We start from the raw sequence: 56,206 nt of genomic DNA, 5'->3' as shown, positions 1-56,206 counted from the left end.
TCATGGCGGCCATGGCCACGGCCGGCGCGGTGTTGCGGCCGAACGGCTCCATCAGGATGCCTTGGGTTTCCAGCTTCAGGGCAGCCAGTTGCTCCTGGACGATGAACTTGTGGTCCTTGTTGCAGACCACGATCGGTGTGTCCATGCCTTCGAACACCAGGCGCTCGATGGTTTGCTGGAACAGGGTGTGTTCACCGGTCAGGGCCAGGAACTGTTTAGGGAACTGCTTGCGCGACAGAGGCCACAGACGCGAACCGCTACCACCAGAAAGAATTACCGGGATCATCATGTTTCTCCAATAGTCGTTAATAGGCAGAGGGATCAGTTGCTAGCCACGGGGCGAGTTACCCACACCGGCGACAAGGCGTTGCCGGAACCTGTTACGTACAGCACCGCGGCTTCGCCGCGCTCCAGGGCGACGGGTTTCACGTCGCCCACTTTCTTGTCACCTTGGAACAACGCCAGGTTGACCTTCACTGGGTTGATTTCACGTTCGCCACGGCCGTTGGCGGCCACCGGCTTGACCACTTCGGTCTTGCCGTCGGCGGTTTTCAGGGTCAGCTGCTGGTCGCTCAGGTTCTGCACGCGCACCAGGGCTTTCTGCTTGTTCTTGAACGGCGGTTCTTCGATCAGCTGCGGGTTGCCGCTGCTGCTGTTGACCAGGGTGTAGTACTTGTCCGAGGCCAGCTTCACCGGCACGCTCTTGCCGCCAACCTGGGCGGTATAGTCGCCGCCTGGCAGGAAGCTGAAGTCGCTGCTGGCCTGGGCGCCCACCTGTTTGATCTGGGTGTTGCCGACCGAAGCGGCAGCGGGTGCGCTGGCGGCGTTGTACAGGCGCACGAAGGTCGAACCTTTCGGCGCGCTTGGGCCATACAGGGCGGCGTCGGCACCGGCGAAGGCCTGCATCGAAGCAAGGGAAAGGCCGGCCGCGAGGGTGAGGGCTTTGGCAATGGAAGTCTTGGTAGTCATGTGCATTTCCTCTCTATCGTTCAGTGGTTCGTCCGGGTGGACGACAAGGCCAGGTTTTCTTCGGATTTACGCGAGTTTTTCAGCTGCGCGATCCACTGCGGATCGAAGCTGCTGAGGTCGTTTTTCATGGGCAGATAACGTTCGGGGAATTCCCACACCACCACCTGGGGTGCGGCGTTTTTGAAGGCATCGCTTTGCAGGTACTTGAGCATTGGCAGCAGGGGGCCGTGGCCGTCTTCGGCGTAGTTGGCCACGTCGCTGCGCAGCGCTTGCTGCAGCGCACCAAGGAAGTTCCAGTGCGGGTTGGCGCTGTAGCTGGTGCCCACCAGCGCCACCGGGATTTCGTTGTTGGCAAATAGCGCGTCGTCGCTTTCAGCCGCTGCTTCTGCCGGGCGGGTGGTGCGTTGTTGCAGGTTGTCCGGGGTTGGCAGCAGGTTGCTGAACAGCGGGTCGAGCGGCAGGAAGTTGGTCAGGTCGCCTTTGTAGGGCGCAGTGCTGCCGGCTTCGGTCACGAAGGTTTGCGGGTCGCCGTTGAGCAGGTTCTGTCGGCTTACGGCTTCAGCCAGCGCCTGCGCTGCCACTTCGGCGCCCATCGGCGTCCAGTGGGTGTCGGTGCGCAGGAAAACCTGGCCACGGGCCTTGGCTTGTTCCATGGCCGCTTGCAGGTCCGGGGCGAACACGTTGGCCTGGCGCACCTGAGCATGGAACTGGTTGTACAGGTCGTCGTGCAGGCTGGCTGGTTGCTCCTTGCCCAGGTATTCCGAATAGATACGCGCCTTGGCGGGCACGATGGCCAGCACCAGCTGGCTGCCGTGCTGCTGCAAGGTGTCGCGTACGCCGCGGATCAGCGCCAGGTTTTCCTGCATCAGTTGCTCGGCACCGGCGGTGGGCTTGAACTCTTCGTCGCTGAACAGCCACTGGTCGCGGCCCAGCACCACACCGGGGCGGCCTTCGTTGAACAGCTTGAAGTCCAGCGCTGCCCAGACGTTGGTGCCAAGGCGCTTGATCGGAAACTGCTCGTCGTAGTGGGTTTCGGCGGCCTTGGCCAGCTTGCCGTTGAGCACGGTCATCTGCTCGGTACGCTGGAAGCTTTGCAGGCCACCGGTGGACCACACGCCCATGCCCACCAGCAAGCCGAGGAACGACAGTGAATACGTGATGCGTAAAGTACGGTTCATGTCATCGGCCTCAGAACTGGAAGTACAGGAACGGCGAGTAGCTTTGCGCCGAGAGCTTGAGGATCGAGGCCACGAACAGCAGCAGCACCAGGGCGCGGGTCATCACCCGGGTCCAGTCCAGGCCGATCGAGCCGTCAGTGTTGACCTGCACCGGGGTCGCCTTGGGCGAAGGCTTGGCATTGCGGTAGAAGTCGCGCAGGCCGAAGAACGCCAGGGTGAGGTAGGCGATCACCAGGGTGGCCACTTGCAGGCCGGTCAGTTGGGCACGGTTGAGTTCCGACAGCTGCCAGTCGCCAAAGCTGAACATGGCGCCGTACATGCGGCCGGCCACGTGCAGGTTTTCGGCGCGGAAGATCACCCAGCCGACCACCACCAGCAGGAAGGTGAAGGCCCATTTCACCGGGTTGAAGCGCTGCGGGTTGGTGTCGATACCCAGCGCACGCTCAATGGCCAGCCACATGCCGTGCCAGGCGCCCCAGATGATGTAGGTGAAGTTGGCGCCATGCCACAGGCCGCCCAACAGCATGGTCAGGAACAGGTTGCGGTAAGTGTTGAAGGTGCCTTTGCGGTTACCGCCCAAGGTGATGTACAGGTAGTCGCGCAGCCAGGTCGACAGGCTGATGTGCCAGCGCCGCCAGAACTCCGTGATCGACTGGCTGATGTAGGGCTGCTTGAAGTTCTCCATGAAGCGGAAGCCCATCATCAGGCCCAGGCCGATGGCCATGTCGCTGTAGCCGCTGAAGTCGAAGTACAGCTGTGCGGTGTAGGCCAGCGCGCCCAGCCAGGCGTCGCCCGTGGTCGGGTTTTGCAGGGCGAAGCAGTGGTCGGCCACCACCGCCAGGGTGTCGGCAATGAACACTTTCTTGATGAAGCCCTGCATGAAGCGGGTGCAACCTTCGGAGAACTTGTCCAGGGTGTGGGTGCGGTTGTTGAACTGGTCGACCAGGTCCTTGAAGCGCAACACGGGGCCGGCGATCAGGTGCGGGAAGATCGCCACGAACGCTGCAAAGTCGATGAGGTTGCGGGTAGCCGGGGTGTCGCCACGGTACACGTCGATGATGTAGCTGATCGACTCGAAGATGTAGAACGAGATACCGATCGGCAGCAGCACGTGGGTGAGGATGAACGGCTCCAGGCCGAACGAGCTGATGATCGCGTTCAGGCTGTCGACACCGAAGTTGGCGTACTTGAAGTAGCCAAGGATTGCCAGGTCGACGCCCACGCCCAGCAGCAGCCAGCGCTGGGCCGGCTTGGTGCGCACGCCGGCGGCGCCGACTTTAAGGCCGATCCAGTAGTTCCACAGGGTGACCCCGGCGAACAGGGCCAGGAAGTCCACCCGCCACCAGGCATAGAAGATGTAGCTGGCGACCAGCAGCAGCAGGTTGCGATAGCGTTGCCCGCTCAAGTAGTACAGGCCGAGGAAGATCGGCAAGAACAGGAACAGGAACACGTTGGACGAGAAGACCATCCCGGTTCTCCTTTTTGTTCACAGCATCCGGGGCACAGCGCCCCCCAAACCCCCCAGTGCATAACCGGAAGGCAACTTAGGTCCCTGTGGGAGCGGGCGAGCCCGCGAAGAAGGCACCGCGATGCATGGCAAGGGCTTCGCCCTTGTTCGCGGGCATGCCCGCTCCCACAGGTTCCGACCCCACACGGGGTTCACTTCATTTCTTGCTCTCTGCGCTCGGGTCATAGACCCGGGTCAGGTTGCCGCCGAGCCTGAAACTGTCGAATGGCTGCATGCCGTGCTTGCGTTCGAGCGTGTCACCCACGCACTGGTACAGCGCGCACCACGGTTCGAGCCAGGCGTACTTGCTGTCGACCTTGAGGTCTTTCATGTCTTGCTTTTCGCCTGCGCGTTCCGCGAAGTGCTTAGGATCGCGAGCGCCGTAGAGCACGCCTTCCCCCAGGCGCTGCAGGGCAAAGTTGTTTTCGCTGCGCAGGTCCACACCGTTGGCCTTGGCAAAGCTGGCGATCATCGCCAGCGGTGGCAGGGCGTAGTTGTGGTAGGCCAGGGCGCGCTGCTTGCGCTTGATCTCGTTGGGCAAGAAGCCCTGCTCGTCGACCTGGTTGGCGCCGATCTTGTATTCCTTCACGGCCCAGTCGAACAGGTCGCGGCGGTTGGTCGCCACCGAGGTGGCCATGACCGACCAGGCGGCCCAGTAGCTGTGGTTGTTGATCTTCGCCAGCGGCAGGTTGCTCCAGTCGCGCACGGTTTGCTCTGCAAGGCGGGCGAACCATTTCTCGATCAGCTCGGCCTCGGCCTGGTGCGCGGCCAGCGGCTGCGAGTTGGAGAACTTCAGGCGCAGCCAGGAACCACTCATGCTGCCCAACGCCCATTTGCGCATGGATTTGCCGGTGTGGTTGTAGTCGGTGGACATCAGCGCATCGGCACGCGCCCAGGTGCCCAACCAGGTCAGGGCGCAGTCGAGTTGTGCCGGGCGTCCGTCGCGCATGTACTGGTTGACCATCTTGGCCACGCCACGCTCCAGGGTGGTGATGTCCTTGGTGGAATCGCGGAAGGCCTGCTCGGAATCCTTGTTGAGGGTTGCCCGGGCACTGTCCGAACCTTCGTACTTGCTGCGGAACTGCAGCGCACCGGTGTACGGCTTGGGCGTTGCTTCGCAACGGAAGTTACCGTCGCCGGTCTTGAGCTTTTCGATCCCCTCGTAATACCCCTGGGGGGGGACCAGCGCGGCATGCGCGGCCCCCCCGAACAGGGCCAGCGCGAGCAGGGCGGGGCGGAAGATTCGCTTGAAGGTAGTCATGGGTCGCCTCACTGGCCGGCCTGCGCGGTTTGCGCGGGCACGGCGAAGTTGTTGCGTTTGCAGAGCTTGGCTTCGACTTTCTGGGTGCCGCTTTCCGGGCCTTGCACCTCGAAGGCCAGCAGGCTCTGGCTGGCCCAGTCCTCGTCTTCACGCATCTGGAAGACAAAGCGGCCGTCGGTGTCGGAGGTTTCCGGTTTTTCCAGCTTGATGTCTTCGTGGCGACCGTTGAGGTACCAAAGGGTGGCCTGCAATACCTTCACCGACGGGTCTTCGAACTTCACGTCCATCTGCAGGTTGCGGTTGATCAGGTCTTTGATCACGCCGCCCTTGCCGTTGACCATCAGCTCGTTCTTGCCGGGCTTGAGGGTGGTGCTGGCGCTCATCAGCGCCGGGCGGTCGTCGCAGCCGTTGTCGAGCAGGCCGAGGATTTGCCGCCAGATGGTTTCCTGGTCCAGGCGGTACAGCGGGGAGAACTCCCAGATGAGGATCTTCGGCGGGTTCTTCTTGAATTCCTCGCTGCCCAGGTACTGGATCATCGAACCTTCCAGGCCACCGCCGGGGAAGGCGACGTTGAGCACGTCGGCACCGATGTACTGTTCGAGGAAGCCCGAGAAGTTGTAGTTCTTGCCACTGTGGCTGGTGCCGACCAGGGTGATCTGCGCGTTGCCACTGTCACCGAACAGGTCGTCGCCACCGCCGCTGGAGCCTTTCGGCTCGGTGGCGAACTGGTCCATGTACTGCACTGCATAGCTGGTGCCGCAGAGCTGGCCGGCGACGTTGTGCAGGGTGCCGGTCTTGCCCATGCGCCCGGATTTTTTCGTTTCGAATTCCTTGCGCGGGATGCCTTCGAAGGCCGGCATGTGGTGCACGGTGTCGGCCACGATCTTGGCCGCGCGCTCGGCGCCGTAAGGTGTCCAGTGCTGGTCGCCACGGAAGTAGAAGTCCTTGCCCTGGTCGGCGGCGGCCAGCTGTTCGTTGGTCAGCGGCGACAGGTCGGGCACGTTGTAGCCCATGCTTGCAAAGCGCTTGAGCATGGCCTGGTAGTTGCCCAGCGCCTTCTGGTAATCGAAGGCAGCTTTCTCGGCCGGGTTGAGCATGTTGCGGTTCACCAGGCCACGGGTCGGCTGGTAGACCACCACCAGTTCCACGCCGCGCTTCTTGAACGCGTCGTGCACCTGCTGCAGGCGTTTGTAGCCGGCCGGGGTGGTGTTGAACTCGGTGCGCAGGTCTTCGCGGGTACGGAAAAGCCAGTCCCCTTTGGCCTGCACCAGCGTGGTGAAGTTCTGCTGGTAACGGGTGGTGTAGCGGCTGGCGTCATGCGCTTCAGGGCACAGCTGGCAGCACGGCTCGGCGGTGAAGGTGGGGGCCTTCACGTCGTCGGCGCGCACGCCCTGGCTGATCGCCAGAAGGGCGGCGGACAGGCCCAGCAGTTTCATCAGGTGTGGGGTCATGGTCTGGGCTTCCTTAATCGATCATTTCGGTCTGGCGTTCGACCGGGTCGATCAGCACAGCCTTTTGCTGGCGTACCAGCAGGTCGAGGATTTCGTCCTGGCGTTCGCCCAGGATGCCGTTGAGGCTGATACCGCTGGCCTTGCGCGGGGCGAGCATCGAAACCTTGTACAGCTCGACCGACAGCGGCGAGTCGATCGACAGCGGGCCGGAGCCGTTGGCCGTCAGCTCACCGCCTACCAGGATCAGCGACACTTTGGTGTCGAACGGGTCCAGGGCGATGTCGCGGTCGGTGTCGGACAGGTCTTTGATGTGGCCGTACACGCCCACCAGGCCGTTGGCCATGGCGATGTTTTCGTACAGGCGGATGTTCACGCTGTTACGCACGCGGATGCCGTGGCGGCGGTTGTTGATCAGCTTGTTGCCCCAAATCAGGTTGTCGCCGCTTTCGTACAGGGTGATGCCGTCGGTGTGGTTACGGTAGATCTCGTTGTAGGCGATCAGGTTGTTGACGCTGTTACGGTCGATCACCACGCCCGAGAGCTTGTTGTCGTAGCTCTTGTTGTTGATGATCCAGCTGTCGTTCACCTCACGCGAAACGATGATGCCGTGCTTCTTCTTGGTGCCGTACACGGTGTTGCCGGCGATGATCAGGCGGTGCGAGCGGTCGTGCGGGTCGATGCCGTAGACGATGTTGTCGCGGTAGGTGCTGTCCTTCACCACGAAGTCCTGGGTTTCGTAGCAATAGAAGCCGTACCACATGTCGCTGAACTCAGAGCCGATGATCCAGCCGGTGGGTTCCGGGCGTCCCATGCGCTTGGCCATGTTCGGCGTGTACTGCGAGATGCTCACACCGTACGATTTGGACTTGGCGTAGCCGAAGCTGGCCATCTTCGTATTGACGATGTAGGTCTCGGTACCGCCCCACGACAGCAGGAACGGGCGGAATTCCTTGGGCGAGCGGAAGGTCGCCGGGCCGTTGTCCTTCTCGCGCCAGCCGGTCACCTGGGTGTCGGTGACGAACAGCTTGCCGTCGTTGACCAGGAACGAACCGCCCTCCTGGGACAGGCGCAACTGCTTGACCTTGCCGTCGATCTCGAGGATGCCCTTTTGCCCGACCACAATCGGCAGGCGCGCCAGGTACACGCCTGGCTCGACTTCGCTGAGGTACTGCTTGGGCACCTTCTTGCTCAGTTCCACCAGGTCGACATGGCCGTCATCGACGAAGATCGCCTGCGGAATACCGTGCTGGCGCTGCACCCACTCGGCCGCCTTGTTGTCGCCGCCGACGAACTCCTTGAGGGTGTCCTCCTGGAACATGCGGCGCAGGCTGACCTTGCCCTTGTGGCTGCGGTCGATCTTCTTCTGCACCGCCTCGGCGGTGAAGCCGGTCAGGTCGGGCAGCTTTGGCGGGTCCATCTGCAGCGGCTCGATCGGCGCGCTGGCCACGGTATAGGTCTTGGCCTGCTGCAGTTCCTTGGCAATAACCTGGGGTTCTGCGGCGGCGACCAGGCCGCTGGCCAGCAGCAAGGCGCTGGCCAACAGGCTGTGACGTAAGTGCGGGTGAAGGTTCATCAGGTTTCTCCCGGCCTCAGAATCGCCAGATCACGTCGACGAAGGCGCGGTGCATGTACGAGTCCGCTTCCTTGCCATAGGCGTCGCCCGGCTTGAACACACCGGCGCGCAGGCGCACCAGGGCGGACGGTTCGTCGATGGCCTGGCTCATGGAGGCTGGCAGCAGGCCTTGCTTGAAGTACTTGGTCACAACCACGTCCATTTCCTGGCCAAGGTCTTTTTCACCGTCGACCAGCTGGCGGTTGACGCCGTTGTCGTCGACGGCGGCATTGATGCCGCTGGAGCCGATGTTCTGGTTGCCGTCGACACGCCAGAACTTGTGGTAGATCAGGCTGGCGTCGTAGTCGTCGCGCAGCTGCCAGGAGGCGAACAGGGTGGCGGCCTGCAGGTTGCCCAGCTCGCCACGGAATGCCTCGCCGAAGCGGTGCACGCGCGAGCGGGTGCCGGTGAAGTTGGAGCGGTTGCTCTCAAGGCCGGTTTGCTCGAAGTTGTTCGAACCGTCGTCGCCACCGCCGCCGCTGCCACGGGCATAGGCCGCACCGACCTGCCATTGCGGGTCCAGGCGCAGGCGGATGCCGAGGTCGGTGGCCCAGGCATTGACATCGCCGCTCTGCTTGCCGGTGGCAACCTGCTCGCCGCCGACGGCCTGGCTGCTGAGGGTGTCGCGGTCACCGGTCAGCCAGGTGACGCTGCCCCAGTAGTTGACGGTGTGGTCGTTGCGCCAGTTGTAGGCGTCGCTGTTGGCTTCCAGGCCCAGCCAGGTCAGGTCGCCGGTGCGGGTTTTGTCCAGTGCGTCGACGGTTTCTCCCGGGTTTTTCAGGCTGCCGCTGTCGTGGGTGTGGTGGGCACGTACGCCTACCCAGTGACCAGGGGTCCACTGCGTGGCGACGTTGCCGTAGATGTGGGTGCGGTCCTTGTCTTCCGGGGCCAGCTCGGTGAGGTCGGTGCGGTATTCGCTGAAGCGCTGGGCCACGCCCAGGTCGGCCTTGAGCAGGGTGGTGTCGAAGGTCCAGTTCAGCGCTTCGATGTTGGTGTCGCGCCACATGCCATCGTCGCTGCGCAGGCGCTGGCGACCGAGGCGAAGTTGCTCGCCGGGGTAAGCGGTGAGGCCGCTGTAGCCCACCCAGAACTCGCGCATGGCCAGGTAGCTTTTGTCTGGCTGGCGGCTGTCGTCACCGGTGTCGGTGGTGGTGCCGTCGTCGTTCTGGCGCAGGGTGTCGGTTTCGATGGTGTCGGTGGCGGCGACGGCCTGGCCCATGGCGTAGGCGCTCCAGTTGCCGCGTTCGCCGTACACCCACGGGCGCAGGTCCAGGCCCAGACCGTTGACGTCGCCGCCAGGGCGGGTGCCCAGGTCGCGGTCGTCTTCCGACTGGCCGGTGATTTTCACGTCCAGGCCAAAGTTTTTCTCAGCGGTCATTTCCGCCAGGGTCGGGCAGGACCACAGCAGGGCGAAGCTCAGGCCGATGCCAGCTTTCACGAAGGGATTGAGCGTCATAGCGAGTCCTCACCGTCTACTTCTTTTTCGTCGTCTTGCAGGGCTTCGAGTGCCAGGGTGCTGTTCGCGCCCTGGGCCATGCTGCCGCGTGCCTGCTTCTCTTGCGCCAGCAGTTGCTGCGCCTGGCTACGTTGGTCAGGCGTGAGTTGCTGGTCGAGTTGCTGCAAGAGTTCGCTCGATTGCGGCGTCGGGTTGACCTGCGACAGCTGGGCGAACACCCAGGCGTTGCCCGGTTGCGGGCGAATGCCGTGGCCTTCGCTGAACAGCTGGGCCAGGGCATAGTCGGCGCTGTTCTGCCCGCCACGGGCGGCGGCCAGCAGGTGGTCGACGGCTTTCTGCGGCTCGACGTTGCCCAAATAGCCGCGGCGGTACAGCTGGCCCAGGTAATAATGGGCGCTGATCTCGCCTGCGTCGGCGGCAGCCTGCAGGTGCTGCTCGGCCTTTTTGGCGTCGGCTGGCAGGGTCTTGCCTTCGTAGTACAGGCGGCCCAGCAGCAGTTCGGCGCGAGGCTGTTCGGCTTCGCGGCCCTTGTCGATGTAGGCCAGCAACTGGTCGGTGTCGCCCAGTTCGGGGAAGTCGTACACCAGTTGCGCCAGGCTGACCCAGGACGCCGGGTTCGTCGGGGCCACCTGCTCAAGCAGGTCCTTGGCGGTTTTCTCGTCGGTCTGGCCCAGGCTGCGGTCAGCCAGCACACGGGCAACGCTGTCGACCCGGGTGGCCGGCACTGCGCCACGGGCGTAGGCGGCTTTGAGCTGGGCGAGCAGGTCGGCCTGCTGGTCGGCCTGGCCACGCTTCTGGTATACGGTGGCCAATTCGACGTAGCAGATGTCGGTGGTGTTCAGGGCGGCCTTGCAGATGTTCTCCACCTCGCCCAGGTGCTGGTCGTAGGTGCCCTGGGTGCGGTACAGCAGCACCTGGGCCAAGCCCGCTTCCGGGTTGCCGGCGGCGCGCCATTGGTCGATCTGCTGTTGTGCGTTGACCTTGGGGAAGCTCTGCGGGTAGCTGAGGTAGAGCATCGCCAGCGGGATCAGGGTATTGCTTTCGCCTTGACGGGCCGCTTGCTTGAGCAGGGTTTCGGCTTCTTCGCGTTCGGCCTGGGTGCTGTCGGGCTTGGCCACCAGCAGGCGACCAAGGCGTGCCTGGGCACGGGGCGACGTGGCAGCTGCGGCGCGGTAGGTGGTCTCGGCTTCCTTGATTTGCGACGGGTCGCGGGTGGCCACCTTGATGTCGGCCAGGCCCACTTGCGCTTCGCTGTAGCCCAGGTCGGCCAGGGCCTTGTAGTTGCGCTCGGCCAAGGCCGTGTCACCGCGTTTCATGGCTTCGTTGGCCAGGCGCTGGTCGGGCAGGCCGGCACAGCCGGCCAAGGTGATGGCGGCAGCCAGGGCACACAGGCCCAGGCTTGCGCTCTTCTTGTAGGGAATCATGCTGTGATCCTCTTACAGCCCACGGGCCACGGCTTTGTCGATCAGCCAGTTCAGCGATGGGCCACGGTCGCTGTTGACCGCAGCCGGGCGGCCGGCCAGTTCGGCGGGCAGGCCGCTGTCAGGCTTGATCTGCACACGAATGTCGGAGGCGAGGTCGTCGCTGTTGAGGCTGGCGCTGCTGACGATCTGGCCGGTGCGCACTTCGTCTTCGCCGGCGACCTGGAAGTTGACCCGGGTGCCTGGCTTGACCTCGTCGAACTGGCGGTAGCTGAAGCGGGCTTCGACCATGGGCGTGGTGGTGCGCGGGATCAGCTGGAAAATCGGCTGGCCTTTGGCGGCATACTGGCCGTCGTCCACCAGTTGGCGGGCGACCACGCAATCGCAGGGGCTGGTGAGGGTGCCGGACAGCTGCTTGCCGAACAGCTCTTCGATCTTCGCCGGCTCCAGCTGCGAGTCGTCCAGATTGCCCTTGAGCATGTCCAGCATGCTGGTGGTGAAGCTAGCCAATGGCGCGCCCTTGGCGATCTGCCCACCGCCCTCGACCAGGCTGCTCACGGTGCCGTCGCGTGGCATGGTGATGGTGGTGGTCGGTACCGCGACCACACCTGCTTCGGCATGGCTGACGAAATACATGCCGTACAACGACTTGGCGACAAAGCCGAAAGCCGCGACGCCGACCACGAATACCCCGAGGGTGACGGTGACTGCCTTGAACCGGCCGAATGCGCTCAGGCCGGAGCCGCCGTCTTTTTGCTTACGCGCCTTGGTGAAGTTGTCACGTTGCAGGGTGCTGAGCACGTCGCCGATGCTGATCAGCTCACCGGACAGGTGGCTGGTGATGATGTGCCGCAGCGTGGCGATGTCGCGGGGTTCAAGGTTCTGGAACTGCGCACCGGTACGGCCGCTGCTTGGGTTGTACGAGCGCACCTGGAACTCGATGTCGATCGACAGGCCCAGGTTGTCGACCACGAACTGCAGGCGCCCGCGCAGTACATCGCCCACCGACAGTGGCTGCTTGGTGTGGAAGCTCAGGCCGCCGGCGGAAAGGTCGTCGACCTTCACTTCGTGGGTTTGGCGCTGGGCGTCCAGGAAACGCAGCTTGGCGGGAATGCGCACCCGGGCGTGTTGGCGCTGGGCTTCGGACTCATGCACGACATTGACGTTCACGGCGGTATTCATGGTGGTTTGTTCCTGTTAGATCCGATCCGGGTTGGGCTCACACGACCATGAACAGCACAGCAACGAAGATGCTGGCCGCCGAGAAGGTCATGGTCCGCGAGGACCAGGTGTTGAACCATTGTTGAAAGCTGGCGAGGTCACGCTTGAGGGCAGTGGGCTGACGCGTCCACGACTGCTTGTCGAGGCGGAAGAACACATAGATCTTCATCAGCGCGCCGATGATCTGGTTGTAATAGAGAATCAGCGGGTAGGCCGGGCCCACGTTGTGGCCGGAGCACAGCAGCATGACGGTGAGGATCAGGCGGGTGATGCCGATCCACAGCAGGTACACCAGCAGGAAGGCCAGGCCGAACTTGAGGCTGGCGATCACCGCCACGGTCAGCCCCAGCAGGCTGGTCCACATCGACACGCGCTGGTCGAACAGCACGATGCTGGTGAACAGCCCGAGGCGGCCAAGGCCCAGGCCCAGCGCACGGGAGTTCTGCCGCAGGTTGTTGCCGTACCAGCGGTACATCAGCTTGCGGCTCGCCTTGAAGAAACTTTTCTCCGGCGGGTGCTCGACCGTGTTGATGGCGGCGTCCGGCACGTAGAAGGTGTCGTAGCCCAGACGCATCAGGCTGAACCAGCTGGACTTGTCGTCACCGGTGAGGAACTTGAAGCGGCCCAGGCGCCAGTGCATCAGCGAGTCGCTTTCGACGTCGGCAATGAACTCAGGGTTGGTCACCACGCTGGCGCGGAACATCGACATGCGCCCGGTCATGGTCAGCACGCGCTTGCTCAGCGCCATGGAGCACATGTTGATGTGGCGCTGGGCGAAGCGCAGCTTGTGCCACTCGCTCATGATGTAGCCGCCGCGTACTTCGCAGAACTCGTTGGTGGTCAGGCCGCCGACGTTGGGGAACAGCTTGAACCACGGCACGGTCTTGCGGACCACGCCATCCGCCAGCACGGTGTCGCCGTCGATCACCGCCACCACGGCGTTTTCGTCCGGCAGCATGCGCGAGATGGCGCGGAAGCCGTAGGCCAGGCCATCACGCTTACCGGTGCCGGCAATCCGCACGATGTCCAGCTTCACATGGGCTGGCGGGTTGTATTTGGCCCACAGGCTTTTCACCAGCAGTTCATCCGACATTTCCACCAGCGAACAGACCACGGTGGTGGGGAAGCCGCAGTTGATCGCCTCGCGGATCACCGAGCTGTACACCTGGGCGGTGGTCAGGGCTTCGATGCGAAAGCTGGTCACCATCAGGTACACATGCGACGGGTCGGTGGCATTGCCCATTTTCTGCACTTTGCGGCGCAGGTACGGGTACACGCCGTAGAGGAAGATCATGCCGCGGATGAAATGGGTGGCGCCCATGGAATAGCGCCAGATGCCGACTGCGCCGACCAGGAAGATGAAGTGCTTCGACTGCGAGTCGAAGATATCGGCTGGCAGGGCCAGGGCGATCAGCATGAGCAGGCTCATGTAGAGCAGCCACCCGGCGCACTGCAACAGCACGGTCTGGAGCCTTTGCATGTTCAGCATCCGTCGAGAATTCGGGGGAGGGTGGGCAGCGGAAGTGGGGAGGCTTCCGCTGCCCGGCCAGGCACTTACCAGCAGATGCCTTCAGTGCGGCTGGTGGTGCAGGTCGGCTTGCTCATGAAGCCGACCAGATCGATCACCTGCTTGCCGGCTGGCGCTTGTTGGGCCAGCGCACGGAACTGCTCGTCACGGTTCCCGAGCACGATGATGTCGGCGTTGTCGATCACCTGCTGGAAGTCGGCGTTGAGCAGCGACGACACGTGCGGGATCTTCGACTCGATGTAGTCCTTGTTGGCACCGTGTACACGGGCGTACTGGACGTTCTCGTCGTAGATGTCCAGCTGGTAGCCCTTGCCGATCAGGCGCTCGGCCAGCTCTACCAGCGGGCTTTCGCGCAGGTCGTCGGTGCCGGCTTTGAAGCTCAGGCCCAGCAGGGCGACCTTGCGCTTGTCGTGGGCTTCGATCAGTTCGAAGGCGTTCTGCACCTGCGATTCGTTGCTGCGCATCAGCGAGTCGAGCAGCGGTGCGCGTACGTCGAGGCTGGCGGCACGGTAGGTGAGGGCGCGCACGTCCTTGGGCAGGCACGAGCCGCCGAAGGCGAAGCCAGGGCGCATGTAGTACTGGGACAGGTTCAGTACGGTGTCCTGGCAGACCACGTCCATCACTTCACGGCCATCCACACCTACGGCCTTGGCGATGTTGCCGATTTCGTTGGCGAAGGTGACCTTGGTGGCGTGCCACACGTTGCAGGTGTACTTGATCATCTCGGCCACTTCGATCGGCTTGCGGATCACCGGGGCGTCGAGTTCTTCGTACAAGGCCTGCAGGATGTCGCCGCTGGCGCTGTCCAGTTCGCCGATGACGGTCATCGGTGGCTGGTCGTAGTCCTTGATCGCGGTGCTTTCACGCAGGAATTCCGGGTTGACCGCCACGCCGAAGTCGACGCCGGCCTTTTTGCCCGAGCAGTCTTCGAGAATCGGGATGACCACGTTCTTGACGGTGCCTGGCAGCACGGTGCTGCGAACCACGATGGTGTGGCGGCGGGTGGTGTCACGCAGCACGTAGCCGATTTCGCGGCACACCGACTCGATGTACTCCAGGCCCAGGTCGCCGTTTTTCTTGCTGGGGGTACCCACGCAAATCATCGACACGTCGCTGGCACGGATGGCTTCGGCGAAGTCGGTGGTACCGCGCAGGCGGCCATTGGCGATGCCCTGTTGCAGCAGTGCTTCCAGGCCAGGTTCGACGATGGGCGACTTGCCCTGGTTGATCAGGTCGATCTTGGTGCTGGACACGTCCACACCGATCACTTCATGGCCACGCGCCGTCAGGCAGCCTGCACAGACTGCACCCACATAACCCAAACCAAAGATGCTGATACGCATCGCTATCACCTCATGTGTTTATCACGCCGACGCTTACCAGAAGTGCCGGCCGGGTTGATTAACAACAGTTTTCGGGCGCACGGATCCATGGCGAATGCACACTTCGCCGAGCGCAGGCAAAATAAATCCGGAGCGCAAAAAGTTATGCACTCAAAGTTGGCAGTAAAAAGCCATCAATTAAAAAACGTGCCCTGAAATGCACCCGTCTTTATTGCAATGCGCTATTTGGCGCCTTGCTGTGCTTGTTTTTTCAAGTGGAAAAATCCTTTGAAATCAACCACTAGGACGATTTTTAAGGGGACGCGTCTCTCCTGCATTAACAGGGTCTCGGGGGTTCCGTGATACCTGTCGAAGTTATCAAGGCAGGTAGTGGATAGCTGCCCGTGTCATCTGTAAGTCATCTCTCACAACCCGGAGGCAGGAAATTCGTTACGGCACTATGAGCGGCAGGTCGCAGGAGAAGTTCCGGAGTGGGTTTCGCCCGAATGAAAGATTTCTAAATATTTTTTCAGTGGCGGACAGTTTCAATTTGATAGCACACAAGTGTTTGGTCCCCGTGTATAAAGGACGAAACTGTTGCTAGATGTTTTTATGCCAGCATCGAAAAAATTTTTCAAAAAACGTCAAAAAAGCTATGAGCGGTCTTATGGCGTTTTGCGATAAGGGTAGACGTGGTGGTTTTTTGGCGTCAAAAAATAGTCTTTTTGTGATTGGTTCGCAGAGGTATGCCTTGAGAGGGTCTTTGCCTATGAGACCGAGCGCCGCGCGGGCGGCGCTCGGTCTCAAGAGCAGCGCAAATGCCGGATCAATCGCCTGGATGATCCCGCAAAAACACCAGATGATCAGCCTTGGACTGCTCGGCACTGTAGTAGTACCCCTGCACATCAAACTGCTTGAGCTGTTCCGGCTCGCTGATGCGTTGCTGGATGACGAAACGGCTCATCATGCCGCGCGCTTTCTTGGCGTAAAAGCTGATGATCTTGTACTGACCGTTTTTCAGGTCCTTGAAGTCGACGTTGATCACCCGGGCCTTCAATGCGCTGCGTTTCACCGCACTGAAGTACTCGTTGCTGGCCAGGTTCAGCAACACGTCATCACCCTGCTCGGCCAGGGCCTGGTTCAGCCATTCGCTGATGCGTGTGCCCCAGAAGGCGTACAGGTCCTTGCCGCGGGCGTTGGCCAGCTTGGTGCCCATTTCCAGGCGGTAGGGCTGCATCAGGTCGAGCGGGCGCAGCAGGCCGTAGAGGCCCGAGAGCATGCGCAGGTGGTTTTGCGCATAGCTGAAGTCGTCTTCACCCAGGCTCTCGGCGTCGAGGCCGGTGTATACGTCACCCTTGAACGCCAGCAGCGCCTGCTTGGCATTGGCCGGGGTGAAGTCCGGGGTCCAACTGCCGAAGCGGGCGGCGTTAAGGCCGGCCAGCTTGTCGGACAGGTGCATCAGTTCGCTGATCTGCGCTGGCGACAGTTCGCGCAGCTGCTGGATCAGTTCCTGAGAGTCGTCCAGGTACTGGGGCAGGGTGAAACGCTCGGTCACAGGCTTGGTGTCGTAATCGAGGGTCTTGGCGGGGGAAATCACCGTCAGCATCGGGTCGGCTCCTGGCATCGTTGGCCGTGGATTCTACGGGGTGGGCGGTGCAAGTCCAAACTATGGCGACGATAGTCACAGACCATGGGGCGGTGCAGGCGCTATAGTTCGCGTTTTGCCGTTGCGGAGCCTTCCACCGTGCGCATCGCCTTTGCCTTGCTGGCTGCTCTGTTGAGCTATGCCGTGCAAGCCGCCCCTTCACCCCAGGTCAGCCTGGACCGCAGCCTGTGGCCCGAACAGCTGGATAGCCCCGCGCTGTTCGATGTGGCCTCGCGGGCCGAGATTCTTTCGTTCGCCCAGGTGCTGCATGAGAGCGAATTGCTGGACGATGCGGCGCTGGCGGCACGGCTGGGGTTGCGGCAGATCAATCTGCAGAAGGTGCGCCAGGTGCGGGCGCGCATGTGGCAGCGGTTATCGGAAGGTTATCAACAGGCGCAGCGCAGTTGCGAGCAGGATGCATCGTTTTGCTATCCGGTAACTTCCATGGCGGATTTGCGTACTCAGGCGGCAACGTTCGCTGCTGATGTCGGCACGTTCTATACCGGTTGGATCGAGCCGAGCCATCAGTTCCATGTGCGCTACCTGGACGAACAGCTGCGCAAGGCAGCATTGCTGCCGCAGACCAGCAGTGAGGTCGAGCGGCTGTCTTCGCGCGAGCGCAATGGTGATGAGCTGAACGACCGGATGTTCCTGCTGACCTTTGTCGGCGGGCCCGGGCCTGACGGCGGTAGTACCGACTTACTGGCGGATTATCTGCGCCGGCAGAAGCTGAAGGGCACGTTCTTCGTGCTCGGAAACCGCCTGCAACAGCGCCGTGATGCCGGACCGGCGAATGCCTTGCGCCAGCTCTATAGCGGGCAGTGCGTGGGCATCCAGGGTTGGGAATACCGCTCCCACGCGCAATGGACAGGCTGGCAGGATTCGCTGCGCCGCAGCCAGGCGCGGATTCAGGCCGACCTGCCGGGCCAGTATGTACCGCTGTTCCGCCCGCCTTACGGTCAACGCCGTGCCGATGGCGAGGCCTTCATGGCCAGCCAGCAGTTGCGGGTATCGCTGTGGGATATCGATGCCCAGGACGATGGCGCTTTGAGCGCCGAGGCCTCGGCGCAGCGGGTGCTGACCTTGATGCTGTTGTGGCGCAAAGGGGTGATCCAGTTCCACGACAGCCTGCCCAAGGCCCAGCCGGCGGTGGAATGGTTGCTGCGCAATACCGCCCAAAGCGGGATTGGCTGGGAAGATTGCCGGGAATATGGATATAGCGAACAAGGGGTATGACTTCTGAGCGTAGCCCCCTCTGGCCTCGCCGCCAAGGCCTCTTCGTCAATCGGAAAAATAAACTTCAAAAAGACGTAAAAATGCTTTTTTCGGTCATGGTTTTTGCGGTATGAAGAAACCAGACAGCCGATTCCTGCAGCACAGGTGGCGTCATCCAGGCCCACCTAGGCAGGTTCGCTTCCCGCCCGTAACAACGCGGATACGGGGAGAGCGGCAGTCACTTTGCGGCGCAACAGACCGCGCCGTATGGCTTCGACATAAGGTGACCGAGTATGGATGACCAAGGACGCAACCCTTCCTCCAGCAAGCCAATCCTCTATGTGCTCGATACCAACGTCCTGATTCACGACCCCAACGCGTTACTCAACTTCGAGGAGCACCACGTCGCCATCCCGATGACGGTGCTGGAGGAACTCGACAAACTCAAGACTGGCAAACAGACCATCGCCGCGGAATGCCGCCAGGCCATCCGCCTGATCGACCAGACCCTTGGTGACGCTTCGCCCAGCGATGTCGAGCAGGGCGTACCGATCCAGCGTAACAAGAGTGGGCCCAAGGGCTTCCTGTCGATCCTGATGAGCCCGCGCAACGAACCGAGCAAGTTGCTGCCGGAAAACCTCAACGACAACATCATCATCAACACCCTGCTCGACGTACGCAGCCGGCGCACCGACCTGGACGTGGTGCTGGTCACCAAAGACATCAACATGCGCCTGAAGGCGCGCGCTTGTGGCATTGCGGCCGAGGACTACAGCACGGACCAGCTGGTCGATGACGTGTCCTTGCTGTCCAAGGGCTACCATTCGGTTACCGGCTCGTTCTGGGACCGCGTCAGCAAAGTCGACACCCGACAGGAGCGCGGCCGCACCTGGCATCGGGTGCAGATGATCGACAACCTGCCGGCGGTGCACATCAACGAGTTCATCATCGATGAGCAGGGCTTCGTCGGCTGGATCAAGGGTATCCGCAACGACGAGCTGCTATTGCTCGACCTGCACCAGGAGCCGCTGCTGCACCAGGAAGCCTGGGGCCTGAAGCCTCGCGATATCCATCAGAGCCTGGCGCTGTTCGCCCTGCTTGACCCGGACATCCACCTGGTCAACCTGACCGGTGCCGCCGGTTCCGGCAAGACCATTCTGGCCCTGGCCGCGGCCATCGAGCAGACCATGGTCAGCAAGCGCTATCGGCGCATCATCGCCACCCGCAGCGTGCAGGGGCTGGACCAGGAAATCGGCTTCCTGCCGGGCACCGAGGCCGAGAAGATGGAGCCTTGGCTGGGTGCCATCACCGACAACCTCGAAGCCTTGCACATGGATGACGAAAGTACCCATGGCAGTGTGGAGTACATCCTCGAACGCGTGCCGCTGCAGTTCAAGTCGCTGAATTACATTCGTGGCCGTAGTTTCCAGCAGAGCCTGATCCTGATCGATGAGTGCCAGAACCTCACGCCGCACCAGATGAAAACCATCATCACCCGTGCAGGGTCCGGTTCCAAAGTGGTCTGCCTGGGCAACCTGGCGCAGATCGACACCCCCTACCTGTCCGCGACCAGCTCGGGCCTGACCTACCTGACCGAGCGCTTCAAGGACTTCCCCCATGGCGTGCACATCACCCTGCAGGGTGTGCCACGTTCGGTGCTGGCCGAGTACGCCGAGTCGCATCTGTAACCCTCACCGCCGGGCGGTTCGCCGCCCGGCCTCTTCGCGCTTGAACCCACTGCTCAAACCTGACCCACAGGTTTACACTGGCTGTTCCCTTCACAGGAGCAGAGCAGTGCTGACACATCTTGATTCCCAGGGGCGGGCCAACATGGTCGACGTCACTGAAAAGGCCGTGACCGAGCGCGAGGCCACCGCCGAGGCGCGGGTGCGCATGTTGCCGCAGACCTTGCAGATGATCGTCGACGGTGAGCACCCCAAGGGCGACGTGTTCGCCGTGGCGCGCATCGCCGGGATCCAGGCGGCGAAGAAGACCAGCGATCTCATCCCGCTGTGCCACCCACTGATGCTGACCAGCGTCAAAGTCGAACTCAGTGCCGAAGGGCAGGACGCGGTGCGTATCGTCGCCCGCTGCAAGCTGGCCGGGCAGACCGGCGTGGAGATGGAAGCGTTGACTGCTGCCAGCGTTGCCGCGCTGACGATCTATGACATGTGCAAGGCGGTGGACAAGGGCATGGTCATCGAGCAGGTGCGTCTGCTGGAAAAGCTCGGTGGCAAGAGCGGGCACTACAAGGTGGAGGCATGATGAAGGTCAAGGTGATGTACTTCGCCCGTTACCGCGAACAGCTGGGCGTGGATGCCGAGCGCGTGGAAGGTGCGTTCAATGTGCTCGACGATGTGCGTAAGGCGTTGGTGGCCAAGGGTGGGAAGTATGAGCTGCTGGCTGAGCAAAACGTGATGTGCGCGCGCAACGAAGAGCTGTGCAGGCTCGATGAGCCGCTGGAAGAGGGCGATGAAGTGGCGTTCTTCCCGCCGGTGACCGGAGGCTGAGCATGGCGGTGCGAGTGCAAGACGGTGCGTTCGACCCCGGGGCCGAGGTCAATGCCATGCATGCGGCCAATGTCGGCGTGGGTGCGGTGGTCGGGTTTGTCGGCTACGTGCGGGATTTCAACGACGGTCGCGAAGTGGCAGGGATGTTCCTGGAGCACTATCCGGGGATGACCGAAAAGGCCTTGGCCAAGATCGTGGTGGAGGCCGAGCAGCGCTGGCCGTTGCTCAAGGTGGAGGTGCTGCACCGCATAGGGGCGCTGGAACCGGGCGAGCCGATTGTGTTCGTGGGGGTGGCCAGTGCCCATCGGCAGGCGGCGTTCGATGCCTGCAACTTCATCATGGACTACTTGAAGACCCGGGCGCCGTTCTGGAAGAAGGAGAATACCCAGGAAGGGCCAAGGTGGGTGGAAGGGAGGCAGAGTGACCAGGATGCGGCGGGGCGCTGGTAGACAGGATATTGATGGCCGGGGCTTTGCCCCGGTTCGCGGGCTTGCCCGCTCCCACAGGTACGCCACAGCTTCCGAAACCTGTGGAGGTGGGAGCGGGCAAGCGCGCGAAGAATCCAACACCGGTCAGTGATGCTTGCGCGGCACCGGCTTCAGCAGCTCATCCGGCGGCATCTCACACTTGATCTTGCGCCCCAGCAGTTCTTCGATCGCCGGCAGCTGGTAGGAGTCATCCTCCCCGGCAAAGCTGATCGACACGCCACTGGTCCCCGCACGGCCTGTGCGGCCAATGCGGTGCACGTAGTCATCCGGGTCTTCCGGCAGGGTGAAGTTGATCACGTGGCTGATGCCATCGATGTGAATACCTCGCCCCGCCACATCAGTCGCCACCAGCACGGTAATGCGCCCTTCGCGGAAGCTTTCCAGTGTACGAATGCGCTTGTGCTGCGGCACGTCGCCCGACAGCTGGGCGGCATTGATGCCGTCGCGTACCAGTTTTTCCTCGATGCGCCGCACTTCGTCCTTGCGGTTGGCAAACACCATCACCCGTTCCCATTTGTTCTGGGTCACCAGGTTGTACAGCAGCTTGTACTTGTCGCTGCCGGCCACGGCATACACGTGCTGCTCGACCGTTTCGCTGGCCACGTTCTCCGGCTCGATCTCGACGATGGCCGGGTTGGTGGTCCACTGCTTGGCCAGGTTCATCACGTCGTCGGTGAAGGTGGCCGAGAACAGCAGCGTCTGGCGCTCGCTTTTCGGCGGCGTCTGGCGAATGATCTGGCGTACCTGCGGGATGAAGCCCATGTCGAGCATGCGGTCGGCTTCGTCCAGCACCATCACCTCGACCATGTCCAGGTGCACTTCGCCGCGCTGGTTGAAGTCCAGCAGGCGACCCGGGGTGGCGACCAGGATGTCGCAGTGGCGCGCTTCCAGGGCCTTGAGCTGCTTGTCGAAGTCCATACCGCCGACGAAGCTCATCACGTTCAGACCGGTGTACTTGGTCAGGGCGATGGCGTCCTTGGCGATTTGCACCACCAGCTCGCGGGTGGGCGCGATGATCAGCGCGCGCGGTTCACCCATGTAACGCTCTTTGGGCGGCGGCGTCTGCTGCAGCTGGGAAATGATCGAAATCAGGAACGCAGCGGTTTTGCCGGTACCGGTCTGCGCCCGGCCAATGGCGTCCTGGCCACGCAGGGTGTAACCCAGCACCTGCGCCTGGATCGGCGTGCAGTACGGGAAGCCCAGGTCGTGGATGGCGTGCATCAGCTCGTTGGACAGCTTGAAGTCGTGGAAGCGGGTTTTGCCTTCCTGCGGCTCGACCACGAAGTCTTCCGGCTTCCACAGGCTGGCCTGCGGCTTGGGCTTGCGTTCACGACGCGGATTTTCCTTGGCCGGGGTGTCGGCGGCTGGCGTAGCGGCGGTGGGCTGTTCGGCCTTAGGGGCGGATTTGGCGCGTGGAGCGGCCGGTTTGGGCGCGGGCCGGGCCTCTGCAGCAGGGGCGGGCGCAGGCGGCGTCACACTGGCAGCAGGAGCGGCGGCCTGTGGCGCGGCGTCTCCCTTGCCGAATATTTTCTTGAGTGCCTTGAGCACGATCGTCTCATCAACTGGTTAAGGAATGTACGCCGGGCAGTGTAAAGCAAGAACCGGGCGCGGCGTAGTGGAATAGCCCTACAACTACAAGCGGTGCTGGCTTATTGCAGTTGCTTGGCCAGCCATTCGTGGATGTCGTTCAGCTCCTCGACCACCACCTCGTGCTCCATCGGGTACTCGTGCCAGCGGGCGGCCACACCCCAGGTGTTCAGGAACTCGAAGGCGGTGCGGCCCATGGACGGGATGACCACCGGGTCGTGCACGCCGTGCAGGCACAGGGCCGGGGTGCGTTGCTGGCACGCACTCAACTGGTGCTGGTCGTTGAAGGTGGGGGCATAGGTGGACAGGGCAATCACCCCGCCCAGTGCTTCTTGCCACTTTATATAGGCAGTGTGCAGCACCACCGCGCCACCCTGGGAGAAACCGGCCAGGAAGATACGCGACAGGTTGATGCCTTTGGCCTGCTCGGCCTTGATCAGGGCAATCACCTGCTCGGCCGACTCTTCCAGCTGCGCTTCGTCAATGGCGCGGGCCGGGGTCATGGCCTTGATGTCATACCAGCTGGGCATGGCATACCCGCCATTTATGGTGACTGGACGGGTCGGGGCCTGGGGCATGATGAAGCGGGTGCTGAGCAGGCGCTCCTGCATGAATTCGGCCACAGGTAGGAAGTCGTAACGGTCTGCACCCAGACCGTGCAACCAGATCACACAGGCATCAGCGGTTTTCTGCGGTTCGAGAATCAGCGGGTTGGTCATGACTGCTCCGAAAGTGTGCGGGTCTTGTTATGGCGTGCGTGAAAAGAAGGCGCTGGAAATGATTGTCGGAAAAAGAATGTCGCAACGATACAACTTTCCCTACTTGACGAGCGCTTAAACGCTACAGCCACGAATTTTGGTACGCGCTTTGCAATTCAACCTGTGATGCAAAGGGCAGGCCGTGACGGTAACACCCTTTGCACGCGAAGGCTGTCATAGAACAGCCCATTGCGCCAATTGACCCAATAACAAGCCAATACGGGTCGGATACGCCTCAAAAGGGTGCGGTGCAATTCCGGCTCGATACAACAAGAGCGATTTGGAGGTTGTGAATGAAGATGTTGAAAACCACCCTGGCAGTCCTGACCGCTGCCGCCGCGCTGGGCGCCGTGAGCAACGCCCAAGCTGGCGCCACCCTCGATGCGGTAAAGAAGAAGGGCTTCGTCCAGTGTGGCGTGAGCGACGGTCTTCCGGGCTTCTCGGTCCCTGATGCGCAGGGCAAGATCGTCGGTATCGACGCCGATGTTTGCCGCGCCGTGGCCGCCGCCGTGTTCGGCGATGCGACCAAGGTCAAGTTCAGCCAGCTCAACGCCAAGGAACGCTTCACCGCCCTGCAGTCGGGCGAAGTGGACGTGCTGTCGCGCAACACCACCTGGACCAGCTCGCGCGATGCCGGCATGGGCCTGGTGTTTGCCGGTGTTACCTACTATGACGGCGTTGGCTTTTTGGTCAACAAGAAGCTGGGTGTTTCCAGCGCCAAGGAGCTCGATGGCGCGACCATCTGTATCCAGGCCGGTACCACCACAGAGCTGAACGTCTCGGACTTCTTCCGCGCCAATAACCTCAAGTACACGCCGATCACCTTCGACACCTCGGACGAAAGCGCCAAGTCGCTGGAATCGGGCCGTTGCGACGTGCTGACCTCGGACAAGTCGCAGCTGTTCGCCCAGCGCTCCAAGCTGGCCGCGCCGACCGAGTACGTGGTGCTGCCGGAGACCATCTCCAAGGAACCGCTGGGCCCGGTGGTGCGTAAAGGCGACGAGGAGTGGTTCAGCATCGTCAAGTGGACCCTGTTCGCCATGCTCAACGCCGAAGAGGCGGGCATCACCTCGAAGAATGTCGAGGCCGAAGCCAAGGCCACCAAGAACCCGGACGTCGCCCGCCTGCTGGGCGCGGACGGTGAGTACGGCAAGGACCTCAAGCTGCCCAAAGACTGGGTAGTGCAAATCGTGAAGCAAGTCGGCAACTACGGCGAAGTGTTCGAGAAGAATCTGGGCCAGAGCACCGACCTGAAGATCGACCGTGGCATGAACGCCCTGTGGAACAACGGCGGCATCCAGTACGCGCCACCTGTGCGCTGATGGCTGCACCCTGCGGCGGCATCCCGTCGCCGCAGGCTGTTCGAATCCCTACTGTCCGGGGCACTTCATGCAAAATCAAATCGGCGCACCCAAGGGCTTGTCCCTTAACGATCCGCGTGTGCGCGCGTGGCTGTTCCAGATCCTCACGATCGTTTTCGTGGTCGGCCTGGGCTGGTACCTGTTCCACAACACGCAAACCAACCTGCAACACCGGGGGATTACCTCGGGCTTCGACTTTCTCGACCGCAGTGCCGGCTTCGGCATCGCACAGCACCTGATTCCCTATGTGGAATCCGACAGCTATGCGCGGGTGTTCGTCATCGGCCTGCTCAATACCCTGCTGGTGACCTTCATCGGTGTCATTCTGGCGACGATCCTGGGGTTCATCATCGGTGTGGCGCGGTTGTCGCCTAACTGGATGATCAACAAGCTGGCGACCGTGTATGTGGAAACCTTCCGCAACATTCCGCCGTTGTTGCAGATCCTGTTCTGGTACTTCGCCGTGTTTCTGACCCTGCCGGGACCGCGGGGCAGCATCAACATCGACGACACCTTCTTTATCAGTAACCGTGGCCTGAACATGCCCGGCGCTTCGATGGCCGACGGCTTCTGGCCGTTCGTCGTTGCCTTGGCCGTGGCGGTGGTGGCGATCGTGGTGATGGTGCGTTACGCCAACAAGCGCTTCGACGAGACCGGCGTGCCGTTTCACAAGTTCTGGGTGGGGCTGGCGTTGTTCGTCGCCATTCCGGGCCTGAGCGTGCTGCTGTTCGGCAGCCCGGTGACCTGGGAAGTACCGCAACTGAAAGGCTTCAACTTCGTCGGTGGCTGGGTATTGATCCCTGAGCTGCTGGCGCTGACCCTGGCCCTGACGATCTATACGGCCGCCTTCATCGCCGAAATCGTGCGTTCCGGCATCCGTTCGGTCAGTCACGGCCAGACCGAAGCCGCACGCTCGCTGGGCCTGCGCGAGGGGCCGACCCTGCGCAAGGTGATCATCCCCCAGGCACTGCGGGTGATCATTCCGCCGCTGACCAGCCAATACCTGAACCTGGCGAAGAACTCGTCGCTGGCGGCCGGTATCGGCTACCCGGAGATGGTCTCGCTGTTCGCCGGTACCGTGCTCAACCAGACCGGCCAGGCCATCGAGGTGATTGCGATCACCATGAGTGTCTATCTCGCCATCAGCATCAGCATTTCGCTGCTGATGAACTGGTACAACAAGCGCATTGCGCTGATCGAGCGGTGAGGATACGCCCGTGAATGCCCATGTTTTCAAACCCGACATGCCGCCACCGGTGAAAACCGTCGGCGTGCTCGCATGGATGCGTGCCAATCTGTTTTCCAGCTGGCTCAACACGCTGCTGACCCTGTTTGCCATCTACCTGGTGTGGTTGATCGTGCCGCCGCTCATCCAGTGGGCGTTGATCGACGCCAACTGGGTCGGCACCACCCGCGCCGACTGCACCAAGGAAGGCGCCTGCTGGGTGTTCGTGCAGCAGCGCTTCGGCCAGTTCATGTACGGCTATTACCCGGCTGAGTTGCGCTGGCGCGTGGACCTGACCGTGTGGCTTGCCGTGCTCGGCGCTGCTCCGCTGTTCATCAAGCGCTTCCCGCGCAAGGCCTTCTATGGCCTGGGGTTCCTGGTGCTGTACCCGATCCTGGCCTACACCCTGCTGCATGGCGGCGTGCTTGGCCTGGAAACCGTGGCTACAAGCCAGTGGGGCGGGCTGATGCTGACCCTGGTGATCGCCACCGTGGGTATCGTTGGCGCCTTGCCGCTGGGCATCCTGCTGGCCCTGGGCCGGCGTTCGCGGATGCCGGCCGTGAAGGTGGTGTGTGTGACCTTCATCGAGTTCTGGCGTGGCGTGCCGTTGATCACCGTGCTGTTCATGTCGTCGGTGATGCTGCCGTTGTTCCTGCCTGAAGGCATGAGCTTCGACAAGCTGCTGCGTGCGATGATCGGCGTGATCCTGTTCCAGTCGGCGTACATCGCCGAAGTGGTACGCGGGGGCCTGCAAGCCATCCCCAAGGGCCAGTACGAAGCCGCTGCGGCCATGGGCCTGGGCTACTGGCGCGCGATGGGCCTGGTGATTCTGCCGCAGGCGCTCAAGCTGGTTATTCCCGGCATCGTCAACACCTTCATTGCCTTGTTCAAGGACACCAGCCTGGTGATCATCATCGGCCTGTTCGACCTGCTGAACAGCGTCAAGCAAGCCGCCGCCGACCCGGCCTGGCTGGGCATGGCCACCGAGGGCTATGTGTTCGCCGCCCTGGTGTTCTGGATTTTCTGTTTCGGTATGTCCCGCTACTCCATGCACCTGGAGCGCAAGCTGGACACTGGCCACAAGCGTTAGGAGTTTCGAAATGAGTGAAGCGATCAAGCAGCCTGCTGGCCCCGAAGGCATCATCCAGATGCAGGGTGTGAACAAGTGGTATGGCCAGTTCCATGTGCTCAAGGACATCAATCTGAACGTGCGCCAGGGCGAGCGTATCGTACTGTGCGGGCCGTCCGGCTCGGGCAAGTCCACCACCATCCGTTGCCTGAACCGCCTGGAAGAACACCAGCAGGGGCGCATCGTGGTGGATGGCGTGGAACTGACCAACGATCTCAAGCAGATCGAGGCCATCCGCCGCGAGGTGGGCATGGTGTTCCAGCACTTCAACCTGTTCCCGCACCTGAGCATTCTGGAAAACTGCACCCTGGCGCCAATGTGGGTGCGCAAGATGCCCCGGCGCAAGGCTGAGGAAATTGCCATGCACTACCTGGAGCGCGTGCGCATTCCAGAGCAGGCGCACAAGTACCCGGGGCAGTTGTCCGGTGGCCAGCAGCAGCGTGTGGCGATTGCCCGTGCGCTGTGCATGAAGCCGAAGATCATGCTGTTCGACGAACCGACCTCGGCGCTGGACCCGGAAATGGTCAAGGAAGTGCTCGATACCATGGTGGGCCTGGCCGAGGATGGCATGACCATGCTCTGTGTAACCCACGAAATGGGCTTTGCCCGCACCGTGGCGAACCGGGTGATTTTCATGGACAAGGGGGAGATCGTGGAGCAGGCGGCGCCGGATGACTTCTTCGACCGGCCGCGCAGTGACCGGACCAAGTTGTTCCTCAGCCAGATCCTGCACTGATGCAAATGGGGCCGCTAAGCGGCCCCATTTTTTACTTCTCTTCTTGCGTGGCAGCCGGCGCAGGCGGCGGTCGCAGCCCCACCTCGGCAATCAGTTTCAACTGTTGCCCATTGCGCATTACCTCGATGGTGATCTTCTCGTTAGGCTTGATCCGCGCCACCTGGTTCATCGACTTGCGCCCGTCGCCGGCCGGTTCGCCGTTGATGCTCAGAATCACGTCACCCAGTTGCAGCCCGGCTTTGGCCGCCGGCCCTTCGCGGAAGATGCCCGCCACCACGATACCCGGGCGGTCCTTCATGCCGAACGACTCGGCCAGCTCCTGGCTCAGCGGCTGAACTTCGATGCCCAGCCAGCCACGGATCACCTGGCCATGCTCGACGATCGACTTCATCACCTCCAGCGCCAGTTTCACCGGGATGGCGAAGCCGATGCCCTGCGAACCGCCCGACTTCGAGAAGATCGCGGTATTGATGCCGACCAGGTTGCCATTGGCATCGACCAGCGCGCCGCCCGAGTTGCCAGGGTTGATCGCTGCGTCGGTCTGGATGAAGTCTTCGTAGTTGTTCAGGCCCAGCTGGTTGCGGCCGGTGGCACTGATGATACCCATGGTGACGGTTTGGCCGACGCCGAACGGGTTACCAATGGCCAGCGACACATCGCCGATGTGAATGGTGTCGGAACGGCCGATGGTGATGGCCGGCAGGTTCTTCAGGTCGATCTTCAGCACTGCCAGGTCGGTTTCCGGGTCGCTGCCGATCACTCGGGCCAGCGTTTCGCGGCCATCCTTCAAGGCCACGACGATCTGGTCGGCCCCGCTGGTGACATGGTTATTGGTCAGCAGGTAGCCCTCGGGGCTCATGATCACCGCCGAGCCCAGGCTCGACTCCCAGCGGCGCTGCTTGGGCAGGTTGTCGCCGAAGAAGCGGCGGAACTGTGGGTCTTCGAACAATGGATGGGCACTTTTGTTCACCACTTTGGTGGTGTACAGGTTGACCACCGCAGGCGCGGCCAGCGTCACCGCGTCGGCGTAAGACACCGGGCCCTGCATGATGCGGGTGGTCTGCGGCGCCTGTTGCAGGTTGACGTCCTGGCTGGGCAGGCCGACCCATTCCGGGAAGCGCTGGATGATCAGCATGGCGATCAGCACGCCGGTGAGCAGGGGCCAGCCAAAGTAACGAAACGCCTTGAACATGAACGAATCCTGGAAAGAGCAGGGGCCATTGGCCGCGCAGTGGGGCATGAGCGCGCGCGATCATACACCGGTTCCCCCAGTGCCGGCGACGGCCCATAATGGCCGGCATTATACGGGCGTTGCGCCCGAGAAAAGCGCAGTTTTCGAGGAGATTTTCATGGCCGTCGCTCTCAACACCCTGGTCGAGGAAGCCGAACGCTACCTTGGCAGCGCGAAGATCCAGGATTATTGCCCCAATGGCCTGCAGGTCGAAGGCCGGCCACAGGTCAGCCGCATCGTCAGCGGTGTTACCGCCAGCCAGGCGTTGCTGGATGCCGCAGTCGAGGCCGAGGCCGACCTGGTACTGGTGCACCATGGTTACTTCTGGAAGGGTGAGAACCCGTGCATCACAGGCATTCGTCAGCGTCGGCTGAAGACCCTGCTGAACAACGATATCAGCCTGCTGGCCTTTCACCTGCCGCTGGATATGCACCCGGACGTCGGCAACAACGTGCAGCTGGCACGGCAACTGGACATCACCGTCGAAGGGCCGCTGGACCCGGAAAACCCCAAGGTGGTGGGACTGGTCGGCTCGCTGGTCGAGCCGATGACCGCGCGCGATTTTGCCCGCCGGGTGCAGGAAGTGCTGGGGCGTGAGCCGTTGTTGGTGGAAGGGGAGCAGATGATCCGCCGGGTTGGCTGGTGCACCGGTGGCGGGCAGGGTTACATCGATACGGCGATTGCGGCCGGAGTGGACCTGTACCTGACGGGTGAGGCATCCGAGCAGACCTACCACAGTGCACGCGAGAACGGCGTCAGCTTCATCGCGGCCGGGCACCATGCCACCGAGCGATATGGCGTGCAGGCGTTGGGTGATTACCTGGCGCGGCGGTTTGCCGTGGAGCACCTGTTCATCGACTGCCCGAACCCCATCTGAGATCGGTGTTGCCTTCTTCGCGGGCATGCCCGCGAAGGGCCGCAGGGCGGCCCCCCTTTCAGCCCAAACCCCCAGTCATATCGTTAGACCTTTTCGATCTAGCCCGGCTCCTAAATAGAAGAAGCCGCTGTGATAAAGTGGCTCGCTCGAACACGGCCCGCAGGCCGTCCATAAGATCGTTTTTCGTGAGTAGCCATGGTCGACAAACTGACGCACTTGAAACAGCTGGAGGCGGAGAGCATCCACATTATCCGCGAGGTGGCCGCCGAGTTCGATAACCCGGTGATGCTGTACTCGATCGGCAAGGATTCCGCCGTGATGCTGCACCTGGCGCGCAAGGCCTTCTTTCCGGGCAAACTGCCGTTCCCGGTGATGCACGTCGACACCCAGTGGAAATTCCAGGAGATGTACAGCTTCCGCGACAAAATGGTCGAGGAAATGGGCCTGGAGCTGATCACCCACGTCAACCCCGAAGGTGTGGCGCAGGGCATCAACCCGTTCACCCATGGCAGCTCCAAGCACACCGACATCATGAAAACCCAGGGCCTGAAGCAGGCACTGGACAAGCATGGTTTCGACGCCGCCTTCGGTGGCGCGCGCCGCGACGAAGAGAAGTCGCGGGCCAAGGAGCGTGTATATTCGTTCCGGGACAGCAAGCACCGCTGGGACCCGAAAAACCAGCGCCCCGAGCTGTGGAACGTTTACAACGGCAAGGTCAACAAGGGCGAGTCGATCCGCGTCTTCCCGCTGTCGAACTGGACCGAGCTGGACATCTGGCAGTACATCTACCTCGAAGGCATCCCGATCGTGCCGCTGTACTTCGCCGCTGAGCGTGAAGTGATCGAGAAGAACGGCACCCTGATCATGATCGACGACGAGCGCATCCTCGAGCATCTCACCGATGAAGAGAAAGCGCGCATCGTCAAGAAGAAGGTGCGTTTCCGTACCCTCGGTTGCTACCCGTTGACGGGTGCTGTCGAGTCGGAAGCCGAGACCCTGACGGACATCATTCAGGAAATGCTCCTGACCCGTACGTCCGAGCGCCAGGGCCGTGTCATCGACCACGATGGCGCCGGTTCCATGGAAGACAAGAAACGCCAAGGCTACTTCTAATTTCAGGGTTACTCCATGTCGCACCAATCTGATCTGATCAGCGAGGACATCCTCGCCTACCTGGCCCAGCACGAGCGCAAGGAACTGCTGCGTTTCCTGACCTGCGGCAACGTTGACGACGGCAAGAGCACCCTGATCGGGCGCCTGCTGCACGACTCGAAGATGATCTACGAGGACCACCTCGAGGCCATCACCCGTGATTCGAAGAAAGTCGGCACCACCGGCGAAGAAGTCGACCTGGCACTGCTGGTAGACGGCCTGCAGGCCGAGCGCGAGCAGGGCATCACCATCGATGTCGCCTACCGCTACTTCTCCACCGCCAAGCGCAAGTTCATCATCGCCGACACCCCGGGCCACGAGCAGTACACCCGCAACATGGCCACCGGTGCGTCCACCTGCGACCTGGCGATTATCCTGGTCGATGCCCGCTACGGCGTGCAGACCCAGACCCGCCGCCACAGCTACATTGCTTCGTTGCTGGGCATCAAGCACATCGTGGTCGCGGTCAACAAGATGGACCTCAAAGGCTTCGATCAGGACGTCTTCGAGTCGATCAAGGCGGATTACCTGAAGTTTGCCGACGCCATCAACCTGACCCCGAGCAGCCTGCACTTCGTGCCGATGTCGGCGCTCAAGGGCGACAACGTGGTCAACCACAGCGAGCGTTCGCCGTGGTACGCCGGCCCGACGCTGATGGAAATCCTCGAAACCGTCGAAGTGTCGGCCGACCGCAACTTCACCGACCTGCGCTTCCCGGTGCAGTACGTGAACCGCCCGAACCTGAACTTCCGCGGCTTCGCCGGTACCATCGCCAGCGGCGTGGTACACAAGGGCGACGAAATCGTCGTGCTGCCGTCGGGCAAGAGCAGCCGCGTCAAGTCCATCGTCACCTACGAAGGTGAACTGGAAAACGCAGGCCCTGGCCAGGCCGTTACCCTGACCATGGAAGACGAGATCGACATCTCCCGTGGCGACCTGCTGGTACACGCCGACAACGTTCCGCCGGTAACCGACCAGTTTGACGCCATGCTGGTGTGGATGGCTGAAGAGCCAATGCTGCCGGGCAAGAAGTACGACATCAAGCGCGCCACCAGCTACGTGCCGGGCTCGATTGCCAGCATCACCCACAAGGTCGATGTGAACACCCTTGAGCAGGGCGCTGCCAGTGCACTGCAACTGAACGAGATCGGCCGCGTCAAGGTGGCCCTGGACGCTTCGATCGCCCTGGACGGTTACGACAGCAACCGCACAACCGGTGCGTTCATCGTCATCGACCGCCTGACCAACGGCACCGTTGGCGCCGGCATGATCATCGCCCCGCCAGTACTGCCACACGGCAGCACCGGCCAGCATGGCAAGCAGGCTCACGTGTCGACTGAAGAACGTGCACTGCGCTTCGGTCAGCAGCCAGCCACCGTGCTGTTCAGCGGTCTGTCCGGTGCTGGCAAGAGCACCCTGGCCTACGCCGTGGAGCGCAAGCTGTTCGACATGGGCCGTGCGGTTTACGTGCTCGACGGCCAGAACCTGCGCCACGACCTGAACAAGGGCCTGCCGCAAGACCGCGCCGGCCGCACCGAGAACTGGCGCCGCGCCGCCCATGTGGCGCGCCAGTTCAACGAAGCCGGCCTGCTGACCCTGGCTGCGTTCGTGGCCCCGGACGCCGAAGGCCGTGAACAGGCCAAGGCCTTGATCGGCAAAGACCGTCTGGTAACCGTCTACGTTCAGGCTTCGCCGCTGGCTTGCCGCGAGCGTGACCCGCAAGGCCTGTACGCGGCCGGTGGCGACAACATCCCGGGTGAAAGCTTCCCGTTCGATGTGCCGCTGGATGCTGACCTGGTGATCGACACCCAGTCCACCAGCGTGGATGAAGGCGTGAAGCTGGTGCTGGACGTGCTGCGTCAGCGTGGCGCGATCTAAGCGCTGGCCTGCAATAAAAAACCCCGCCTCGGCGGGGTTTTTATTTTTCGTCCCGCAAGCCTGCACCGTCCCTTGTAGGGGCAGTCTTGTGTCGCGACGGGCTGCATGGCAGACCTAAACTCTACGTTTACATATTGACTTGTTGACAAGTTGACATGTGGAGGCTGCAAGCATACTTTGGATGCCAGAAGGCTGTTCAGGCTGGAGGAAACGTAATGACAACTACTGCTGCCCACAAAGCGACTCACCCTGCATTCGCTTGCCTTGAAGCTGCCAAAGCTGCTCTGCGGCAGCGCTTTGAGGAGCATCTTGCACGTGCTTCTAAAGCAGTAGTGCTGAATGCCGTAGCCCTGGCCGACGAGCAGGCTTTTGCTGCCCTCGCCAGGGTGGACGTCGAAACGAAGCGCAGTGTTGCAACACGTAACCAGGAGGCCATGGCCAAGATGAAAGCACGCGCGTTCGAGCGTGTGATCAGCCGTTGCGAGTTGCTGGATGCCAGAACGGCCTGTGAAATACTGGGCATTTCCAAGCAGGCACTGAGTCAGAAGACAAAAGCCGGTAAGTTGCTCGCATACACGAACACTGGCAATCGCAGAAAATACTACCCGTCTTTCCAGTTCGCCGAGAACAAGCCGAGGCCATTTGTCGACGGGTTGATTCAGTCGCTCGAAGTGGACCCTGCGGATACCGAAGCCATGAATTTTCTGGTTCAGCACCTGATCGGCAACATGGATTATTCAGAGCCCGGTGAACCGAGCAACGTATTGCCACGCTTTCATTTGCTGGATAACACTGCGGCTGTGGAAGTCATCAAGCGCGACTTTTTGAACGCGTTCGAAGCTGGGCAGTGAATCCTGATCTTTCAAGGAAAGTCGGGCTTCGCGTCTACTCCAGCGCTACGCCCAGGCTGTAAAGAAACTCTACTACCGTTTCACCATTTTGCAACACTGCCAAGCTCACAGCCTGATGGCGTATCGCTTCGATCTGGATTGAGCGACCTTGGAACAGCACGATGTTGCATCCGTCCATGGACCCGGTAACGCTATAGACCGCTGACGGATAAAGCAGGCCATCAACTTGCCCTTGGCTCATGCACACTTGGCTGAGCTTTCGTGTGAATGCATAACCTTCTCTACCTTGGCCCTTAGCCTGAACGATATCCCTATTTTGTGATGAGTCGCACGGTTCGCCAGGGCAGCCACATCTACCACGTACAACTCACGTACCGTCCTGAGTAAATGTAGCGACGTCTGTTCCAGTCGCGAAAGTCGTACTGGTTGATCATCAATACCTTGGCCTGGCTGGAACGACTCGGCGATTGCAACTTCTGCAGAACAGGCCAAATAGTAGACGCCAACCTGTTTGGAAGGGTCGGCGTAGCGGGTATCGGAATCGGCGCGGTAGTTCACTGGGCTGGTATCGTAGCGAGACGCTTGAACCCTGTGCAGAAGTGAACCCGCGGGTACCTGTTTCAACAATTCCGGGTACTTGTACAGCGCTTCGAGTACTTGATCAGTCAGCTCGTTCATGGCGTGGGTTGTTCACCGCAAGTCACTGAAAACGGGGAGCTCATTTGACCTGCGCCACGCCACGATGCGCGCCACTACCCGCTCGGCGCAGCTAGCCTGCTGCTGCTCTGGGTTATAGATAAGGTCAGCGCCATCAGGATGTGCAACTACTTCGATAAAGTGCTCCAGCAATCGGTCCTGCCAATCACGCGAGCCTGTCGCCTGAGTCAACGCCTCAACAATCGATCGAAACTCACCGTATGAATAGTCGGCGAGGCTGCGCTTCAGGCTGATCACCATGGCGTCTCCGATGAAAGCGCGTATTGCATGGCGCTCATGATCCGCAGGTTTTCAGCGTCGTACATCGGCCCACCCCACTCGGGCGGGTTCAGGTGGCATAGCCGATAGCACCGCAGACCCCTTGCCGTCTCATGGAATGGCGCGCGAGGGGGCCAGCCTTTCTTGAGGCGGTTGAGTTGGGCGGGGATGAATTGCTGGCTGTAGATCGGGTCTTCTGCGATCGCCAGCCAGAAGTATTGGGAGAAATGGTCGAAGCTGTCGAATGTTCGACCTTCGAGTTTACGGATGATGAATTCTGGAAGAGGGTAGGCCATGGAGTCGTCCCTGGGTGAGAGGCAGGGAAAGTGTGTCCGGGGACGAGCTTTCTGTATGTCAGGGGTAGGCTGTATGTCAGTAGGAGCGCTCCTGGTGATTGGTAGGAATAGTCTTGGGTGCGGTTTTCCTAAACCGATATTACCTGTTTATCTTCCACCGCTTTGGATGACAAGCTGCGTGGCACATTCGCCAAATGACTCCGGGTGCGGTGCCAGCATTCTCAGCGGCGCGTCATGGCATCCGGATATGTTGAGACCCTGGGTGATCAGGGCCTCATTCTATTCAGCTAGCTTTGAAACCTTCTTTGCCATTGGTCAGGCGCCACGTTTCGACTATTTCAAGTACTTGCTCAGGCTCACCCCGGTTGTTGCCCTGCGGTCTAAAAAAAAGATCACTACCAGACGGATGCTCGGTAATTTTCTCAAAATGTTCAATCAAAGGTACCAGTACGTTGTCTGGCTCATCCTCGATAGCTGTATCAATCACTTGGAGGAAGGCAAGGAACTCTTGTTTTGTGTAATCTTCAAATTTATTTTTCAAGGCCGTCTTTTCCATGGTGAATGTGGTTGTGGGCTTTGGGCGTCAAAATTATTAAGTTGTCCATATCATATACACCACCTTGCTCGCTGATAGGCACGACATGGTGAATTTCGTGGGAGCGTTTGCTCATATACTTGTCATCTTTATCGACCCAAGGCGAGTATCCATGTTTTCTCATTCGACGGATGTCTTGAGGGCTAAACTGCTTCGAAAGCTCGGGGTCATTAGCCACAGCCTTCCAGAATTGCCGCCGGAACGCGTCAAAGCTCCTATATTCTTTATCCCTTAGAAGATCAGCAATCTGAGCAGGAATTGGAGCCCCTTCGAGGCTAGCTGCCGATTTACGCCATGTATCTGTTACCTGTGCACCATTTCCGGTCGATGTACCAGCCTCGTACCGCGGACTCTTGAACACCACCAGAATAGGCGGTAATCCCGAGTCCATGGGAAAGGTGATGATCAACCGTTCCTGGTCCAGCAAGTCTAGCGCCGGGTAACCCTCTGTTTCGGTGCTGACGGGGTTCAGGGTACTGCCGGTATAAACAACGGTACCGGGTGGCGCTGGCGGTAAGCTGGTAGAGCTTCCTTCTTCAGCGCCCGGCGCGCTGGCAGGTGTCCAGGTCAAAATCCGCTGCGGGTTATCCAGCGTCAGGCTGTAGACCTGCCGTTCACTGTCGAATGCCGCTGCACGTACGGGAATCGGCCTGCCTCCAGGCACCACATACAGATCCATGCCATGCTCGTGCTCGGCTCCCGCCAGTAAATACGGCAGGTCGATGCTGGTGGATGACGCAGCCAAGGTGGCAAGGTCTGGCCCGCCGGGCGGTGTGAGGCTGGAGAGAGGAGTACTGACAAGGTACCTGCGCTCGCTGTTACCGAGCGTTGTCGGCCAAGCCATCGCGAGAGTACCTACTGCAAGCGAGGAGAGCGCAGACGCTACAAGGCGGGTAATCGCTGCCGTAATTGTTTCGCCCAACGCTGAGTAAGCAGATTCGGCTATTGCAAACGAGGCAGCGCCAATGGGAATTACGGCCGGCGTAGATGCAACCCATCGCGCATCATTGATGTAGGTGACGCTTTGGCGCAGAGCCTCTTGCCTTTGCCGCTCGGCTTCTGCGGCCAGACGCTCGGCTTCGGCTTGTTGGCGAATTGCTTCTTCCTGTGCGGCGAGTTGCGCTTGAAGGTTTTCCACCTCCGCAGCGCGCCGCATCAGGTTTTGCGTGGCAGTTGCATAAACACCTAGGAATCTGATCGATTCATTCAACGCCAGTGCCAGGTGATATTCCTGCCAGCGTGGCCCGGCCCGGCGCAATCGTTGCTCATCGACAAGGTGCAAAAGCCCTTCAAGCTGGGGTTTCGACAGCGGACCGTTGATTCGAGGATTTTGATCCCGATACTGTGGAATTTGCGCCTGTTTGGTTTGCACCAACGCTGCGGCAGTGGCCAGGTAAGAGCTGAAGGTTTGAACCAGTGTGAGCGCCTCGTCTATGACGGTTTGCCCAAGCTCATGTTGAAGAACGTTGGGTAAACAATCGAAATGTATTTGTCGCTCTGCGTGAATCTGCGCTGTTCTGCGGGCGATTATCGTCAACAGGTCCAGAGGCTGATGGCTGAGCTCCTCCTGATCCACTTGCCTTGCCAGCCCGTACAGTTCATCTGCCAGCGCTTGGTGCTTCTGAGCTTCAAGGTGTAATTGATAGGTGCCATCCCAAGACCTCTGGAGTCTCGTGGCCCATTCAATACCTAATTCTTGACCTGTTGTCGCAGCGAAGAAGCCCGGGTCCAGAAACCGGCTCATCATGGAGTCGCCGCGTTTATAGAATGCGGGTACGCCAAAGTAATTGTTAGCTTCGGGCACTATCTGAAGGTATCTATCACGAATCTGGTTGATGCGTGACGTCAGTATTTGCTGCTCTGCTGGTGCACCTGATAACGCATTGGCTTCAGCTTTGATCTGGGCTTTCAAGGTCGCGATGGTTGCAGGAAGCTGATTTATTTCGGGCGCATATTTATCTGTATAGTCTTTCTCGACTATTTGATATTCTTCAGTCAGTACCCTGCGTGTGGAAATAACCCGAGCAACATCTTGTTTGGTTGGGCTGGTGCCGCGAGGAGGACCATCGCTCAGCCCCCAGCCGCCTGCACCAGGCCCGCCGCCCCCTCCACCAATCAGCCTCAGTTCTGCCGCTGTGGGCGCTTGTGCGCTTATATATAGCGCCTCATCGAGATAATACGTATTGTCCCGTGCCATGTAGGTTCTCCAAGTCACTACATGGGCCAGCTTTACGTATGCCGAATTCGCTGTATGTCAGCTGCGGCCTGTCAATCGGTAGGAGGCTTCTCGGTATTCGGAAAGATCTGTCTCAGATATGTTTTTCCGACACAGGTATCACCCGTCTTTCCTTCACCGCCTTGTAGGAAAAACTCGAATAAATTTCCTTCACTCCGGGCAGTCGCTGCAGCACTTCTCGAGTAAATTCCCCGAACGACTCCAGGTCCCTTGCCAGGATTTCCAGCAAAAAGTCATAGCGCCCGGAGATGTTGTGGCAGGCCACGATTTCGGGAATTTCCATCAGCCGCTGCTCGAACGCCAGCGCCATGTCCTTGGTGTGCGAGTCCATCATGATGCTGACGAACGCAGTGACGCCAAACCCCAGCGACTTGGGCGAGAGGATGGCCTGGTAGCCGGTGATGTAGCCGTTGTCTTCCAGCAGCTTGACCCGTCGCCAGCAGGGTGAGGTGGTCAGTGCCACCTGGTCGGCAAGTTCGGCGACGGTTAGGCGGGCGTTGTCCTGCAGGGCGGCAAGCAGGGCGCGGTCGGTGCGGTCGAGGCTTGAAGGCATGTTTTGCCCTCCTGGTCCGTTATTTATTGTTTTTGTTCCAGCATGCACGCAGATGCGTGGGCTACTTTGGAAAAAATCGGGCAGCTCGGTGGCATAAGCTTATAGCAAACCACAAGAGGCTGTTGCCATGCGCGACTCCCATAACAACACCGGTTTTTCCACGCGGGCCATTCACCATGGCTACGACCCGCTTTCCCATGGTGGTGCGTTGGTGCCGCCGGTGTACCAGACCGCTACCTATGCCTTCCCCACGGTCGAATACGGCGCTGCGTGCTTCGCTGGGGAGGAGGCGGGGCATTTCTACAGCCGCATCTCCAACCCCACCCTGGCACTGCTGGAACAACGCATGGCTTCACTGGAGGGCGGTGAGGCGGGGTTGGCATTGGCGTCGGGCATGGGGGCCATTACCTCGACGATCTGGACCCTGCTGCGGCCTGGTGACGAGCTGATCGTCGGGCGCACGCTGTACGGCTGCACCTTCGCCTTCCTGCACCATGGCATTGGCGAATTCGGCGTGAAAATCCGCCATGTCGACCTGAACGATGCCAAGGCCCTGAAGTCGGCGATCAACAGCAAAACACGAATGATCTACTTCGAAACGCCGGCCAACCCCAACATGCAACTGGTGGATATCGCCGTGGTGGCCGAGGCGGTGCGCGGGCATGATGTACATGTGGTGGTCGACAACACCTACTGCACGCCCTACCTGCAGCGGCCGCTGGAGCTGGGAGCGGACCTGGTGGTGCATTCGGCGACCAAGTACCTCAGTGGCCACGGTGATATCACTGCCGGCCTGGTGGTGGGACGCAAGGCGCTGATTGACCGTATCCGCCTGGAAGGGTTGAAGGATATGACCGGGGCGGTCCTGTCACCCCACGACGCAGCGCTGCTGATGCGCGGGATCAAGACCTTGGCTCTGCGCATGGACCGACATTGCGCCAATGCCCAGCAGGTGGCGGAGTTTCTGGCTCGGCAGCCGCAGGTGGAGCTGATTCACTACCCGGGGTTGCCGACGTTTGCCCAGTACGAGCTGGCGCAACGCCAGATGCGTTTGCCGGGCGGCATGATCGCTTTCGAGCTCAAGGGCGGTATCGAGGCAGGGCGGCGCTTCATGAATGCGCTACAGCTGTTTGCACGGGCGGTGAGCCTGGGGGATGCCGAGTCGTTGGCACAGCACCCGGCGAGCATGACGCACTCCAGTTACACGCCGCAAGAGCGGGCACATCACGGGATATCGGAGGGGTTGGTGAGGTTGTCGGTGGGTCTGGAGGATGTGGAGGATCTATTGGCGGATGTCGAGCAGGCATTGCAGGCTTGCAAATAGGTAAACCGAAAAAGGCCTCTTGCGAGGCCTTTTTCATGCTCAGCGGATTAACGCTTGAGCCCGTAGCTCTCATCCAGCATTCCCGGCGAGTTCGGCGCTTTCGGCGCATAGTCGCGTGGCACTTCGGCGGTGTCTTTCGGCGGGGTCAGGCGGTCACGTGGGCCTTGCGGCGCTTCGGAGTGCAGTGCAGCCAGCAGGCGTTGGCGAGTGACTTCATCCAGGGCCAGGCTGTTGGCGCCTTCGGCCAGGTGATCCTGCACGTCCTGGTAGCTTTGGGTCAGTTTCTTGACCAGCACGGCGGTGCTGTTGAAGTGGGTGACCACTTCGTTCTGGTAGCTGTCGAAACGCTTCTGGATGTCATCCAGCTGACGCTGGGTGCTGCTCGGCGCGGCATTGGGCAGCAGGCGAGCGACGACGAAACCGACTACCACGCCGATGACCAGGGCCAGGGTTGGCAACAACCAAACAAGGAGCGAGAGTTCCACGAGTCCTTCCTCTATAAACGGCTTTGCTTTACGTTAACGGCTCAGACCTGCGCTGTATACCGCGAGCGATCGCAAATCAGAACAGAATTCCTCACCTAGACGAATCGACCCCTCCCGAGGTCACGGAGTAGTGCCTTGCTTGTCCGCGAAACCCCCTTGTTCATCGATGGCCCCAGTGGCCAGCTGGAAGCCTTGTACCTGGACGTGGCCAATGCCCGTGGCGTGGTGCTGATCTGCCACCCCAACCCGGTCCAGGGCGGCACCATGCTCAACAAGGTGGTCTCGACCCTGCAGCGCACCGCCCGTGACGCCGGCTATGTGACCCTGCGTTTCAACTACCGTGGCGTCGGGCAGAGCGCCGGCAGTCATGACATGGGCGCTGGCGAAGTGGCCGATGCCGAGGCCGCTGCGGCCTGGCTGCGCGAAAAGCACCTGGGCCTGCCGCTGGTGCTGATGGGCTTCTCGTTCGGCGGCTTTGTCGCCACCAGCCTGGCCGGCCGCCTGGAGGCTGCAGGCACCGAGTTGCAGCACCTGTTCATGATCGCCCCGGCAGTCATGCGTCTGACGGCCGAATTCCCGCTGCCGCAGCGCTGCCCGATCACCGTGGTGCAGCCGGATGCCGACGAAGTCGTTGCGCCGCAGCTGGTTTACGATTGGTCCGACAGCCTGTCGCGCCCCCATGAGCTGCTGAAAGTGGCAGAATGCGGACACTTCTTCCATGGCAAGCTGACCGATCTGAAGGATCTGCTGCTGCCGCGCCTTTCGAACTGAGCCAAGCCTGAATAAGCGAACACCCATGACCACGCGCATTCTTACCGGTATCACCACCACCGGCACTCCGCACCTGGGCAACTACGCCGGCGCCATTCGCCCGGCGATCCGTGCCAGCCAGCAGCCCGGTGTCGACTCGTTCTACTTCCTGGCCGACTACCACGCCCTGATCAAGTGCGACGACCCGCTGCGCATCCAGCGTTCGCGCCTGGAAATCGCCGCCACCTGGCTGGCCGGTGGCCTGGACCCGGACAAGGTGACCTTCTACCGCCAGTCCGACATCCCGGAAATCCCCGAGCTGACCTGGCTGTTGACCTGCGTTGCTGCCAAGGGCCTGCTGAACCGTGCCCATGCCTACAAGGCCTCGGTGGACAAGAACGTCGAGGCCGGCGAAGACCCGGACGCTGGCGTCACCATGGGCCTGTTCAGCTACCCGGTGCTGATGGCTGCCGACATCCTGATGTTCAACGCCAACAAGGTGCCGGTCGGCCGTGACCAGATCCAGCACGTGGAAATGGCCCGCGACATCGGCCAGCGCTTCAATCACCTGTTCGGCCAGGGCAACGACTTCTTCGCCCTGCCGGAAGCGGTGATCGAGGAGAGCGTGGCGACCCTGCCGGGTCTGGACGGGCGCAAGATGTCCAAGAGCTACGACAACACCATCCCGCTGTTCACCAGCGCCAAGGACATGAAGGACGCCATCTCGCGCATTGTCACCGACTCGCGTGCGCCTGGCGAAGCGAAAGACCCGGACAACGCGCACCTGTTCACCCTGTTCCAGGCCTTCTCGACGCCGGCGCAGTGCGCCGAGTTCCGTGAAGAGCTGCTGCAGGGCCTGGGCTGGGGCGAGGCCAAGCAGCGGCTGTTCCAGCTGCTGGATGGCCAGCTGGCCGAGAAGCGCGAGTACTACCACCAGCTGATCGCCCGTCCGGCGGACCTGGAAGACATCCTGCTTGCCGGCGCCGCCAAGGCCCGCAAGATCGCCACGCCGTTCCTCGAGCAGCTGCGCGAGGCCGTGGGCCTGCGTTCGTTCCGCAGCAGTGTGCAGACCAACACCGAAGTGAAGAAGAAGGCCGCCAAGAGCGCGCGTTTCGTCAGCTTCCGCGACGAAGACGGCAGCTTCCGCTTCCGCCTGCTGGCCGCTGATGGCGAGCAACTGTTGCTGTCGCGCAGCTTCGCCGACGGTAAGAGCGCCGGCGCCGTGAGCAAGCAGTTGCAGCAGGGTGGCGAGGCGGATGTGCGCGTCGAAGGCCTGGGCTTTGGCCTGTGGCTGAACGGCGAACAGGTTGCCGACGGGCCGCAGTTCGACAGCGCCGAAGCCCGTGATGCAGCCATTCATAGCCTGCGTGCAGCGCTTCAGCCACAGCAAGACTGAGGCATTTCGCCTGTAGGAGCGGGTTTACCCGCGAACACCGGCAAAGCCGGTGCCATCCAGCACTTAGTTGGTCTGGATGAGGCATATTGACGCAAGTCTCATTGCCATTAAGCGGGCCTGTCGCTACAGTGACGGCCCGTTTTTTGTTGCCTCGCTAACGAATCATGACTCCCTTAGAACGCTATCAAGCAGATCTGAAACGTCCCGACTTCTTCCATGACGCGGCGCAGGAAACTGCGGTGCGTCACCTGCAGCGCCTGTACGACGACCTGGTGCACGCGCAGAACAACAAGCCGGGCGTGTTCGGCAAGCTGTTCGGCAAGAAGGAGCAGGCCCCGGTCAAGGGCCTGTACTTCTGGGGTGGGGTAGGGCGAGGCAAGACCTATCTGGTCGATACCTTCTACGAAGCGCTGCCGTTCAAGCAGAAGATGCGTACGCACTTCCACCGCTTCATGAAGCGTGTGCACGAGGAAATGAAAACCCTCAAGGGCGAGAAGAACCCGCTGACCATCATTGCCAAGCGCTTCAGCGAAGAAGCCAAGGTAATTTGCTTCGACGAATTCTTCGTGTCGGACATTACCGACGCCATGATCCTCGGCACCTTGATGGAAGAGCTGTTCAAGAATGGCGTGTCGCTGGTGGCTACCTCCAACATCGTGCCGGACGGCCTGTACAAGGACGGCCTGCAACGTGCGCGCTTCCTGCCGGCCATCGCCATGATCAAGCAGTACACCGACGTGGTGAACGTCGACAGCGGCGTCGACTACCGCCTGCGTCACCTGGAGCAGGCCGAGCTGTTCCACTTCCCGCTCAACGATGCGGCTCACCAGAGCATGCGCGCCAGCTTCAAGGCACTGACGCCTGAATGCACCCAGGCGGTCGAGAACGACGTGTTGATGATCGAGAACCGCCCGATCAATGCGCTGCGTACTTGCGATGACGTTGCCTGGTTCGACTTCCGCGCCCTGTGCGACGGGCCGCGTAGCCAGAACGACTACATCGAGCTGGGCAAGATTTTCCATGCCGTGCTGCTGAGCAACGTGGAGCAGATGGGCGTGACCACCGACGACATCGCCCGCCGTTTCATCAACATGGTGGACGAGTTCTACGACCGTAACGTCAAGCTGATCATTTCGGCCGAGGTCGAGCTGAAGGACCTGTATACCGGTGGGCGTCTGAGCTTCGAGTTCCAGCGCACCCTGAGCCGGTTGCTGGAGATGCAGTCGCACGAATTCCTGTCGCGCGCGCACAAGCCATAAGATTGCTGGGGCCGCAACGCGGCCCCATTGGTCTCAAGCCTCTTGCATGAACTGCTGCCGGTATTGGTTCGGCGACAACTCGGTGTGCTGACGGAACAGCCGCGCAAAGAAACTGGCATCGTCATAACCGACCTCATAGCTGATGGTCTTGATGCTCTTGCGTGTACTCGACAACAACCCCTTGGCTGTCTCGATCCGTAGCCGTTGCAGGTAGTGCAGCGGCTTGTCGCCCGTCGCGCCCTGGAAGCGGCGCATGAAGTTGCGGATGCTCATGCCGTGGTTGCGGGCCACATCCTCGAAGCGGAACTTGTCGGCGAAGTGCTCTTCAAGCCAGTGCTGGATCTGCAGGATGATCAGGTCCTGGTGCAGCTTCTGCCCGCCAAAGCCCATACGCCCCGGGGTGTAGTTGCGCTGCACTTCGTAGAGGATGTCGCGGGCCACGGCGCGGGCCACGTTGGCGCCGCAGAAGCGTTCGATCAGGTAGATGTACAGGTCGCAGGCCGAGGTAGCCCCGCCCGCGCAATAGATATTGTCTGCGTCAGTCAGGTGCTTGTCCTGGTTCAGGCGGACCTTCGGAAAGCGCTCGGCAAAGCTGTTGAAGAAGCGCCAGTAGGTGGTCGCCTCCTTGCCATCGAGCAGGCCGGACTCGGCCAGCCAGAACACACCACTGGCCTCGGCGCACAGCACCGCGCCGCGCGCATGCTGGTCACGCAGCCACGGTAGCACCTGTGGGTAGTGTTGCAGCAGGTTGTCGAAGTCGTCCCAGTAGGCCGGGAGGATGATCACATCGGCGTCGTCCAGGCCACCGTCGACCGGTAGCTGCACATTGCTGAAACTGTCCACAGGCTGGCCGTCGGGGCTCACCAGGCGGATTTCGAACATGGGCTGCAGGCCCAGGCCCAGCTGCTTGCTGTAGCGCAGGCTGGCGAGGTGGAAGAAATCCTTGGCTTGCATCAAGGTCGAAGCGAACACCTTGTCAATGGCCAGGATGCTGACGCGCCGCAGCGACGCGGAGGGTTGGGTAAACATCATTGTCATTGTTCTTATAGGGTAGAGTGGTCAATCACCGGCTGGATCGTCTTATTTTTTGGCGATGGTGTCTACCCCGGTACACTGCACGCCCTCTGCGCGGGGTTACGCGCGAAGAGGGCGTTACAGGATTGCGCTCAAGGCGCAGGGTTGGGCTGCTGCTGGTGAATCGCCTCGATCCCTGCCAGCAACTCGTCGCTCAGGCTCAACTCAACGCTGGCCAGGTTGCTCTCCAGTTGCTCGAGGCTGGTCGCGCCAATGATGTTGCTGGTCACGAAAGGCTGCCGGGTCACGAACGCCAGGGCCATCTGTGCCGGGTCCAGCCCATGCTCGCGGGCCAGTTGCACGTAGCGGCTGCAGGCCGCCACGGTCTGCGGGTTGGAGTAGCGGGCAAAGCGGCTGAAGAGGGTCAGGCGGGCATTTTCCGGCCGTGCACCGTTCTCGTATTTGCCCGAGAGCATGCCGAAGGCCAGCGGCGAGTAGGCCAGCAGGCCGCACTGCTCACGGATGGCCACTTCCGCCAGGCCTACCTCGAAGCTGCGGTTGAGCAGGTTGTAAGGGTTCTGGATCGATACCGCCCGTGGCCAGCCACGGCTTTCGGCCAGTTGCAGGAACTTCATGGTGCCCCACGGTGTTTCGTTGGACAGGCCGACGTGGCGGATCTTGCCCGCACGCACCTGTTCGTCGAGTACTTCGAGGGTTTCTTCCAGCGGGGTGAAGTGGTCCTGTGGCAGGTGCTGGTAGCCCAGCTTGCCGAAGAAGTTGGTGCTGCGCTCCGGCCAGTGCAACTGGTACAAGTCGATGCGGTCGGTCTGCAGGCGCTTCAGGCTCTCGTCCAGTGCTGCGACGATGTGCTGACGGTTGTGTTTGAGCTGGCCGTCGCGAATGTGGCTGATGCCGTTGCCGGGGCCTGCGACCTTGCTGGCCAGCACCCAGTCGTCACGGTCGCCTTGCTCACGGAACCAGTTGCCGATGATGCGCTCGGTGGCTGCGTAGGTTTCCGGGCGGGGCGGCACCGGGTACATCTCGGCGGTGTCGATGAAGTTGACCCCGGCGGCCTTGGCCCGGGCGATCTGTTCGAAGGCTTCGGCCTGAACGTTCTGTTCGCCCCAGGTCATGGTGCCCAGGCACAGGGCGCTGACGTTGAGGTCGGTACGGCCAAGCTGGCGGTATTCCATCGGGTAGACACTCCTTGGCAAAGAAGCCCATCAAAGCAGGTTGAAATTTTTCGCGCAATCTGGATAATTCGGCCCCTCTCCGTGTGGCGGAAGTGATGCACCTCCACGCAGGAAGAACCCCGTCGAACATTGGCGTGCCCGACCCGAGCCCCCAAAAGCGTCAGCGTTCGGCTGCGCGCTTGCCCTTGGCAAGCTGTGCACTATCCAGTAAGATTCGCCGTCTATTTTTCGCTGGGCGGCCTCTGAGGCTTTAGAGAATGAAAACTTTTACTGCTAAACCGGAAACAGTAAAGCGCGAGTGGTTCGTAGTTGACGCCGCTGGCCAGACCCTGGGTCGTCTGGCTACCGAAATCGCTACCCGTCTGCGTGGCAAACACAAACCAGAATACACCCCTCACGTTGACACCGGCGACTACATCGTCGTTATCAACGCCGAGCAGGTTCGTGTGACTGGTGCCAAGTCTTCCGACAAAATGTACTACTCCCACTCCGGTTTCCCGGGCGGTATCAAGGAAATCAACTTCGAGAAGTTGATCGCCAAGGCCCCAGAGCGTGTTATCGAAACCGCGGTCAAAGGCATGCTGCCTAAGAACCCGCTGGGTCGCGACATGTACCGCAAGCTGAAAGTGTACGCGGGTGCTGCTCACCCACACACTGCTCAGCAGCCTCAAGAACTGAAGATCTAACGGGAAGGTTCATTATGTCGGCGACTCAAAACTACGGCACTGGCCGTCGCAAGACCGCAACCGCTCGCGTATTCCTGCGTCCGGGTACTGGTAACATTTCCATCAACAACCGTTCTCTGGACGTGTTCTTCGGTCGCGAAACCGCTCGCATGGTTGTTCGCCAGCCACTCGAGCTGACCGAAACCGTTGAGAAGTTCGACATCTACGTCACCGTTTCCGGTGGTGGTGTCAGCGGTCAGGCCGGTGCGATCCGTCACGGTATCACCCGCGCTCTGATGGAATACGACGAAACCCTGCGTGGCGCTCTGCGTCGTGCTGGCTACGTCACCCGCGATGCTCGTGAAGTCGAGCGTAAGAAAGTGGGTCTGCGTAAAGCGCGTAAGCGTCCTCAGTACTCCAAGCGTTAATACCGCTTCGGCAGTCGAGAAAAGCCCGGTTCCTTGGAACCGGGCTTTTTTTTTGGCTTGAACTAACCTGTCAGCATGTCGGTGGCCGCTTGTCGCATAGACGCAGATCAAGCAAAACGCGGGTTGTCGCCTCTTGCGGGGTAATCACCTTGTCAGTGTGTGGATTTGTTTCTTACCATGGCGGCCAATTTTTAGTGCCATTGACACAACCTAAGTACAAGCCTGGTTCAACAGGCCAAGCAAGCTGATGGGAGAGGACTGAATGAGCAATGACGGCGTCAACGCAGGCCGGCGCCGCTTCCTCGTAGCCGCGACATCCGTGGTCGGGGCAGCGGGAGCAGTGGGGGCTGCGGTACCGTTCGTGGGGTCATGGTTTCCCAGTGCCAAGGCGAAAGCCGCAGGTGCACCGGTGAAGGTCAATATCGCCAAGGTCGAGGCCGGGCAGCAGATGGTGGCCGAGTGGCGTGGCCAGCCGGTGTTCATTGTGCGGCGAACGGAGGAAATCCTCGGTAACCTGAAAAAAATCACCGGCGACCTTTCTGATCCAGAGTCCAAGGCCTCGGTGCAGCCGGCCTACGTCGACCCTGAGGTTCGCTCGATCAAGCCGGAAATCCTCATTCTCGTCGGCCTGTGCACGCACCTGGGTTGTTCGCCCACCTTCCGCCCGGAAGTGGCGCCTGCTGATCTCGGTCCAAAGTGGGTAGGTGGCTACTTCTGCCCGTGCCACGGCTCCCACTACGACCTCGCTGGCCGCGTCTACAAGTCGCAGCCGGCACCTCTCAACCTGCCAGTGCCACCGCACTCTTACGAGTCGGACGAGATCATCGTCATCGGCGTCGACCAGGAGAACGCATGATGAGCAAGTTCATGGACTGGATTGATGCTCGCTTCCCCGCCACCAAGATGTGGGAAGACCACCTGAGCAAGTATTACGCGCCCAAGAACTTCAACTTCCTGTACTTCTTCGGCTCCCTGGCGCTGCTGGTGCTGGTCAACCAGATCGTCACCGGCGTATGGCTGACCATGAGCTTTACGCCCTCGGCGGAAGAGGCATTCGCCTCGGTCGAGTACATCATGCGTGACGTGGAATACGGCTGGATCCTGCGTTATTTGCACTCCACCGGTGCGTCGGCGTTCTTCATCGTGGTCTATCTGCACATGTTCCGTGGCCTGCTGTACGGCTCCTACCAGAAGCCACGCGAACTGGTCTGGCTGTTCGGTATGCTGATCTACCTGGCGCTGATGGCTGAAGCTTTCATGGGCTACCTGCTGCCGTGGGGGCAGATGTCCTACTGGGGTGCCCAGGTGATCATCTCGCTGTTTGGCGCCATTCCGGTGATTGGCGACGACCTCACTCAGTGGATCCGTGGCGACTACCTCATCTCGGGTATCACCCTGAACCGCTTCTTCGCCCTGCACGTGGTCGCACTGCCCATCGTCATCCTCGGCCTGGTAGTGCTGCACATCCTCGCCCTGCACGAAGTGGGTTCGAACAACCCCGATGGCGTCGACATCAAGAAGAAAAAGGACGAAAACGGCATTCCGCTGGACGGCATTCCGTTCCACCCGTACTACACCGTCAAGGACATTGTCGGCGTGGTGGTGTTCCTGTTCGTGTTCTGTGCCGTGGTGTTCTTCTTCCCTGAAATGGGCGGTTACTTCCTGGAGAAACCGAACTTCGAGCAGGCCAATGCCTTCAAGACGCCTGAACACATTGCGCCTGTGTGGTACTTCACACCGTTCTACGCCATTTTGCGTGCGGTGCCTGACAAGCTGATGGGCGTCATCGCCATGGGGGCGGCCATCGCCGTGCTGTTCGTACTGCCCTGGCTCGACCGCAGCCCGGTGCGTTCCATGCGTTACAAGGGCTGGATCAGCAAGGTCTTCCTGCTGGTGTTCTGCGTGGCCTTCGTCATTCTCGGCGTGCTGGGCGTACTGGCGCCGACACCTGGGCGCACCTTGCTGTCGCAGGTATGCACGGTGTTGTACTTCGCCTACTTCCTGCTGATGCCGTTCTACACAAGGCTCGAGAAGACCAAACCGGTTCCGGAAAGGGTGACTGGCTGATGAAAAAGTTGATTGCAGTATGTTTGCTGGCAGTGATGCCTGCCTTTTCCTTCGCTGCCGAACACGGCCTGGAGCTGGACAAGGTCGATATCGACCTGACCGACAAGGCCGCCATGCAGGACGGTGCGCGCACCTTTGCCAACTATTGCATGGGTTGCCACAGTGCCAAGTTCCAGCGTTACGAGCGTGTGGCCGATGACCTCGGTATCCCTCACGAACTGATGCTGGAGAAACTGGTGTTCACCGGTGCCAAGATTGGTGACCACATGCAGATCGGCATGAAGCCCAGTGACGCCAAGACCTGGTTTGGCGCCGCGCCGCCCGACCTGACGTTGGTGGCTCGGGTGCGCGGTACCGACTGGCTGTACACCTACCTGCGTAGCTTCTATGAGGACCCGTCGCGGCCTTACGGGGTGAACAACAAGGTGTTCCCGAACGTCGGCATGCCCAACGTGCTGGTCGGCCTGCAAGGCAATCAGGTGATTGGTTGCAAGCAGGTGCAGACCGTAACCGATGGCAAGAAGCAGTTCGACCCATTGACCGGTAGCCCGATCACCCATGAAGCCTGCGACCAGCTGACCATTACGCCGAAATCCGGTACCCTGACGACCGAGCAGTTCGACGAGAAGGTCAAGAACCTGGTGACCTTCCTGGCCTATTCGGCCAACCCGGTCAAACTGGAAAGCCAGCGCATCGGTACCTATGTGTTGCTGTACCTGGCTTTCTTCTTCGTATTCGCCTACTTGCTCAAGCGTGAATACTGGAAGGACGTGCACTGATCACGCAGTAGTTTCTGGTTGTTGAACGCGCCCGGGGTGCCCCCAGCAGAAATGCCGGGGGCGTCCCGGGCGCGTTTTCATTTACAGTTGCACAAGCATCCCGTGCGAGGAGCCGCTACATGGGCGCAACCAACAGGTTAGCCTGCTATTCCGATCCCGCTGATCACTATTCTCATCGGGTACGCCTGGTGTTGGCCGAGAAGGGCGTCACCGTACAGGTCATCGATGTCGACCCCGCCCGCCTGCCGCCCAAGCTGGTCGAAGTGAACCCTTACGGCAGTGTGCCGACCCTGGTCGACCGTGACCTGGCGTTGTATGAGTCGACCGTGGTGATGGAATACCTGGAGGAGCGTTACCCGCACCCGCCGCTGATGCCGGTATACCCGGTTGCGCGCGGCAACAGCCGCTTGCTGATGCACCGCATTCAGCGCGACTGGTGTGCCCTGGCCGATACCGTGCTCGATTCACGCAGCAGTGAGGCTGCCAGAACCGAAGCGCGCAAGGCCTTGCGCGAAAGCCTGACCGGCGTTTCGCCGCTGTTCAATGAATTCGCCTGTTTCATGAGCGATGAGCAAAGCCTGGTCGATTGCTGTCTACTGCCCATACTCTGGCGTTTGCCGGTGTTGGGTATCGAGTTGCCGCGGCAAGCCAAGCCGCTGCTGGATTACATGGAGCGTCAGTTCGCTCGCGAGCCTTTCCAGGCGAGCCTGTCCTCCGTAGAACGTGAAATGCGCAAGCTTTAAGGAGCCGTTGATGAACTCCAGTCGCCCCTATCTGGTTCGAGCACTGTACGAGTGGATCGTCGACAACGATTGCACGCCCCATATGCTGGTCAATGCCGAATTCCCGAAAGTTCAGGTGCCGGATGGTTTCGCCAGTGATGGCCAGATTGTCCTGAATATCTCGCCAAGTGCCGTGCGCCACCTGCACATGGACAATGAAGCGGTCAGCTTCGAGGGCCGTTTCAGTGGAGTGGCCCACTCGCTGTTTGTGCCGGTTGGCGCCATTCTGGGCATCTATGCCCGCGAAAATGGCCAGGGCATGGTCTTTGAGCTGGAGTCGCCAATGGATGGCGACGAGCTGGAAGACGATGACGTGCAGCCGGACGACGACGGGCCGCCAGAGGGAGGTGGGCAGCCGCCACGCCCAAGTGGCCGACCGAGCCTGAAAGTGGTCAAGTAACAAAAAAGGCGATCCAACCGGATCGCCTTTTTCTTTGTTGCAACGCGGGATTACAGGTCGCTGATGGTGCGTACCTGGTCCTTGTTGATGCGGGTGCGCTTGCCATCGAGTTGCTGGAACTCGTAGAAGCCGGCGTCGCGGTCGTACTTCGGTGCGTCGACAGCCTGGATTTCACGGCCATCGTTGAGGGTGATCAGGCTAGGGGTTGAGCAGCCGGCCAGGGTGGCGAAGGTGCCGATCAGCAGGGCAGGCAGCAGAAGCTTTTTCATGCGGTGTTTCCCGGGTTTCTTGAAGGTGGGGCATTGATGTTGTCTGTGCCGGCCTCTTCGCGGCTAAAGCCGCTCCTACAGAGGTACGCGATACCTGTAGGAGCGGCTTTAGCCGCGAAGAGGCCAGTGTGTCAGTCGATGTACTCGAACAGCTTGACGATCTTCTGCACGCCCGACACACCCTGTACCACGGCAGTGGCCGAGTTGGCCTCCTGCTGGGTTACCAGGCCGAGCAAATAGACGATACCGTTCTCGGTAATCACCTTGATGCGCGAGCTGGGCACGGCATTGTCAGTCAGCATCTGGGTCTTGATCTTGGTGGTCAGCCAGGCGTCGTTGTTGCGTGCCAGGATGGAGGAGGGTTGCATCACCTGCAGTTCGTTGTGCACTTTCTTGACCCGCTGCACCTGGCTGGCGGTTTGCTCGGCAAGGCTCTTGAGGTCGGCGCGCGGGGTTTGCCCGGCCAGCAGGACGATGCCGTTGTAGCTGCTGACAACGATGTGCGAGCCTTTGTCCAGGTCAGGGCTGGCCTTGGAAATGTTCACCGCGGCCTTGGTCTCGATCAGCGAGTCGTCGATCTTGCTGCCGATGGTGCGCGTGCCGCGATCGTCCTCGATCGGCGAATTGCGTGTAGAGGTCAGTACCGAGCTGCAACCGGTGACGCTCAGGCACAGGGTCAGGGCCATCAGGCCGAGGCGCATTGGGGTCATTCTTCACTCCCGAACAGTTGGCTGTCGATCAGGTCGCACAGGCAGTGGATCGCCAGCAGGTGGACTTCCTGGATGCGCGCGGTAACGGCGGAAGGTACGCGGATTTCCACGTCCTCGGGCAGCAGCAGCGAAGCCATGCCGCCGCCGTCGCGGCCAGTCAATGCTACGACAATCATTTCGCGGTCATGTGCGGCCTGGATCGCCTGGATCACGTTGGCCGAGTTGCCGCTGGTGGAGATCGCCAGCAGAACGTCGCCGGGCTGGCCCAGGGCGCGGATCTGCTTGGAAAAGACTTCGTTGTAGCTGTAGTCGTTGGCGATCGAGGTCAGGGTCGAGCTGTCGGTGGTCAGCGCGATGGCAGGCAGGCTCGGGCGTTCGCGTTCGAAGCGGTTGAGCAGCTCGGAGGAAAAGTGCTGGGCATCGCCAGCCGATCCGCCGTTGCCGCAGGCGAGCATCTTGCCCTCGTTGAGCAGCGCATTGACCATGACCAGGCTGGCCTGCTCGATGTGCGGTGCCAGGATGTCCATTGCCTGTTGCTTGGTATCGATGCTGGCCTGGAACAGCCGGCGAATTCGGGATTGCATGTCCATCTGGTGACCTTAAGTAGGGCGGTGGCCTTTGCTACGCGCAACAACGACCGGCCCGCGATACATAGAGCAAAAAAAACGAAGTGGGTTCAGCATTCGAAGGCGTTTTTCAGCCATTGAAGCGGTCTGCCTGCATGGTGGCTGCCCTGCAGGGCGACTACGTCGAAGCGGCAGGGGTGGTTGCCCCAATGGGGCTCCTTCTGCAGGAACAGGGTGGCGGCAAGCACCAGCCGTTTCTGCTTGCGCCCGTCGATACTGTCGAGGGCGCCTCCGAAGCCCGCGTGCAACCGGTAGCGGACTTCGACGAATACTACTGTATCGGCGTCAAGCATGACCAGATCAAGCTCACCGCCTTTGCATCGCCAGTTGCGCGCCAGCAGCTGCAGACCTTGCCCCTGAAGGTACTCAAGGGCCTGGTTTTCTGCCGCTTGCCCGGCGCGAGTTGGTGATGCTGCGGCCATCAACGCGCGGTGTCAGGCAGGCGCTTGATCTGGCCGCCGGCAAATTCGGCCCATGGCAGCTGGCGCTCGACGCGTTGGTTGGCGTTGATGCTCAGGCTGCCCGAAAGGCCCATGACGCGGTTGTCCGGCAGTGCTTTCAGTTGGCCCAGGCGCGGCGCCAGGCTGTAGGCATCGACGCCCATGGCATACAGGCGGCCCAGGCTGCCAGCGGCTTGCGGCCACTGTTGCACGACTTGCTGGCGCAGGCTGTTGCTGGTGTCGAGCAACCACGGCGTTTCGCAGAAGCGAATGCCGTTCATGTCATTGTACTGGTTGACGTCGCCGCTGGCGCTGTACAGGTTCGAGGTAGCGTAGACAGGCACGTCACCGGCGTACTGGAAGTTCAGGGTCGGCTTGATCTGCTGTGCCTGCTGTGGGGTCGAGGCGAGGAAGATGAAGTCGATGTCCTGACGGCGCGACGGTTGTGCTGCGATGCTACCGCCTACCGTGCTTTGCAGGCTCTTGGCGCGGCCCTCGCTCTGGCGCAGCTGGAACAGGTCGGCAATTTGCTGGGCCAGGGCGACGGGTTGGGCGATGCGCTCGGCGGCGAGCAGGGTGCCGCCATTGCCTTCCCAGTCCTGGCGGAAGGCGGCCAGTACGCGGTCACCCCACTCGCCACTCGGCACCAGGGCCACGGCCCGAACCATGCCGTCTGCGCGTGCGCGGCGGGCAACTTCGCGGGCCTCGTCTTCGGCAGCCAGGCCGAACTGGAACAGCTGCGGCGGCGCCTTCTGACCGGCGTCAGCGTAGTTCAGGGCCAGAGTGGTAATGGGCAGTTGAGGTTTGGCGGCCAGTTGCTTCACCAGCGGTTTTTCCAGCGGGCCGATGACCAGTTGCACGCCAGCGGCCTGGGCCTGGCGATAGAAATCATCGAGCGAGCCGATGCGCGAGCTGTCGAACACCTGCACTGCAGGCGCTGGCTGGCCGGCCTGCTGGGCCTGGAAGTGGGCGGCCATGAAGCCGTCGCGCAACGCGCGGGCAACACCGGCCAGCGGGCCTTCCTGCGGCAGCAGCAGGGCAATTTTGGTCAGCGGCTGGCTGGCCAGTTCCTTGAGCTTGGTCAGTGCCTGCGGCAGTTGCAGGGCTGCCGGGTGGTCCGGGTGCTGTTTGACCCAGGCTTCGATAGCCGCTTGCTGCTGCTCCAGGGTGCCGGCGCTTTTCACGGCGAAGGCCAGGCTGGTCCAGCTGCTCAGCGTCTGGTCGTTGGCCGGCTGCTGCAGTTGCTCTGCCGGCAGCGAGGCGACCAGTGCCCAAATGGCATCGTTGTTGGCACTGGCGGCCTGGCCGCTGAGCAGCGGAGCCAGCAGTACGCGCTGTTGCGCAGCAGCCAGGGCCTGGCCGTCGGCTTCGAGGGCGGCGGCGTGCACGCTGTAGGTGCGTGCTTGCTGCTCGGCCGGAAGCTCGGCGACGCGCTGCAGGCTAGGGTGAGCCAGTGCTGTCAGGGCGGCCTTGGGTTGGTTGCGGCTCATGGCCAGTTCGGCAGCGAGGGTGCTGGCGAACACTTGCTGGGCCGGCTTGAGCGTGTCCAGCGGCACTTGCTCGAGGATGCGTGCGGCGCGTGGGAAATCCTTCTGCTTGTAGGCCAGGTCGGCTGCGCTCAGGCGCAGCAGGGCGGCGTCTTCCGCAGACTTGCTGGAAGCGGCCTTTTCGAGCAGTTGCTCGATGCTGGCATCCGGGGTGCGTGGCAGTTCGCCCAGGCTGGATGAGGGCGAGCTAGCGCAGGCCGCCAGCAGGGCAGCGAGGCAGAGGGCTGTGAGCAGCCGCAGGCAAGCGATCATGTAAAGGTCCTGTTACTCGATCAAGTTGGCCGGCAATTGTACCCAAGCACTGGCCGGGGCGCGATGTCGCCGTGTCGATCCTTCACTATAGGTGGCCTGTCGCCGGTCGCTGGTGAAGTTCTTTGCGCCCTGTTGCAGGCGCTCGGGCTACAATGGCGCCTTTGATCCGAATGACAGGTGTGCGCAGTGACTGATGTGGCAGGGGCTTCGAAATCCACGGTGGGGACGCTGTATGTGGTGGCAACCCCTATCGGCAACCTCGATGACATGAGCGCCCGGGCGTTGAAGGTGCTGGCGGACGTGGCGCTGATCGCCGCCGAGGACACCCGCCATTCGGTCCGGCTGTTGCAGCACTTTGGCATCGACACGCCACTGGCGGCCTGTCATGAGCACAACGAGCGCGACGAAGGCGGGCGTTTCCTCACCAAGCTGCTGGCTGGCGAGAACGTGGCATTGGTCTCTGATGCCGGCACGCCGCTGATTTCCGACCCCGGCTACCACTTGGTGCGCCAGGCGCGGGCCGCTGGGGTGAATGTGGTGCCGGTGCCGGGTGCCTGTGCTTTGATCGCTGCGCTGTCGGCGGCCGGCTTGCCGTCGGACCGCTTCATCTTCGAAGGTTTCCTGCCAGCCAAGCAGGCGGGGCGCCGGGCACGCCTGGAGCAGGTAAAGGAAGAACCGCGCACGCTGATCTTCTATGAAGCCCCGCACCGAATCCTGGAGTGCCTTGAAGACATGGAGGCGGTTTTTGGTGGTGACCGCCCGGCATTGCTGGCGCGCGAACTGACCAAGACGTTCGAGACCCTCAAGGGCCTGCCGCTGGCTGAGTTGCGTGCCTTCGTGGCTGGCGACAGCAACCAGCAGCGCGGTGAGTGCGTGGTACTGGTAGGTGGGTGGAGTGCGCCGGAGGGCGAGCAGGCCATCAGTGCCGAGGCCCAGCGGGTGCTCGACCTGTTGTTGGCCGAGTTACCGCTGAAGCGGGCGGCTGCACTTGCGGCTGAAATTACCGGGGTGCGCAAGAACCTGTTGTATCAACTTGCCCTTGAAAAGCAGAAAGCCGAATAGTGGCAAATTGATATAAATGCCGGTATTGCTTGTTCTCGGGCGCGCGTGCCGGTAACCTTGTCGGCGGAGAGTCGATCGGACAGTCGCTGCCTGCTTTTGTTCCGCAACTTTTGTTGTGTGAGCAGCAGGGGGAGGAAAGTCCGGGCTCCATAGGGCAGAGTGCCAGGTAACGCCTGGGAGGCGTGAGCCTACGGAAAGTGCCACAGAAAATAACCGCCTAAGCACTTCGGTGCCGGTAAGGGTGAAAAGGTGCGGTAAGAGCGCACCGCACGGCTGGCAACAGTGCGTGGCTAGGTAAACCCCACTCGGAGCAAGACCAAATAGGGTTCCATCAGGCGTGGCCCGCGTCGGAACCGGGTAGGTTGCTAGAGGCGTCCAGTGATGGCCGTCGTAGAGGAATGACTGTCCTCGACAAAACCCGGCTTACAGATCGACTCTCCACCTTTCCTTCTCTGCTTCATTCGATAGCAGATCCTCTCTGGTAATACCGAAAAAATCTTACTCTTGATAAATCACTTTAACTTCGAACTCCAT

55 protein-coding genes and 1 other RNA gene (1 of these 56 cut by a window edge) are annotated in these 56,206 nt (G+C 61.2%); 26 read left to right on the top strand and 30 right to left on the bottom strand.

Annotation, left to right across the window (positions count from 1 at the left end):
* From FHW75_RS17095 to yaaA, 13 genes are all read right to left on the bottom strand, one after another.
* Positions 1-286: the start of a mannose-1-phosphate guanylyltransferase/mannose-6-phosphate isomerase gene (locus tag FHW75_RS17095; RefSeq protein ID WP_025753976.1), read on the bottom strand. The gene continues 1,169 nt to the left of window position 1, outside the view; 286 of the gene's 1,455 nt are visible here — the first part of the coding sequence; the start codon lies at positions 284-286; its stop codon lies off the left edge, out of view.
* Positions 287-321: 35 nt separating this feature from the next.
* Complete coding sequence (locus tag FHW75_RS17090) at positions 322-969, bottom strand: alginate O-acetyltransferase AlgF (protein WP_016713514.1); 648 nt, start codon at positions 967-969, stop codon at positions 322-324.
* A 20-nt stretch (positions 970-989) separates the two neighbouring features.
* A complete protein-coding gene (locus FHW75_RS17085; RefSeq protein ID WP_025753975.1) occupies positions 990-2,147 on the bottom strand; it encodes an alginate O-acetyltransferase in 1,158 nt (385 codons plus the stop codon).
* Positions 2,148-2,157: 10 nt separating this feature from the next.
* Positions 2,158-3,615 (bottom strand): MBOAT family protein, encoded by a 1,458-nt coding sequence (locus tag FHW75_RS17080; RefSeq protein WP_019097272.1) that lies wholly within the window; start codon positions 3,613-3,615, stop codon positions 2,158-2,160.
* A gap of 196 nt (positions 3,616-3,811) precedes the next feature.
* Positions 3,812-4,915: a mannuronate-specific alginate lyase gene (locus FHW75_RS17075; RefSeq protein WP_027609119.1), complete on the bottom strand. Its 1,104-nt coding sequence runs from the start codon at positions 4,913-4,915 to the stop codon at positions 3,812-3,814.
* Between the two features lie 8 nt (positions 4,916-4,923).
* Positions 4,924-6,366, bottom strand: a complete 1,443-nt coding sequence (locus FHW75_RS17070; RefSeq protein WP_025753973.1) for an alginate O-acetyltransferase — start codon at positions 6,364-6,366, stop codon at positions 4,924-4,926.
* 13 nt (positions 6,367-6,379) lie between these two features.
* On the bottom strand, positions 6,380-7,939 hold the full coding sequence (algG, locus tag FHW75_RS17065) for a mannuronan 5-epimerase AlgG (RefSeq protein ID WP_016713519.1): 1,560 nt from the start codon (positions 7,937-7,939) through the stop codon (positions 6,380-6,382).
* Positions 7,940-7,955: 16 nt separating this feature from the next.
* The gene (locus FHW75_RS17060) at positions 7,956-9,434 is read right to left on the bottom strand and encodes an alginate export family protein (RefSeq protein ID WP_019097270.1); all 1,479 of its coding nucleotides are present in this window, start codon (positions 9,432-9,434) and stop codon (positions 7,956-7,958) included.
* A complete protein-coding gene (gene algK / locus FHW75_RS17055; protein WP_183674103.1) occupies positions 9,431-10,858 on the bottom strand; it encodes an alginate biosynthesis TPR repeat lipoprotein AlgK in 1,428 nt (475 codons plus the stop codon). Before algK ends, FHW75_RS17060 begins: the two co-directional genes overlap by 4 nt.
* Before the next feature lie 12 nt (positions 10,859-10,870).
* Positions 10,871-12,037, bottom strand: coding sequence for an alginate biosynthesis protein Alg44 (locus FHW75_RS17050; protein WP_016713522.1), 1,167 nt, complete (start codon positions 12,035-12,037; stop codon positions 10,871-10,873).
* A 37-nt stretch (positions 12,038-12,074) separates the two neighbouring features.
* Positions 12,075-13,556: a glycosyltransferase family 2 protein gene (locus FHW75_RS17045; protein ID WP_025753970.1), complete on the bottom strand. Its 1,482-nt coding sequence runs from the start codon at positions 13,554-13,556 to the stop codon at positions 12,075-12,077.
* Positions 13,557-13,630: 74 nt separating this feature from the next.
* Positions 13,631-14,947 carry a nucleotide sugar dehydrogenase gene (locus FHW75_RS17040; protein ID WP_016713524.1) on the bottom strand — a complete coding sequence of 439 codons (1,317 nt, stop codon included), beginning with the start codon at positions 14,945-14,947 and terminating at the stop codon, positions 13,631-13,633.
* 805 nt (positions 14,948-15,752) lie between these two features.
* On the bottom strand, positions 15,753-16,532 hold the full coding sequence (gene yaaA / locus FHW75_RS17035) for a peroxide stress protein YaaA (protein ID WP_019097267.1): 780 nt from the start codon (positions 16,530-16,532) through the stop codon (positions 15,753-15,755).
* 138 nt (positions 16,533-16,670) lie between these two features.
* On the opposite strand from yaaA, the gene FHW75_RS17030 reads away from it, so the two are divergent.
* From FHW75_RS17030 to moaE, 5 genes are all read left to right on the top strand, one after another.
* On the top strand, positions 16,671-17,807 hold the full coding sequence (locus tag FHW75_RS17030) for a polysaccharide deacetylase family protein (protein WP_027609121.1): 1,137 nt from the start codon (positions 16,671-16,673) through the stop codon (positions 17,805-17,807).
* 272 nt (positions 17,808-18,079) lie between these two features.
* Positions 18,080-19,474: a PhoH family protein gene (locus FHW75_RS17025; protein ID WP_012274097.1), complete on the top strand. Its 1,395-nt coding sequence runs from the start codon at positions 18,080-18,082 to the stop codon at positions 19,472-19,474.
* A gap of 106 nt (positions 19,475-19,580) precedes the next feature.
* Entirely contained in the window at positions 19,581-20,051 is a 471-nt protein-coding gene (gene moaC, locus FHW75_RS17020) for a cyclic pyranopterin monophosphate synthase MoaC (RefSeq protein ID WP_003251775.1), read from the top strand.
* Positions 20,051-20,296, top strand: coding sequence for a molybdopterin converting factor subunit 1 (gene moaD / locus FHW75_RS17015; protein ID WP_019097265.1), 246 nt, complete (start codon positions 20,051-20,053; stop codon positions 20,294-20,296). Before moaC ends, moaD begins: the two co-directional genes overlap by 1 nt.
* 2 nt (positions 20,297-20,298) lie before the next feature.
* Entirely contained in the window at positions 20,299-20,745 is a 447-nt protein-coding gene (gene moaE / locus FHW75_RS17010) for a molybdopterin synthase catalytic subunit MoaE (protein ID WP_019097264.1), read from the top strand.
* A gap of 123 nt (positions 20,746-20,868) precedes the next feature.
* Here moaE and rhlB read toward each other — a convergent pair whose 3' ends face one another.
* Complete coding sequence (gene rhlB / locus FHW75_RS17005; protein WP_027609122.1) at positions 20,869-22,332, bottom strand: ATP-dependent RNA helicase RhlB; 1,464 nt, start codon at positions 22,330-22,332, stop codon at positions 20,869-20,871.
* Positions 22,333-22,433: 101 nt separating this feature from the next.
* Complete coding sequence (locus FHW75_RS17000) at positions 22,434-23,090, bottom strand: alpha/beta hydrolase (protein ID WP_019098027.1); 657 nt, start codon at positions 23,088-23,090, stop codon at positions 22,434-22,436.
* Between the two features lie 332 nt (positions 23,091-23,422).
* Here FHW75_RS17000 and FHW75_RS16995 point away from each other — a divergent pair, with 332 nt between their 5' ends.
* The 4 genes from FHW75_RS16995 to FHW75_RS16980 all read left to right on the top strand — a co-directional run bounded on the left by FHW75_RS16995 (position 23,423) and on the right by FHW75_RS16980 (position 27,580).
* Complete coding sequence (locus FHW75_RS16995; protein ID WP_016713531.1) at positions 23,423-24,451, top strand: amino acid ABC transporter substrate-binding protein; 1,029 nt, start codon at positions 23,423-23,425, stop codon at positions 24,449-24,451.
* A gap of 67 nt (positions 24,452-24,518) precedes the next feature.
* The gene (locus tag FHW75_RS16990) at positions 24,519-25,697 is read left to right on the top strand and encodes an amino acid ABC transporter permease (RefSeq protein ID WP_027615376.1); all 1,179 of its coding nucleotides are present in this window, start codon (positions 24,519-24,521) and stop codon (positions 25,695-25,697) included.
* A 10-nt stretch (positions 25,698-25,707) separates the two neighbouring features.
* A complete protein-coding gene (locus FHW75_RS16985) occupies positions 25,708-26,805 on the top strand; it encodes an amino acid ABC transporter permease (protein ID WP_016713533.1) in 1,098 nt (365 codons plus the stop codon).
* A 10-nt stretch (positions 26,806-26,815) separates the two neighbouring features.
* Entirely contained in the window at positions 26,816-27,580 is a 765-nt protein-coding gene (locus FHW75_RS16980) for an amino acid ABC transporter ATP-binding protein (protein ID WP_003251792.1), read from the top strand.
* Between the two features lie 31 nt (positions 27,581-27,611).
* On the opposite strand, the gene algW is transcribed toward FHW75_RS16980, so the two are convergent.
* Positions 27,612-28,772 (bottom strand): Do family serine endopeptidase AlgW, encoded by a 1,161-nt coding sequence (gene algW / locus FHW75_RS16975; RefSeq protein ID WP_019098030.1) that lies wholly within the window; start codon positions 28,770-28,772, stop codon positions 27,612-27,614.
* A 157-nt stretch (positions 28,773-28,929) separates the two neighbouring features.
* Here algW and FHW75_RS16970 point away from each other — a divergent pair, with 157 nt between their 5' ends.
* The 4 genes from FHW75_RS16970 (at position 28,930) to FHW75_RS16955 (ending at position 33,569) form a co-directional block, all read left to right on the top strand.
* A complete protein-coding gene (locus FHW75_RS16970; protein ID WP_084297078.1) occupies positions 28,930-29,688 on the top strand; it encodes a Nif3-like dinuclear metal center hexameric protein in 759 nt (252 codons plus the stop codon).
* Between the two features lie 195 nt (positions 29,689-29,883).
* On the top strand, positions 29,884-30,801 hold the full coding sequence (gene cysD, locus FHW75_RS16965) for a sulfate adenylyltransferase subunit CysD (RefSeq protein WP_013974136.1): 918 nt from the start codon (positions 29,884-29,886) through the stop codon (positions 30,799-30,801).
* Positions 30,802-30,816: 15 nt separating this feature from the next.
* Entirely contained in the window at positions 30,817-32,718 is a 1,902-nt protein-coding gene (gene cysN, locus FHW75_RS16960) for a sulfate adenylyltransferase subunit CysN (protein ID WP_016713536.1), read from the top strand.
* A gap of 215 nt (positions 32,719-32,933) precedes the next feature.
* Positions 32,934-33,569 carry a hypothetical protein gene (locus tag FHW75_RS16955; RefSeq protein WP_080587366.1) on the top strand — a complete coding sequence of 212 codons (636 nt, stop codon included), beginning with the start codon at positions 32,934-32,936 and terminating at the stop codon, positions 33,567-33,569.
* Positions 33,570-33,806: 237 nt separating this feature from the next.
* On the opposite strand, the gene FHW75_RS16950 is transcribed toward FHW75_RS16955, so the two are convergent.
* The 6 genes from FHW75_RS16950 to FHW75_RS16925 all read right to left on the bottom strand — a co-directional run bounded on the left by FHW75_RS16950 (position 33,807) and on the right by FHW75_RS16925 (position 38,224).
* Positions 33,807-34,247, bottom strand: coding sequence for an RES family NAD+ phosphorylase (locus FHW75_RS16950; RefSeq protein WP_260308786.1), 441 nt, complete (start codon positions 34,245-34,247; stop codon positions 33,807-33,809).
* A 12-nt stretch (positions 34,248-34,259) separates the two neighbouring features.
* Positions 34,260-34,526, bottom strand: a complete 267-nt coding sequence (locus tag FHW75_RS16945) for a bacteriocin immunity protein (RefSeq protein WP_183674101.1) — start codon at positions 34,524-34,526, stop codon at positions 34,260-34,262.
* Positions 34,520-34,840, bottom strand: coding sequence for a hypothetical protein (locus FHW75_RS16940; RefSeq protein WP_019098035.1), 321 nt, complete (start codon positions 34,838-34,840; stop codon positions 34,520-34,522). The genes FHW75_RS16945 and FHW75_RS16940 overlap by 7 nt, the downstream gene beginning before the upstream one ends.
* A gap of 283 nt (positions 34,841-35,123) precedes the next feature.
* Positions 35,124-35,396 carry a bacteriocin immunity protein gene (locus FHW75_RS16935; RefSeq protein WP_033694650.1) on the bottom strand — a complete coding sequence of 91 codons (273 nt, stop codon included), beginning with the start codon at positions 35,394-35,396 and terminating at the stop codon, positions 35,124-35,126.
* Positions 35,371-37,632 carry an S-type pyocin domain-containing protein gene (locus FHW75_RS16930; protein ID WP_183674129.1) on the bottom strand — a complete coding sequence of 754 codons (2,262 nt, stop codon included), beginning with the start codon at positions 37,630-37,632 and terminating at the stop codon, positions 35,371-35,373. The genes FHW75_RS16935 and FHW75_RS16930 overlap by 26 nt, the downstream gene beginning before the upstream one ends.
* A 112-nt stretch (positions 37,633-37,744) precedes the next feature.
* The gene (locus FHW75_RS16925; RefSeq protein WP_016498026.1) at positions 37,745-38,224 is read right to left on the bottom strand and encodes an Lrp/AsnC family transcriptional regulator; all 480 of its coding nucleotides are present in this window, start codon (positions 38,222-38,224) and stop codon (positions 37,745-37,747) included.
* Positions 38,225-38,351: 127 nt separating this feature from the next.
* On the opposite strand from FHW75_RS16925, the gene FHW75_RS16920 reads away from it, so the two are divergent.
* A complete protein-coding gene (locus FHW75_RS16920) occupies positions 38,352-39,548 on the top strand; it encodes a methionine gamma-lyase (RefSeq protein WP_016713538.1) in 1,197 nt (398 codons plus the stop codon).
* Positions 39,549-39,595: 47 nt separating this feature from the next.
* Here the strand turns inward: FHW75_RS16920 and FHW75_RS16915 are convergent, their stop codons facing one another.
* Positions 39,596-40,033, bottom strand: a complete 438-nt coding sequence (locus FHW75_RS16915; RefSeq protein ID WP_016713539.1) for a YhcB family protein — start codon at positions 40,031-40,033, stop codon at positions 39,596-39,598.
* Positions 40,034-40,168: 135 nt separating this feature from the next.
* Here FHW75_RS16915 and FHW75_RS16910 point away from each other — a divergent pair, with 135 nt between their 5' ends.
* The 3 genes from FHW75_RS16910 (at position 40,169) to zapE (ending at position 43,438) form a co-directional block, all read left to right on the top strand.
* Positions 40,169-40,804 (top strand): alpha/beta hydrolase, encoded by a 636-nt coding sequence (locus FHW75_RS16910; protein ID WP_019098039.1) that lies wholly within the window; start codon positions 40,169-40,171, stop codon positions 40,802-40,804.
* Between the two features lie 25 nt (positions 40,805-40,829).
* On the top strand, positions 40,830-42,179 hold the full coding sequence (locus FHW75_RS16905; RefSeq protein ID WP_027609128.1) for a tryptophan--tRNA ligase: 1,350 nt from the start codon (positions 40,830-40,832) through the stop codon (positions 42,177-42,179).
* A 164-nt stretch (positions 42,180-42,343) separates the two neighbouring features.
* The gene (gene zapE, locus FHW75_RS16900; protein ID WP_016713542.1) at positions 42,344-43,438 is read left to right on the top strand and encodes a cell division protein ZapE; all 1,095 of its coding nucleotides are present in this window, start codon (positions 42,344-42,346) and stop codon (positions 43,436-43,438) included.
* A 33-nt stretch (positions 43,439-43,471) separates the two neighbouring features.
* On the opposite strand, the gene FHW75_RS16895 is transcribed toward zapE, so the two are convergent.
* Entirely contained in the window at positions 43,472-44,392 is a 921-nt protein-coding gene (locus FHW75_RS16895) for a GlxA family transcriptional regulator (protein WP_174244705.1), read from the bottom strand.
* A 212-nt stretch (positions 44,393-44,604) separates the two neighbouring features.
* Positions 44,605-45,645 carry an NADP(H)-dependent aldo-keto reductase gene (locus tag FHW75_RS16890; protein ID WP_019098042.1) on the bottom strand — a complete coding sequence of 347 codons (1,041 nt, stop codon included), beginning with the start codon at positions 45,643-45,645 and terminating at the stop codon, positions 44,605-44,607.
* Between the two features lie 257 nt (positions 45,646-45,902).
* On the opposite strand from FHW75_RS16890, the gene rplM reads away from it, so the two are divergent.
* The 7 genes from rplM (at position 45,903) to FHW75_RS16855 (ending at position 50,766) form a co-directional block, all read left to right on the top strand.
* Positions 45,903-46,331: a 50S ribosomal protein L13 gene (gene rplM, locus FHW75_RS16885; protein WP_003251819.1), complete on the top strand. Its 429-nt coding sequence runs from the start codon at positions 45,903-45,905 to the stop codon at positions 46,329-46,331.
* Between the two features lie 14 nt (positions 46,332-46,345).
* Positions 46,346-46,738, top strand: coding sequence for a 30S ribosomal protein S9 (gene rpsI, locus FHW75_RS16880; RefSeq protein ID WP_003260797.1), 393 nt, complete (start codon positions 46,346-46,348; stop codon positions 46,736-46,738).
* Positions 46,739-47,000: 262 nt separating this feature from the next.
* Positions 47,001-47,594, top strand: coding sequence for a ubiquinol-cytochrome c reductase iron-sulfur subunit (gene petA, locus FHW75_RS16875; protein WP_003251823.1), 594 nt, complete (start codon positions 47,001-47,003; stop codon positions 47,592-47,594).
* Positions 47,594-48,805: a cytochrome bc complex cytochrome b subunit gene (locus tag FHW75_RS16870; protein WP_003251825.1), complete on the top strand. Its 1,212-nt coding sequence runs from the start codon at positions 47,594-47,596 to the stop codon at positions 48,803-48,805. Before petA ends, FHW75_RS16870 begins: the two co-directional genes overlap by 1 nt.
* Entirely contained in the window at positions 48,805-49,584 is a 780-nt protein-coding gene (locus tag FHW75_RS16865) for a cytochrome c1 (RefSeq protein WP_019098043.1), read from the top strand. Before FHW75_RS16870 ends, FHW75_RS16865 begins: the two co-directional genes overlap by 1 nt.
* Before the next feature lie 119 nt (positions 49,585-49,703).
* The gene (locus tag FHW75_RS16860; RefSeq protein WP_016713546.1) at positions 49,704-50,327 is read left to right on the top strand and encodes a glutathione S-transferase N-terminal domain-containing protein; all 624 of its coding nucleotides are present in this window, start codon (positions 49,704-49,706) and stop codon (positions 50,325-50,327) included.
* 10 nt (positions 50,328-50,337) lie between these two features.
* Positions 50,338-50,766 carry a ClpXP protease specificity-enhancing factor gene (locus tag FHW75_RS16855; RefSeq protein ID WP_016713547.1) on the top strand — a complete coding sequence of 143 codons (429 nt, stop codon included), beginning with the start codon at positions 50,338-50,340 and terminating at the stop codon, positions 50,764-50,766.
* 50 nt (positions 50,767-50,816) lie between these two features.
* On the opposite strand, the gene FHW75_RS16850 is transcribed toward FHW75_RS16855, so the two are convergent.
* From FHW75_RS16850 to FHW75_RS16830, 5 genes are all read right to left on the bottom strand, one after another.
* The gene (locus FHW75_RS16850) at positions 50,817-51,035 is read right to left on the bottom strand and encodes a YgdI/YgdR family lipoprotein (protein ID WP_016488976.1); all 219 of its coding nucleotides are present in this window, start codon (positions 51,033-51,035) and stop codon (positions 50,817-50,819) included.
* Between the two features lie 131 nt (positions 51,036-51,166).
* The gene (locus FHW75_RS16845; RefSeq protein ID WP_019098044.1) at positions 51,167-51,745 is read right to left on the bottom strand and encodes a BON domain-containing protein; all 579 of its coding nucleotides are present in this window, start codon (positions 51,743-51,745) and stop codon (positions 51,167-51,169) included.
* Positions 51,742-52,335 (bottom strand): phosphoheptose isomerase, encoded by a 594-nt coding sequence (locus FHW75_RS16840; RefSeq protein ID WP_016713550.1) that lies wholly within the window; start codon positions 52,333-52,335, stop codon positions 51,742-51,744. The genes FHW75_RS16845 and FHW75_RS16840 overlap by 4 nt, the downstream gene beginning before the upstream one ends.
* 86 nt (positions 52,336-52,421) lie before the next feature.
* Positions 52,422-52,793, bottom strand: coding sequence for a YraN family protein (locus FHW75_RS16835; RefSeq protein ID WP_019098045.1), 372 nt, complete (start codon positions 52,791-52,793; stop codon positions 52,422-52,424).
* Positions 52,793-54,610, bottom strand: coding sequence for a penicillin-binding protein activator (locus tag FHW75_RS16830; protein ID WP_183674099.1), 1,818 nt, complete (start codon positions 54,608-54,610; stop codon positions 52,793-52,795). The genes FHW75_RS16835 and FHW75_RS16830 overlap by 1 nt, the downstream gene beginning before the upstream one ends.
* Before the next feature lie 186 nt (positions 54,611-54,796).
* On the opposite strand from FHW75_RS16830, the gene rsmI reads away from it, so the two are divergent.
* Positions 54,797-55,672, top strand: coding sequence for a 16S rRNA (cytidine(1402)-2'-O)-methyltransferase (gene rsmI / locus FHW75_RS16825; protein WP_016713554.1), 876 nt, complete (start codon positions 54,797-54,799; stop codon positions 55,670-55,672).
* A 67-nt stretch (positions 55,673-55,739) separates the two neighbouring features.
* Positions 55,740-56,114, top strand: an RNA gene (gene rnpB / locus FHW75_RS16820) — RNase P RNA component class A.
* Positions 56,115-56,206: the final 92 nt, after the last annotated feature.

The organism is Pseudomonas sp. OG7 (genome assembly GCF_014192825.1).
GTDB classification, from domain to species: Bacteria; Pseudomonadota; Gammaproteobacteria; order Pseudomonadales; family Pseudomonadaceae; genus Aquipseudomonas; species Aquipseudomonas monteilii.
The sequence above is the reverse complement of the archived record's forward strand: the minus strand, read 5'-3'. Positions and strand labels throughout refer to the sequence as shown.

Bases quoted from the DNA above. Each gene is read 5' to 3' on its own strand.
- FHW75_RS16955 (WP_080587366.1), top strand. From the start codon at position 32,934: ATGACAACTACTGCTGCCCACAAAGCGACTCACCCTGCATTCGCTTGC.
- FHW75_RS16995 (WP_016713531.1), top strand. From the start codon at position 23,423: ATGAAGATGTTGAAAACCACCCTGGCAGTCCTGACCGCTGCCGCCGCG.
- moaE (WP_019097264.1), top strand. From the start codon at position 20,299: ATGGCGGTGCGAGTGCAAGACGGTGCGTTCGACCCCGGGGCCGAGGTC.
- FHW75_RS16835 (WP_019098045.1), bottom strand. From the start codon at position 52,793: ATGGCCGCAGCATCACCAACTCGCGCCGGGCAAGCGGCAGAAAACCAG.
- cysN (WP_016713536.1), top strand. From the start codon at position 30,817: ATGTCGCACCAATCTGATCTGATCAGCGAGGACATCCTCGCCTACCTG.
- FHW75_RS17025 (WP_012274097.1), top strand. From the start codon at position 18,080: ATGGATGACCAAGGACGCAACCCTTCCTCCAGCAAGCCAATCCTCTAT.
- algW (WP_019098030.1), bottom strand. From the start codon at position 28,772: ATGTTCAAGGCGTTTCGTTACTTTGGCTGGCCCCTGCTCACCGGCGTG.
- rplM (WP_003251819.1), top strand. From the start codon at position 45,903: ATGAAAACTTTTACTGCTAAACCGGAAACAGTAAAGCGCGAGTGGTTC.
- FHW75_RS17000 (WP_019098027.1), bottom strand. From the start codon at position 23,090: ATGACCAACCCGCTGATTCTCGAACCGCAGAAAACCGCTGATGCCTGT.
- FHW75_RS16935 (WP_033694650.1), bottom strand. From the start codon at position 35,396: ATGGAAAAGACGGCCTTGAAAAATAAATTTGAAGATTACACAAAACAA.
- FHW75_RS17060 (WP_019097270.1), bottom strand. From the start codon at position 9,434: ATGACGCTCAATCCCTTCGTGAAAGCTGGCATCGGCCTGAGCTTCGCC.
- FHW75_RS17070 (WP_025753973.1), bottom strand. From the start codon at position 6,366: ATGACCCCACACCTGATGAAACTGCTGGGCCTGTCCGCCGCCCTTCTG.
- FHW75_RS17075 (WP_027609119.1), bottom strand. From the start codon at position 4,915: ATGACTACCTTCAAGCGAATCTTCCGCCCCGCCCTGCTCGCGCTGGCC.
- FHW75_RS16845 (WP_019098044.1), bottom strand. From the start codon at position 51,745: ATGACCCCAATGCGCCTCGGCCTGATGGCCCTGACCCTGTGCCTGAGC.
- FHW75_RS16855 (WP_016713547.1), top strand. From the start codon at position 50,338: ATGAACTCCAGTCGCCCCTATCTGGTTCGAGCACTGTACGAGTGGATC.
- algK (WP_183674103.1), bottom strand. From the start codon at position 10,858: ATGATTCCCTACAAGAAGAGCGCAAGCCTGGGCCTGTGTGCCCTGGCT.
- FHW75_RS17085 (WP_025753975.1), bottom strand. From the start codon at position 2,147: ATGAACCGTACTTTACGCATCACGTATTCACTGTCGTTCCTCGGCTTG.
- cysD (WP_013974136.1), top strand. From the start codon at position 29,884: ATGGTCGACAAACTGACGCACTTGAAACAGCTGGAGGCGGAGAGCATC.
- FHW75_RS16970 (WP_084297078.1), top strand. From the start codon at position 28,930: ATGGCCGTCGCTCTCAACACCCTGGTCGAGGAAGCCGAACGCTACCTT.
- FHW75_RS16830 (WP_183674099.1), bottom strand. From the start codon at position 54,610: ATGATCGCTTGCCTGCGGCTGCTCACAGCCCTCTGCCTCGCTGCCCTG.
- FHW75_RS16890 (WP_019098042.1), bottom strand. From the start codon at position 45,645: ATGGAATACCGCCAGCTTGGCCGTACCGACCTCAACGTCAGCGCCCTG.
- FHW75_RS16980 (WP_003251792.1), top strand. From the start codon at position 26,816: ATGAGTGAAGCGATCAAGCAGCCTGCTGGCCCCGAAGGCATCATCCAG.
- FHW75_RS17040 (WP_016713524.1), bottom strand. From the start codon at position 14,947: ATGCGTATCAGCATCTTTGGTTTGGGTTATGTGGGTGCAGTCTGTGCA.
- FHW75_RS16990 (WP_027615376.1), top strand. From the start codon at position 24,519: ATGCAAAATCAAATCGGCGCACCCAAGGGCTTGTCCCTTAACGATCCG.
- FHW75_RS16950 (WP_260308786.1), bottom strand. From the start codon at position 34,247: ATGAACGAGCTGACTGATCAAGTACTCGAAGCGCTGTACAAGTACCCG.
- FHW75_RS16925 (WP_016498026.1), bottom strand. From the start codon at position 38,224: ATGCCTTCAAGCCTCGACCGCACCGACCGCGCCCTGCTTGCCGCCCTG.
- FHW75_RS16850 (WP_016488976.1), bottom strand. From the start codon at position 51,035: ATGAAAAAGCTTCTGCTGCCTGCCCTGCTGATCGGCACCTTCGCCACC.
- FHW75_RS16920 (WP_016713538.1), top strand. From the start codon at position 38,352: ATGCGCGACTCCCATAACAACACCGGTTTTTCCACGCGGGCCATTCAC.
- FHW75_RS16860 (WP_016713546.1), top strand. From the start codon at position 49,704: ATGGGCGCAACCAACAGGTTAGCCTGCTATTCCGATCCCGCTGATCAC.
- rpsI (WP_003260797.1), top strand. From the start codon at position 46,346: ATGTCGGCGACTCAAAACTACGGCACTGGCCGTCGCAAGACCGCAACC.
- FHW75_RS16945 (WP_183674101.1), bottom strand. From the start codon at position 34,526: ATGGTGATCAGCCTGAAGCGCAGCCTCGCCGACTATTCATACGGTGAG.
- FHW75_RS16940 (WP_019098035.1), bottom strand. From the start codon at position 34,840: ATGGCCTACCCTCTTCCAGAATTCATCATCCGTAAACTCGAAGGTCGA.
- FHW75_RS16870 (WP_003251825.1), top strand. From the start codon at position 47,594: ATGAGCAAGTTCATGGACTGGATTGATGCTCGCTTCCCCGCCACCAAG.
- moaD (WP_019097265.1), top strand. From the start codon at position 20,051: ATGAAGGTCAAGGTGATGTACTTCGCCCGTTACCGCGAACAGCTGGGC.
- FHW75_RS17080 (WP_019097272.1), bottom strand. From the start codon at position 3,615: ATGGTCTTCTCGTCCAACGTGTTCCTGTTCCTGTTCTTGCCGATCTTC.
- algG (WP_016713519.1), bottom strand. From the start codon at position 7,939: ATGAACCTTCACCCGCACTTACGTCACAGCCTGTTGGCCAGCGCCTTG.
- FHW75_RS16840 (WP_016713550.1), bottom strand. From the start codon at position 52,335: ATGGACATGCAATCCCGAATTCGCCGGCTGTTCCAGGCCAGCATCGAT.
- zapE (WP_016713542.1), top strand. From the start codon at position 42,344: ATGACTCCCTTAGAACGCTATCAAGCAGATCTGAAACGTCCCGACTTC.
- FHW75_RS16930 (WP_183674129.1), bottom strand. From the start codon at position 37,632: ATGGCACGGGACAATACGTATTATCTCGATGAGGCGCTATATATAAGC.
- FHW75_RS16865 (WP_019098043.1), top strand. From the start codon at position 48,805: ATGAAAAAGTTGATTGCAGTATGTTTGCTGGCAGTGATGCCTGCCTTT.
- yaaA (WP_019097267.1), bottom strand. From the start codon at position 16,532: ATGCTGACGGTGATTTCCCCCGCCAAGACCCTCGATTACGACACCAAG.
- petA (WP_003251823.1), top strand. From the start codon at position 47,001: ATGAGCAATGACGGCGTCAACGCAGGCCGGCGCCGCTTCCTCGTAGCC.
- FHW75_RS17050 (WP_016713522.1), bottom strand. From the start codon at position 12,037: ATGAATACCGCCGTGAACGTCAATGTCGTGCATGAGTCCGAAGCCCAG.
- FHW75_RS17090 (WP_016713514.1), bottom strand. From the start codon at position 969: ATGACTACCAAGACTTCCATTGCCAAAGCCCTCACCCTCGCGGCCGGC.
- FHW75_RS16905 (WP_027609128.1), top strand. From the start codon at position 40,830: ATGACCACGCGCATTCTTACCGGTATCACCACCACCGGCACTCCGCAC.
- FHW75_RS17045 (WP_025753970.1), bottom strand. From the start codon at position 13,556: ATGCAAAGGCTCCAGACCGTGCTGTTGCAGTGCGCCGGGTGGCTGCTC.
- FHW75_RS16895 (WP_174244705.1), bottom strand. From the start codon at position 44,392: ATGCAAGCCAAGGATTTCTTCCACCTCGCCAGCCTGCGCTACAGCAAG.